Source organism: Longimicrobiaceae bacterium, from assembly GCA_036375715.1.
GTDB lineage: Bacteria > Gemmatimonadota > Gemmatimonadetes > Longimicrobiales > Longimicrobiaceae > DASVBS01.
The window spans coordinates 230,687-287,429 of record DASVBS010000060.1 but is presented as its reverse complement, the minus strand read 5'-3'; the positions used below and the strand labels follow the sequence as shown (position 1 = coordinate 287,429).

Sequence of the window (56,743 nt, the reverse complement as noted above, 5' to 3'; positions counted from 1 at the left end):
CACGATGCCGTAGTCAGCGACCTTGAAGATCGGGGCGTCCGGGTCCTTGTTGATCGCCACGATGTACTTGGCAGTGCGCATGCCGGCGAGGTGCTGGATGGCGCCGGAGATCCCGATGGCGAAGTACAGCTGCGGCGCGACGGTCTTTCCCGTCTGACCCACCTGGTCAGAGTGCGGTCGCCACCCGGCATCTACCACCGCGCGCGACGCTCCTACGGCCGCGTTCCCGAGCACTTCGGCCAGCTCCTCCAGCAACTTGAAGTTGGCGGGGTCGCGCAGGCCCCGGCCGCCCGAGACCACAATGGGTGCTTCGGCGACATCGAGCTTGGCCGCCGCGCCCGAGCGTACCTCGCAGACAATCGCCCCAAAATCCGCCTCCCTCAGAGACAGGTCCAGCGGCACGACCTCGGCGCTCCCCGACCCCTCCTCGACCGCGAAGGCATTGCCCCGCACCGTCACGACGGCAGGCGATCCCGTGATGCGCTCCCTGGCGAACACCTTCCCCGCGTAGCGCGGCCGGGTGGCGACCACCTCCTCCCCCTCCAACTCGAGCCCGGTGCAGTCGGAGGCGTAGCCCGCCCCGAGCCTCGCCGCCAACCGCGGCGCGAGATCCTTGCCCATGGCGGAACCCGGAAACACCACCGCCCGGTAGTCCCCCGATCGTACCAGTCCGGCGAGCACGGTGGTGTACGCCTCCGGCGAGTATGCTTTCAGGGCATCGCTCTCGCCCACGTGCACCCGGCTCGCGCCCACGCTCCCCAGCCCGGCCGCTTCGCCGCCCACGCCGGCGCCGCCCAGGACCACCGCCTCTACCTCATCGCCGGCCGCTGCCAGCGCCCGCGCCGCAGCCACCGCCTCCCGGGCCACCGGCCGGATCGTTCCCTCACGAGCTTCGGCGAATGCGAGAATCCTGGGCATAAGCGGGTTGCTTTCCGAAGTAGGAGTTCCGGATGGCTGGAATCCGGGCGTCAGATCACCTTCGCCTCTTCCCGGAGCAGCCGCACCAGCTCCGGCACGGCATCCGGGCCCTGGCCGACGATTCGCCCACTCTGGCGCTCCGGCGGATAGGAGAGCGACTCCACCCGGGAGCGTGCTTCGCCGGTGGCGGCCTCCTTCTCCTCGAGCGGCTTCTTCTTCGCGGCCATGATCCCCTTGAGCGAGGCATAGCGCGGCTCGTAGGGACCCTTGGTGATGGTGAGCACGCAGGGCGTCTGCAGCTCGACCACCTCTATCCCTCCCTCGACTTCCCGATCCGCCGTCACCCGACTGCCTTCGACGCGGAACTCGGTGACGGAGGTGGCCGTCGGGAGCTGCAGCCGTTCTCCCACCATTGCACCCACCGCCTGGAGATCGTCGTCGATCGCCTTCATCCCGAACAGCGCCACGTCGAAGGACTGCTCGCGCAGCTCAGCAGCGATCGCCTCGGCGACCGCATTACCCTCCGGCGCGCCCTCAGCCCGCAGCAGGACGGCCCGATCCGCCCCCATGGCGAGAACGGCCCGCAGCGTTTCCGCGGCTTCCGGACCGCCCACGGTGAGAGCCACCACTTCGCCCTCTCCCGCCGCCTCGCGTAGCCGGAGTGCCGCCTCCACGGCGAACTCGTCATACGGGTTGGTGATGAACTTCACCCCCGCGGGGTCGGCGCTTCGCCCGTCCCCGGCGATCCGGATGCGCGCCTCCGTATCGGGGACGCGTTTCACGCACACCACGATCTTCACAGGCTTCTCCTATCGTTCCCGGGGAGTTTGGCGGTCGGGTGCGGCCGCAACGATCAGCGCTCGGCGGCGGTGTCGACCAGAGGCACGCTTTCGGGAGACACCGGACTCTGGACCTTGATGGTGGTATCGACGATTCCCAGCGATTCGGCAACCTCCGGAGACATCGCCTCCGCCTGCTCGCGGATCTCCTCCCGGGTGAGCGGATTCACGTCCTCGGGCGGGTTGGAACCTGCTTCCTGCTCTTCCGAGCCTCCGCACCCGACGCCTAGCAGGCTGAGAAACGCGATCAGGATCGTACCCCGGGGCAGACGGTTCATGCGTTCGAGATGCTGTTCGCGAGAGGACGGCGTACCGCGCTGGCCGCCATCAGGTGGAGACGGGGGCCGCCAACCCTGAATGCTGCTCGTAGAAGGCGCGGATCCGCTCCATCACCACTCCCGGTCGCTCCCAGTGGGGCATCGCTCCGGTGGGCAACGGGATCACCTCCACGGAGGCGCGTGCGGCGAGCTCCGGTAGCTCCGTGTACGACTCCATCCGTCGCTCTCCCACAAGGCCGTGGATGATGAGCACGGGCTGGCGCAGGTGCAGGAAAGCGTCGCGGGCGTACTCGGGGAAGAACCGCCCGTTGAGAAAATCGTCGAGCGGGCGGGCGGCGCCCTCCACGCGGGCGGTCTCCGCGCCGTATTCGACGTACTCTTCCGGCACTCCAAACTCGTCGGTGAAGAGGTTCTCGCGGGCGAAGCGGTAGAGCGCGTCCGGCTTGGTCAGCCGGTCGTAGAAGGCACGCTGCACACCCGGAAGGGTGAAGAGGAGCTTCGCCCAGGCATTGCCGATCTCCTGCGGCTCTTCGCCGAGGCCGGCCGGTTCGATGGCCACCAGCGAATGCACGAGGTCGGGGCGCCGGCGCGCTACTTCGGCGGCGTACGTCGCCCCGAGCGAGAGCCCGATCACATCGGCACCGTCGGACGCCCGCACCACCCGGGCGAGGAAGTGCTCGAGCTGGTCCTCGAGGAGATCCGGCGAATAGGAGATCTCGGGCCGGTCGCTGTGGCCGAACCCGATCCACTCCAGGGCGTACAGCGGACGCTGGGTCTCACGCTGGAGTCGCTGCACCAGCGGACGCATCTCATGCGCGGATGCGACCGCGTTTACCGAGTGCAGGATAGCGATGGGTCGGCCGGTTCCGGGACGGGAATAGTAGGCGTAGTGGAGCCCACGCCAGGCGGAATAGTGGAGCCTCAGGTTGAGCGCATAGCCGAGCTCCGTGGCCGGACGCCTGCGACCAGGTGCCCCCCAAAGGTAGGCCCCGTACGCCGCGGCGGCCGCAGCCGTAAGGCCCAGTGCGGCCTTACCCGCGGTGCCGAGAACCGATTTCCCCTGCGCCTTCTTGCGTGGCATCGCTCTCCCGTCCGGATCGTTTGCTGCCCACCGTCTTCTGCAAGGGATATGCACACGGGGGTCCGGGGCGCATGCGCCGGACCCCCTTTCCTGCGCCATTCTCCCGGCGAACGGTCAGATCACGGCAACCAGCCGAAGAAGGCTCCCGGAGTCGTGAACATCGCCGACACGCTCTGCTGCGCGGCGTCGAGGAAGAGCGACGGGAAGAGGAAGAGGATGATCACCCCCGCGGCCGCCAGCGACACCGCGAAGCGGAGGGGACCCGGCACCTGCAGCCGACCGGCGTTCTCCTCGCTCACCGGCCGCATGTACATCACCACCACCACCCTCAGGTAGTAGAAGTACGAGATCAGCGACGCCACCACCAGGGCCACGGCGAGGCCCTGATATCCCGCCGCGACAGCCGCGCGCAGGATGTACACCTTGCCCACGAACCCACCCGTCAGCGGGAAACCGGCCAGCGAGAGCAGGAAGATGGCGAAGACCGCGCCGAGCAGCGGCTGTTCCCAACCGAAGCCGGCGTAATCCTTCAGCGCAATCCGCTCGCGTCCGCCGCGCGAGTTGGCGATCACGATGCCGAATGCACCAGCCGTCATCAGGGTGTACACCAGCAGGTAGAAGAGGAACGCGGCGGCGCCATACGCATTCGCGGCGAGCAGGGCCACCAGCAGGTAGCCCGCGTGGGCGATCGAGGAGTAGGCCAGCATCCGCTTGACGCTCCCCTGCGTCACCGCGACGAGGTTCGCGCCGAACATCGTCAGCATCGCCAGCCACCAGATCACCTCACTCCACACCTCGTAGCTGCCGCTGAAGGCAACGGCGAAGATGCGGATGAACGCGGCGAACGCGGCCGCCTTCACGCCGGTCGCCATGAAAGCGGTAATGGGCGTGGGCGCGCCGTCGTAGGCGTCAGGGGTCCACATGTGGAACGGCACGGCCGCCACCTTGAAGCCAAGCCCCACCACCAGCATGGCCGCGCCTGTCAGAAACATCGCGCTGGAGCCGAGCTCTCCGCCGAGCGCCCCGGCGATATCGGAGATGTTCGTGGTTCCCGCGCTACCCCAGACCAACGCGATGCCGTAGAGCAGAAAGGCGCTCGAGAACGCCCCCAGCAGGAAATACTTCAGCGAGCCCTCGGCGGAGCGGGGATCGGAGCGGTTGAAACCGACCAGCACGTACACGCTGATCGACATCAGCTCCAGAGCGAGAAAGAGCAGCATCAGGTCCCGCGTCCCCGCCATCAGCATCATGCCGACGGTGGACAGCAGGATCAGCGCAAAGAACTCCCCCCGATTGATCCCGGTGTGGTCAGGGTAGCCGATGGAGATCAGAATGGCGATGGCCGCCGCGACCAGCATGATGAAGTTGGCGAAGACCCGGAAGCCATCCACGGCCACCATCCCCGCGGTGCCAACCTCGGTGAAGCCCAGCAGCCAGGCGTTGGCCACGCCGGCGAGCACCAGCCCCGCGAGCGACAGCCACGGGATGTACGGCCGCGACGGTATGGGCTCCCTCCCCTTCTGGAACACGTCGACCACCAGCACCATCATCCCCCAGAGGGAGAGGACGATCTCCGGCAGCAGAGCCCAGAAATAATCCGACGGGTGCGCGAAATCGAGCTGCATCTTGGTTTAACGAGGCGGCGATACGGAGGTCGGGACCGCCGCGGCGACCACACCGGTCGCAGCCTCGGCGGGGGGCTCGGACGCGACCGGGGACGGCGCCGCCTCCAGCTGCTGGATAAGACGATTGACACTCGGCTCCATCCGCTCCAGGAAAGGCCGCGGATAGACGCCGATCCACAGGATCGCGGCAACGAGCGGCGCCAGGATCGCCAGCTCGCGCCCGTTCACGTCCGGAATGCTGCGGTTCGCCGGACGCTTCAGCGCGTTGAAGGCGATCTTCTGTACCATCGGGAGCATGTAGTAAGCGGCGAAGATCACGCCGGTCGCCGCCAACAGGGCGAGCCATGGCCTCGCCCGGAACGTTCCCAGAAGCACCAGGAACTCCGACACGAACCCGCTCGTCCCGGGCAGCCCGATGGCGGCCAGTGCCGCGAACACGAGCATGGTCGACCAGATCGGCACCGACCCCGCCAACCCGCCGAAATCATCGATCTCGTAGGTGTGCCGCCGCTCGTACAGCATGCCGAGCAGGAAGAAGAGCATCGGTGTGGAGACGCCGTGCGCGATCATCAGCAGCAGCGTTCCCTGGATGCCCTGGAGATTGACGGCGAAGATCCCCAGGACCGCGAAGCCGAGGTGCGCCACGGAGGTGTAGGCCACCAGCTTCTTCGAGTTCGGTTGCACCGCTGCCACCATCGCCGTGTAGATGATGCCGATCACCCCGAGCACCATGAACAGGGTGATGGTGGATTCGGCGGTCGCCGCCGCGGGGAAGAGCGGCAGCGAGAACCGCAGCAACCCGTAGGTCCCCATCTTCAGCAGCACCCCTGCAAGGATGACCGAACCCGCGGTCGGCGCCTGGACGTGCGCCGCCGGAAGCCAGGTGTGGAACGGGAAGATGGGAACCTTGATGGCGAAGGCCAGCGTGAAGGCGGCAAACAGCCACCACTGCTCGGCCGCGGTCAGCGGTAGCTGCAAGAAGTCGGTGTAAGCAAAGCTCGCCTGCCCCGTCAGCGACTCATGGCGGAAGAAGAGATAGACGATACCCACCAGCATCAGCAGGGAGCCGATCGTCGTGTAGAGGAAGAACTTCACCGCCGCGTAGATACGCTCCTTGCCGCCCCAGACCCCGATCAGGAAGTACATGGGGATGAGCATCATCTCCCAGAACACGTAGAACAGGAACATGTCCAGGGCGATGAAGACCCCCAGCACGCCTGTGGTCAGCGCGAGCAGCATGGAGTAGTAGGTCCGCTCCCGCGACTGGATGTAGGTCCAGGAGCCCAGGACCATCAGCGGAAGCAGGCCGGCTGTGAGTAGCACCATGAAGAGCGAGATCCCGTCCACCCCGAGGCGGTAGTAGATCCCCCACCCCTCGATCCAGGGAACGGCAATCTCGTTCTGGAATGGTGCCCCCAGCGGATCGTACGACCAGAAGAGCGGAATCGCGGCCAGGAACTCGACGATTCCGAAGGCGAGCGCGATCCGCTTGGCCGACTGGACCGGCGCCGCCAGCACGACGAGCGCGCCCAGCAGCGGCCAGAAGATCAGGAAGCTCAGCACCCAGTGCGACTGAAAGAAGCTCATCTCCGTCAGGACATCAGAAGGCCACGAAGGCGCCGAGCACCGCGAGCACGCCGACGAGGATCATGAAAGCGTAGGTATTGAGCTGACCCGTCTGGATGCGCCCCACCATGAGGCCCACCCCCTGCGCGAAACGGCCGCTCCCGTCCACGATGCCGTCGATGAGCCCGCGATCCACTATGGAGCTGAACCCGCGCGAGAGGGCATAGACCGGTCGCACCACGAGCGTGTCGTACAGCTCGTCCACGAACCACTTGTGATAGAGGAGCCGATCGAGCGCCCCGACGTAGTCGGGATGCTCCTCGGCGCTCCCCAGACGCGCCGGCTTCAGCAGCACCCCGGCCAGGACGAGTCCGACCACGCCGATGGCAATGGCCAGCAGGATTGGCCAGGCATAGTGGTGCGCCTCGGCGATGACCACGCCGTTCGCGGCATGAACCGCCTCCGCCCCCTCGATCACCGGATGCAGCCAGTCGTGCAACGCGCCCCCGCCGCCGATCGCCAGCGGGGTGAACCAATTCACGATCGGTACTTCGGCCTCGACGTTGAACAGGCCACCGATCAGGGAGAGCAGCGCGAGCACCACCAGCGGAACCGTCATCGTCCAGCCAACCTCGTGCAGGTGCCGCTGCTCGGTCTCGCCGGTGCGGTTGGGGCCGAAGAAGGTGTAGATCATCAGGCGGCCCATGTAGAAGGCCGTCAGCAGCGCGGCGAAGGAGAGTACCACGGCGATGATCCCCATCCAGGTCGCCCCCTCGATCCCGAAGAGGGTGGCACTGGCAAGGGGAGAAGCGCCCTGGGCGCCGAGCCACGCCGCGCCCACGATCTCGTCCTTGGAAAAGAAGCCGGCGAACGGAGGAATCCCTGCAATGGCCAGGGTGGCGATTCCCATCGTCACGAAGGTGACCGGCAGGTACTTCCTCAGGCCGCCCATATTGCGCATGTCCTGGGCGTCGGCGTGCGAATGTGTGGCGTGCAGCGCCTCGTGCATCGCGTGGATCACCGCGCCCGACCCGAGGAAGAGGCAGGCCTTGAAAAAGGCGTGCGTCATCAGGTGGAAGATGCCCGCCACGTAGGCACCCATGCCCACGCCCGCCACCATGAAACCGAGCTGGGACACCGTCGAGTAGGCGAGCACCTTCTTGATGTCCCACTGCTTGAGGCCGATCGTCGCGGCGAAAACGGCGGTGAGAGTTCCCACCACCGCGACCACCAGCGAGGCGGTCGGTGCCATCGCGTAGAGCGTGGCCGAGCGAACGATCATGTAGACGCCAGCCGTCACCATCGTCGCCGCGTGGATCAGCGCCGAGACCGGCGTCGGACCGGCCATGGCGTCCGGTAGCCAGACGTAGAGGGGGATCTGAGCGCTCTTGCCGGTCGCCCCCAGGAAGAGGAAGAGGGCAGCCGCGGTCACGACCGCGCCGGCATACGGGAGCTGCCCTGCCGCCGCGTCGAAGACCTCGGGGAAGTTCAGCGTTCCCAGGTTGGCGAAGAGCAGCATCATCGCCATCAGGAAGCCGAAATCGCCGATCCGGTTGACGATGAACGCCTTCTTCCCCGCGTCGGCGTTGGCCTTCTCGGAGAACCAGAAGCCGATCAGCAGGTAGGAGCAGAGCCCCACCCCTTCCCAGCCGACGAACATCAGCGGGTAGGAGGCGCCCAGCACCAGGACCAGCATGAAGAAGACGAACAGGTTCAGGTACGCCATGTACCGGGGATAGCCCGGATCATGGCTCATGTACCCGACCGAGAAGACGTGAATCAGGAAGCCGACACCGGTGACGATCAGCGTCATCAGGATCGACAGCGGATCGAGCAACAGCGCGGCGTCGACCTGCAGCTCACCGACCGGCAGCCAGGAAAAGAATGTCTGCACGATCGGCTCGTGCAGCTCCGCCCCCCGCATGCTGAGGAAATTGACCAGCGCTATGGCGAAAGCCAGCAGCAGCACCCCCGGCGCGACGAGGCTCGGCAACCGGTGGGTCCAGCCCGGCTCGGCGGCCGCGTGGGCGTCGGTCTCCGCGTGCGCGTCCGACGACGCGTGCGCCTCCTCCCCTTCCTCTCCGTGGTTGCTGTGCACCTCCTCCCCGTGCTCGTCGTGTACGCCGGCGGGCAGGTGGGCAAGGCGCTCACGGTGCTGCCGACGCGCCGCGACGACCGCGGCCGCGCCATTGATGACGAAGCCGATCAGTGGCAGGAGCACGATCCAGCCGAGCAGTGTCGGCTCGAACGCGTGCGTAGCGGCCTCCTGCGCCAGCGCCTCGGTGGGCATCGCCTGAAGAATTGCAAGCATCACGATGGCTACCACCGCAGCAGGCCGAAGTTCTTGACGTCCACCGACTCGTGATGGCGGAAGATCGAGATGATGATCGAAAGGCCGACCGCCGCCTCCGCGGCAGCCACCGCGATCACGAAGAAGACGAAGACCTGTCCGTCGATTCCCGCGTAGGGGGAGAGCGCAACGAAGGCCAGGTTCACCGCATTGAGCATCAGCTCGATGCACATGAACAGGATGATGGCATTGCGCCGCACCACCACTCCCGCCGCACCGATGGCGAAGAGGATGGCGCTCAGTCCAAGGGCGACGCTCAGAGGAGGCATCGTCGATCGTCTAGAATCGGCGCTTCGCGAGAGCAACCGCTCCCACGACCGCAACCAGCAGAAGGATGCCGGTGACCTGCAGCGGCACCATGAAATCCGTGAACATGGGGATACCGATCACCCCCACCACCCCGCGCTCCGCGACCTGCGCCGCCAGCGCGTCGGGACCGCCCGAGGCCCCGACCGGCTCGGCCGGCGTGGCGCTCATGCGGGCGAGCAGCGCGATCATCACCAGGCCGGTCCCCCCGGCGACCACCTTCCAGACCGTCCCCCGGAAGTCCGGCTCGAACTGGTTGCCCAGGTTGAGCAGCATGATGACGAACAGGAACAGCACCATGATCGCGCCCGCGTACACCAGGATCTGAATGATCCCGATGAAGTACGCCCCCAGCAGCGTGTAGATGGCCGCCAGCGCGAAGAACACCCCGATCAGCCAGAGCGCACTGGCCACCGGGTTGCGCCGCGACACCATCATCATCGCGCACAGGATGGCGACGGCGGCAAAGAAGTAGAAGAGCAGATTCGTTAGCATTGCTCCGAAGTAATTACGAATTACGAATTACGAATTACGAGTAACAAAAGGAAACGCCCGTGAAACCAGCACAAACCGAGAGTCCGCATGTAATTCGTAATTCGTAACTCGCAATTTTTTTCCGCCCTCTCCACATCATTCGCCCGCGGGGTCCGACGGGTCCCAGAGCAGCGTCGAGGGGTGCTTCTGGGCCATGAGGCGATCGAGATCGTAGACGAAGCGATCGCGGGTGTATTCCGCGTTCTCGTAATGCTGACCGACGTGGATCGCCTCGACGGGGCAGACCTCCTGGCACATGCCGCAGAAGATGCAGCGAAACTCGTCGATCTCGTAGACGATGGGGTAGCGGTTCCCCTGGTCGTCCTCGCCGGGGACGAGGCGGATGCAGTTCGCCGGGCAGATGGTCGGGCAGAGTCCGCACGCCACGCACTTGGGGCGTCCGTCCTCGTGCTTCTCCATCACGTGGGTTCCCCGCCACCGCGGGCTGAGCGCCCACTTCTCCTCCGGGTACTCCATCGTCTTGATGGTCGCTTCCCGCCCGTGGGAGACGGTGCTCACCAGGTGTCGGAAGGTGAGCGCCATTCCCTTCAGCGTCGCGCGGAGATACGACGTCTCCCGCTCCGCCGGCCGCTCCATGACCCGCACAGTGATTGCCATATCTATTAACCCTTCAGGGCGCTGCTTGAGGCTGGGCGCCGGCCGTCCGGAGGCGCTCCTCGCGATGGAATTCGGCCACCACCCGGGCGTGCTCCCGCTTGGCGCGGGAAGCGTAGGACCCGGCCAGGATCCGTCCGCGGTCCAGCACCAGCAGCACCGCGATCAGCATCGCCAGGTTCACGGCAGCGAGCACCAGCCCGTAGAGCAGGCCGTACTCGACCCCCGCGGCATCGAGCGCGAGGATGGTCCCCGCGGTCACCACCACCACCACCAGAGCCGCCGGCAGCATCAGCTTCCAACCGAGGTCCATCACCTGGTCGTAGCGGAAGCGCGGAACGGTCCAGCGCACGACCATGAAGACCACGATGAAGAAGGTGGTCTTCAGCCCGAACGCCAGCAGCGTCACCAGCGTCTTCCACACGGCGGGAGCCGCCCCACCCACGGTGCCGTCGCCAAGGCTGACCATGTTGTCCCCCCGCCAACCCGGGATGTCCCACCCGCCCAGGAAGAGGGTGGCCATGAGCATCGAGACGGTCAGCACGTGCGCGTACTCAGCGATGAAGAACATCGAGAACTTCATCGAGGAGTACTCGGTGTGATACCCGGTGATGAGCTCCGACTCGGCTTCGGGCAGGTCGAATGGGAGGCGATTCGTTTCCGCGAACGACGAGATCCAGAAGAACAGGAAGGAGACGGAGAGGGGCACCGCGTACCACAGCTTCATGCTCTGCTGGCCCCACACCACGCCGGGCAGCGTCACATTCCCGACCAGGAAGAAGATGCTCATCAGGCTCAAGCCCAGCGCAATCTCGTAGGAGATCATCTGGGCGCCTGCCCGCAGTCCACCAAGCAGCGCGTACTTGTTCGTGCTTGCCCATCCCGCCAGCACGATTCCGTACACGCCGAGGGATGAGAAGGCCAGCAGGAAGAGGATGCCGATGGGCACGTCCGCGATCACCATGTCCACCACCCCCCACGGCGTGGGCAGGGGCGCCGCCACCGGGATGACCGCGAAGGTCACCAGGGCGGGGATGATCGAGAGCATCGGGGCGAGGATGAAGAAGGCGCGATGCGCCTCCCGGGGCATCGTTTCCTCTTTCAGGATGTTCTTGAGCCCGTCAGCGAGCGGCTGGGCGATGCCACCCGGCCCCACCCGGTTGGGCCCCGGCCGATCCTGCATCCACGCGCTGATCTTTCGCTCCAGCAGCGTCAGCATCGCCACCGTCACCATCACGACGGTGAAGCCGATCAGCAGCTTCACCAGCGAGCTGACGACAAATGCGGTGTCGGAGAGCCTCCCCACCTGGTGGATCGACTCGGCGGCGAACGTCTCCATCAGACCTGGTTCGTGGGTCGTGAGTGCATCTCAGTCACCGGCCGGCCCGGCGATTGCTTCGGGGGAGGCCAGGGCGCGGCCCTGCGCGCCGAGTTCCGCGAACGTGAAAGCTCCGAACTCCGGACGCAGCTCGGCCAGGCTGGCGAACGCCTGGTCGGCGGTGGCCGGCGCTTCACCGCCGGTGATCCCCGCGAGCAGCACGCCGAGCACCTGCCACGCCGGCCGCGCCATCCCGGGCAGCTGCAGCGCAGGCCAGAAGCGCTGAACCCGCCGGTTGACGTTGGTGAAGCTGCCGTCCATCTCGGCGAAGGTGGTCGTCGGTAGCACGAAGTGCGCGTTGCGCGCCGCCGGGGACAGCACCGGTCCGACGTAGACGAAGAGTGAGGCGCGGGTGCCGAAATCCGCGGGCGCGTCGTCGAGCGGATCGCCGACAACGAGCAGCGTCCCGGTGTGGCTCGCCGGATCCTCGAGACCGCCCCTGCCCTGGTCGTCACCTACGCGGCTGAAGCCGAACAGCTCGGCGCCCACCACGTTCGCCGCGCGGTCCCGGCGCAGCGCAAGCTGGGGGAAGCCGGGGAGCACCACCTCTTCGCCGCGCGCGGACCGGTAGATCCCCGGCCCGCCACCCAGCGCGTCCAGCAGCTTGCGCGTGGCCCCCAGGTCTTCGTTCGAGATGAAGGGGGAGACGATGGCGCCCGCCGCGCCGGCGCCCTTGCCAAGCGCTTCCGCCAGGCGCACCAGCGCGTCCGACCAGGAGGTGGGAACGAGCCGATCACCCTCGCGCACCATCGGCGCCTCGATCCGGCCGCCCCGGTTGATCCACGAGTAGTTCAGCCGGCCATAGTCGCACATCCAGTGGCCGTTGACCTCCTCGTTGGGGCGCGGCTTCAGGCGCATCACCTCGTTATCCCGCACCTGCAGGGTAATGTTGCACCCCTGAGAACAGTTGGGGCAGATCGAGGGGGTACGGTCGAGATCCCAGGCCCGCGCCTTGTGCAGGAAGTCCTTCGAGACGAGGGCGCCCACCGGGCAGATGTCGATGGTGTTGTCCGCCCAGATGTTACCCTCCAGCCCCTCGTCGAAGAAGGTGTCGATGACGTTGCGGTCGCCGCGCTGCACGACGGCGAGACGCTCGTCCCGGGCGACCTCGCGCATGAAGCGAACGCAGCGTGTGCACATGATGCACCGGTCGCCGTAGTAGAGCACGTCGCCGCCGAAGTCGTCGATCCCGAGGATGCGCTTGGGCTCGTTGAGCCGGCCCATGTCGCGCCCCTCCTCGGAGACGTAGTCCTGCAGCTTGCACTCACCGGCCTGGTCGCAGATCGGGCAGTCGAGCGGGTGGTTGAGGAGATAGAACTCGAGGTTCCCCTCCCTCGCCTTCAGCGCCTTCTCACTCTGCGTGAGGATGACGTTCCCGTCCGCCACCGTGGTGACGCACGCCGGCATCAGCTTCGGCATCCCCTCGACCTCGACGAGGCACTGCCGGCACTGCGCCGGGGCGCTGAGCCCGGGGTGGTAACAGTAATGCGGGATGTCCACGCCCACGCGCGCGCAGGCGTCGATCATCCTCGTCCCCTTCGGCACCTCGATCGACAGGCCGTCGATGATGATGGTGACGATTTCGGGTGTTGTCTGCTGGTCAGCCACTAACAGCTCCGTAACGGGTCATCCGTTGGAAGGTTATCCGACATCCGCCCCTCACGCACTCTTCACCGCCGCGCTCGCCACCAGGTTTTCCCCTCGCCGGATCAGGCTTACGTACTCCTCGCGGAACTTCTGGATGGAGGAGACGATCGGCGCCGCACAGGCGTCGGAGAGCACACAGATCGTCTTCCCGGCCATGTTGTCGGAGATGTCCAGCAGAGTGTCCAGGTCGGCTTCGGTCCCCCACCCGTTCTCGATGCGGCGCAGGATCTTGGCAGCCCAGGCGGTACCCTCGCGGCACGGCGTACACTGGCCGCACGACTCGTGGGCGTAGAAGTCGACCATGCGCCGCACCTGCTTCACGATGTCGGTGGTCTCGTCCATCACGATCACCGACCCCGCGCCCAGCATGGTCCCGATCGCGGCGAAGGACTCGTAATCCATCCCCACATCGATCTCGTCCGCCTTCATGATCGGCACCGAGCTCCCACCGGGGATTACCGCCTTGAGCTCTCTCCCTCCGGGAACGCCGCCACACACGTCGTAGAGAAATTCCCTGAAGTTGAAGCCGAGCGGCACTTCGTAGTTCCCCGGGCGCTGAATGTGCCCGGATACGCAGAACAGCTTGGTGCCGGGCGACTTCTCAGTCCCCCACTGCCGATACCACTCGCCGCCATTCAGCACGATGTGCGGCACGGCGCAGAGCGTCTCGACATTGTTGATGGTGGAAGGCTTGCCGAAGGCCCCCGAGACCGCGGGGAACGGGGGCTTGAGGCGCGGCTCGCCTCGCCGTCCCTCCAACGAGTTCATCAGCCCGGTCTCCTCGCCGCAGATGTACGCCCCCGCGCCGAGGTGGAGGGTGATGTCCAGGGTGACGCCGCTCCCCATCACGTCCTCGCCGGCGTACCCGGCGGCGTAGGCCTCCTCGATGGCCCGGGCCAGGATCTGCGCGGTCTCGAAGAACTCACCGCGGATGTAGATGTACGCGTGGCTCGCGTTGATCGCGTAGGCGCCGATCAGGCACCCCTCGATCAGCTGGTGCGGCGTCCACCGCATCAGCTCCCGGTCCTTGAAGGTGCCCGGCTCGGACTCGTCCGCGTTGCAGAGCAGGTAGTGCTGCTTGCCGGAGTTCTGCGGCATGAACGACCACTTCACCCCGGTGGGGAAGCCCGCTCCGCCGCGCCCGCGTAGCCCGGAGGTCTTCACCTCGTTGACCACGTGCTGGCGACTCATGCCCAGCGCCTTCCGCAGCGCCCGGTACCCGCCCCGCTTCTCCCACCCCTTTAGCGTACGCGCCTCCGGATCTCCGAAATGCTCGGAGATCATGCGAACCTCGCTCGGGTGGGTGTACGGATACGCCATCTCGGCTCGCCTTCGAAAAAATCGGATTACGAATTACGAATTACGAATTACGAAACTCAGAAATCCGGCACCAACGGAGCGATTACGAATCACGAGGCCCGAACGCCGACCGCAGGGCGATACCGTTCCAACCCATAATTCGTAATTCGTCATTCGAAATTCGTAATTCCAGCTAAACTCACTTCAGCTTCTCGAGAATCGCCGGAACGTCCCCCGGCTTGACGTTCTCGTAGTAGCGATCGTTGATCTGCACGACCGTGGGGAAGCCGCAGGCGCCGAGACACTCGACCTCGATCACGGTGAAGCGGCCGTCGGCGGAGACCTCGCCGGCTTCGGTGCCGGTCGCCTCCAGGAAGGCCTCCATCACCTCCTCGCCCCCGCACAGGTTGCACGAGATGTTGGTGCAGACCTGGATCAAGTAGCGCCCCACGGGGCGCAGGTTGTACATCGTGTAAAAGGTCGCCACCCCCCGTACGTAGGCGGGCGGCAGTTCGAGCTTCCGGGCCACCTCGTCCATCGTCTCGGGCGAGATGTGGCCACGGATCTCGTGCGCCATGTGCAGCGTCGGCAGCAGGGCGGCCTGCCGATCCGGATACCGGGAGAGGATCTTCTCCAGCCGCTCCGCGTAGGGCCCTTCGAAGAGCGGCGCCTCGGGGTCGCGCTCGGCGAGCTGGTATGGGAGCGTGCCGGCCACGGCCGGATGGCCGCCGTCGAGCGGTCGCTTGCCCACGTAGTCGGTGCCGCGGATCTCCGCCTCGGTGAGGTCGAACTCGCCCGTCTCCCCCGCGAATCCCGGGTTCTTCGAACGGATCTGCCGCACCCTGGTCTGCTCGCTGCTCATCTATCCGGTGTTCCTCTCACGTCGTCCATTCCAGCGCATCGCCTAGCGGTCGATCTCCCCCAACACGATGTCGAGGCTCGCGTTCACGGCGATGACGTCGGACAGCAGCGACCCTTCGATCATGTGCGGCAGCGCCGCGATGTTCACGAAGGAAGGGCCGCGCACTCGCCAGCGCACCGGCTTCGAGCCACCGTCGGAGACCACGTACATCCCCAGCTCTCCCTTCGAGCTCTCCACCGAGAACCACGACTCTCCCACCGGCGCGCGCACGCCCTCCATCACCACTTTGAAGTGGTGGATCATCGACTCCATGTCGTTCATCGCCCGCGTCTTGGAGGGCAGGATCACGCGCGAGTCCTCCACGTTGATCGGTCCGCCCGGCAGGCGGTCGATGGCCTGCCGGAGGATCGACACGCTCTGCCGCATCTCCTCCATCCGGCAGAGATAGCGGTCGTAGATGTCGCCGTGCTTGCCGACCGGTACCTCGAAGTCGTAGGTCTCGTAGTCGTAGTACGGGTTGTCCTTGCGGACGTCGTAATCGATCCCGGAGGCGCGCAGGTTGGCGCCGGAGAGGCCGAAGTTGATCGCATCCTCCGCCGAGATCACACCCACATCCTGGGTTCGCCCGATCCAGATCGAGTTGTTGGTGAGCAGCGTATCGACCTCGTCCAGCGTCTCGGGGAAGGTCTCGACGAAGTGCTCCAGCTGCTCGATCCAGCCGTCCGGAAGATCGGCCATCATCCCGCCGATCCGGGTGGCGCTGGTAGTGATCCGGGCGCCGGTGTAGGCCTCGTGGAGGTTGTAGATCCGCTCCCGCTCCTGGAAGGTGTAGAGGAAGACGGTGAAGGCCCCCAGGTCGATGGCCGTCGTCCCCAGCCACAGCAGGTGGCTGAAGATCCGGTCCAGCTCCATCAGGATCACCCGGAGCACCTTGCACCGCTCGGTCACCTCGATGCCCATCAGCTTCTCCACCGCCATGGCGTAGGCGCAGTTGTAGATCAACGGCGCCAGGTAGTCCATGCGATCGGTGAGCGGGACGATCTGGTTCCAGGTGCGGTACTCGCCCAGCTTCTCGAAGGAGGAGTGCAGGTAGCCGATGTGCGGGGTGCACTTGATCACCGTCTCGCCGTCGAGCTCGAGCACCAGCCGAAGCACCCCGTGCGTGGCCGGATGCTGCGGACCGATGTTGATCAGCATGTGCTCGCCGCCGATTCCCTCCTCCTCGTGGATGGGAATCTCCCCCTCGACCGGAACGATGGGCGCGTTGACGAGCCCGCCTCCGGCCGCCAGGTCCGGGTTGCGGGTCACGTTGTAGATGACGGTGCGCGTCTTGGTCTTCATCTCAGTGCCCTCCCACCCCGGGCATGCCCACGTTCGGCTCTCCCGGCCCGCCGTCCTCGCCCATCACGTCCGGCAGCGGCTGGCCGAGACGCCGCGCGAGGTCGATCTCGTAGGGCGAGTAGTGGTCGGCGGTCTCCATCGAGAGTGCCCGCCGGGTTTGCTCTGCGCGCGTGAATCGGCCGCGAAGGGGGAAGTCCTTCCGCAGCGGATAGCCCTCGGCGTAGTTGTACGGCATCAGGATGCGGCGCAGGTCGGGGTGCCCGCGGAAGACGATGCCGAACATGTCGTACGTCTCGCGCTCGAGCCAGTCGGCCGCGCGCCAGAGGTAGTAGACGGAATCGATCTCCAACTGCGACAGCGGCAGCTCCACCTTGATCCGAAGCTGCCGCTTGCAGGGTATCGACCAGAGCTCGTAGACGAGCTGCAGCGGGCGACCTCCGCCGTAGTCGATCGCGGTGACGTCCTTCAGGAAGTCGAAGCGCTGCTCGGGGTCGTCGCGGAGCCACCCGAGAATCTCGAGGTTGCGTTCCGCGGGGATGTAGACGATGTGCTCATCCCCCGCCACGACCTCGTGTCGGAGCACGGCGTCTCCGAACTTCGCCCGCAAGGCATCGACGCTGGGATGGGGAGGCAGGTTCTCAGGGCCCTCCGGGCGCGGAATATCGGTCGCCTCCGCGCCGCCGGCCCCCGCGTCCAGCCCCTCCAGCCCCTTCCTGAACGAATCCTTGCTCATCTCATCTCTCAAGCGGGCCGTGGGGCGGCGCCTGCCGCCAGGCACGCGGCCGCTGGCTGAACGGTTCGGGAGCTGAGCGGCGCCGTCACGGTACCCGGTCGCCGGGCCGCGCCAGCGCGCCGCTGGAAACCAGGCCGCTCGGACGGTTCTGATTGGTCGAGTTGCCGAAGGGCCGCGTCACCAGGTCGACCGTCTCCGGCGGGAGGGCGGGCAGCCCCTCCAGGAGGTCCTCATCCACCACCCAGTTCCGCGTCGGGCTGGAGCGGCGGATCTTCTCCTGGAGCATCAGGATCCCGTACATCAAGCCTTCCGGGCGCGGGGGACAACCGGGCACGTAGACGTCCACCGGGATGATCGTGTCGATCCCCTGGACCATGCTGTAGACGTCGAAAACGCCGCCCGACGAGGCACAAGCCCCCATCGAGATCGCCCACTTCGGCTGCGGCATCTGCTCCCAGATACGCCGCAGCACCGGCGCCATCTTGTACGAAACTCGCCCCGCGCAGATCAACATGTCCGCTTGCCGGGGCGAGAAGCTCATCCGTTCCATGCCGAACCGCGCCAGGTCGTACCGCGACGCTGCGGTTGCCATCATCTCGATGGCGCAACACGCAGTGCCGAACGGCATCGGCCAGAGCGAGTTCTCTCGCGCCCAGTTGATGAGCGCGTCGAGGCGCGTGGTCAGAAATCCCGGCTGCCCGGAGAAGATGCCCCCGCGAGGCTCCACCGTCCGGACCGGAACACCGCCGCTCTCCTTGACCTCGGCGGCCATGGCGTCACGCTCTCTATTCTGCTCGTGCTCTCCCGGGTTCAGTCCCATTCGAGCGCTCCCTTCTTCCATTCGTAAATCAGGCCGACGGTGAGGATGAAGATGAACATCCCGGCCGTCACGAAGCCGGCCAGGCCCACCTCACGCATCACCACCGCCCAGGGCACCAGGAAGACCGTCTCGACGTCAAAGACGATGAACAGCAGCGCCACGACGTAGAAGGCGACGCTGAACCTCGCCCGCGTGTCGCCGATCGGGTCAATGCCCGACTCGTAGGGAGAGGACTTGACCGCCGTCCGCTTCGTCGGGCTGATCAGGTGCGACGCTACCACCATCCCCACGGCATTCACCACCGAGATGCCGAGCAGGATCAGGAGTGGCAGATACGACTGAAGCATGGCGCGAGCTGGCCTCTCCCCGAGTTTGTGAAATCATTCACTTGCGAGTCCGCCCAAGATATGACGGGCGGTGCGGCGGGTCAAGCCGCCGCCCGGGCTTTGGACCGAGCCCTCAGGGGGCTTCAAGCTCCGTTCCAGGGGGGATCTATGGAGGCCAAGAGCAACCGCCGGGAGGCGTGTCAGAGCGTCGGCGGACCCGCTGTGGGAGAAGCGGCGGAGCTGGGTTGGAAAGATCAGTGACCGCCGAAGGGAACGATCAGCCACAGAAGGGCAGCAATCAGGACCAGCGCACTGATCACGGTGGCGCCGTATTGCGCTCCGGTGCGGGCCGGGCCCGGATTCTCCGGCGGGTGCTCGTGCACCGGCTCGGTTCCGTCAACGGCGGGCGTCCGATCCTCCTGATCTTCCACGATCCCTCCTGCGGCGGATAGGCCTGCTGACGCCAGAAGTCTGCGCGCAACCACCGTGCCGGCGCGCTCCGCAACTACCTTGACCCGATAACGACTTTTGCATAGCTTGGCTCGGAGGTTTCACCTTATCTAAAATTTTCTTTCATGCGCCTCGCATCCGGTCTTCTCTCCCTGGTCCTCCTGCTCGCGTGTTCATCGACCGAGGCGAACGACTCCGGTGCGCTGCCGGCTGTAGCCACCACCGGGATGATCGCGGACATCGTGAAGAACGTGGGTGGAGAGCACGTGTCGGTGGTGGCGCTGATGGGTCCCGGCGTGGACCCGCACCTCTACAAGGCCCGGGAGGGAGATGTGCGCCGGCTCTGGCGCTCGCGGATCATCTTCTACAACGGGCTGCACCTGGAGGCGCGCATGGCCGAGGTGCTTGCCCACATGGACGAGCGCACGCCGACCGTGGCGGTCGCACAGGCGGTCGATTCCACTCAACTGCTGGCTCCGCCGGGTTTCTCCGGCGCGTACGACCCGCACATCTGGTTCGACGTGCGATTCTGGATGGACGCGACCGAAGCCGTTCGCGACGGGCTCACGGCGGTCGACCCGGCGCACGCGGAAGACTACGCGCGCAACGCCGACGCCTACGTCGAACGGCTCGAGGAGCTGCACGCCTACGTGCTCCGGCGGGCGGCCGAGGTGCCGCCGGAACGCCGGGTGCTGGTGACCGCCCACGACGCCTTCAACTACTTCGGCCGCGCCTACGGCTTCGAGGTGCGCGGCCTGCAGGGGATCAGCACCGCGAGCGAAGCTGGAACCGCGGACGTGCAGGCGCTGGCGGATCTCATCGTGCAACGCCGAATTCCCGCCATCTTCGTGGAATCCTCGATTCCGCAGCGGACGATCGAAGCGGTTCGAGCGGCGGTGCAGGCGCGGGGATTCGAGGTGCGGATCGGGGGGCAGCTCTACTCGGACGCGATGGGATCTCCGGGCACCCCGGAAGGGACGTACATCGGCATGGTTCGCCACAACATCGATACGATCGTGGATGCCCTGCTCAGGGATCCCGAGGAGACGACATGAGCTCGAACAAGCTGGCCATCGAAGTCAACGACCTGACCGTCGCCTACCGCGAGCAGCCAGCGCTGTGGGACGTGGACGTGGAGGTACCCGCCGGAGTCCTGATGGCGATCGTGGGCCCCAACGGGGCGGGTAAATCGACGCTGCTCAAATCGATTCTGGGGCTGATCCGTCCGGCCGCCGGACAGATTCTCATCCATGGTAAGCCGTACTCGGAGCAGCGTCGCCTGACGGCCTATGTACCGCAGCGCGGCACCGTGGACTGGGATTTCCCCACCACTGTCCTCGACGTGGTGATGATGGGTCGCTACGGCTCGCTGGGCTGGTTCCGCCGCCCGGGCCGGAAGGAGCGGACGCTCGCCATGGCCGCGCTGGAACAGGTCGGGATGCAGGAGTTCGCCGACCGGCAGATCAGCCAGCTCTCCGGGGGCCAGCAGCAGCGGGTCTTCCTCGCCCGGGCACTGGTTCAGGAGGCCGAAGTCTATTTCATGGACGAACCCTTCCAGGGTGTGGACGCCAAGACCGAGCGTGCCATCGTGGACGTGCTGAAGGAGCTGCGTGCGCAGGGGCGAACGGTCGTGGCCGTTCACCACGACCTGGAGACCGTCCCCGAGTACTTCGAATGGGTGCTCCTGCTCAACGTCCGCCGCATCGCCTGCGGACCCGTCGAGGAGGTCTTCACGGAGGACAACCTGCGTCGCACCTACGGCGGCCGCGTTCCGCTGCTACGCGGCGGCGACGAGGGACTCCCCCTGCTCCACGCCGGCCACGCCGACGGCGACTCGCGCCGCGCCGAAGCCCGCCATCTCGCCTGATCCACTGATGGACCTCGCCGGCCTGTTCGGAGACTACACCCTCCGGGTGGTGGCGCTCGGCTCCGCCATCCTCGGAGCCGCGAGCGGAGCGCTGGGCTCGCTGGCGGTGCTCCGCAAGCAGAGCCTGCTCGGCGACGCCATCTCCCACGCCGCTCTCCCGGGGATCGTCCTTGCCTTCCTCCTCACCGGAAGTAAGGCGACGCTGGTGCTCGTCCTGGGCGCCGCGGTCGCGGGGTGGCTCGGCACGCTCGCGGTGATCGCCATCGTCAGGAACACGCGGGTAAAGGAAGACAGCGGTCTCGGGATCGTCCTCTCTGTCTTCTTCGGCCTCGGCCTCGTCCTGCTCACGTACGTGCAGACGCTGCCGGACGCGAGCCAGGCCGGACTGGATCGGTTCCTGTTCGGTCAGGCAGCCACGATGCTGATGCAGGACGTCACCGTGATCGCCGCCCTCGGCAGCGTTGCCGTGGTGCTGATGCTGCTCGGGTGGAAAGAGATCAAGCTGCTCGCCTTCGACCGGACGTTCGGAGCGAGCATGGGGATCAACATGGGGCGGGTGGACGTGCTGCTCACCTCCATCATCGTGCTGGCAATCGTCATCGGCCTGCAGACGGTGGGGGTGGTGCTGATGAGTGCGATGGTGGTGGCGCCGGGGGCGGCGGCCCGGCAGTGGACGGACCGTATGGAACGGATGGTCGCGATCGCGGCGTTCTTCGGCGCAGTGGCAGGACTCTCAGGCGCGGTTCTGAGCAGCACCGTGCAGCGTCTTCCGACCGGCCCGACCATCGTTCTGTGCCTGAGCGCGATCGTGCTGGTATCGCTGCTCTTCGCCCCGAATCGGGGAATCGTCTGGAACCTCGTGCGCACCCACAAGCAGCGTCGGCAGCTGCGCGCCGATGCGGTGCTCGCCGACCTCTACTCCCTCGCCGGGCAGCACCTCGACACCTCCCACGGCCACTCCATCGGCGCCCTGGAAGCGATGCGCATGGGTCAAGGGAGCGCGCGCCGAAGCCTGTCCGCCCTGCGCGAGCGCGGCTGGGCGCGCGAGACCAGGCCCGGCGAGTGGACCCTCACCCCGTCCGGTATGGAGGAGGCGCGGAGGCGTTTCGATGCCGGGGCGTCGCCCGACGAGCACGAAGCGCAGGAGAAGCGATGATCCAGCCCGAGCTCGAAATCCTCGCGATCGCTATCGTCGTCGCGGTGGCCTGCGCGCTACCAGGGGTCTTCCTGGTGCTCCGCAGCATGGCCTTGATGAGCGACGCGATCAGCCACTCGATCCTGCTCGGGATCGTGCTCGGCTTCCTCTTCGTCGGTGACATCGGCTCCCCACTGCTCATCCTCGCTGCGGCTGCGACGGGGGTGGTGACGGTCGTCCTGGTCGAGTTGCTCAACCAGACACGTCTGGTGAAGGAGGACGCCGCGATCGGCCTCGTCTTCCCCGTGCTCTTCAGCATCGGCGTGATCCTCATCGCCCGGTTTGCCGGCAACGTTCACCTCGATACGGACGCGGTGCTGCTGGGTGAGCTGGTCTTTGCACCCTTCGAGCGCTTCGAGCTCGCGGGTGCCGACCTGGGACCGCGGGTGCTGTGGGTGATGCTGGTAATCCTGGCGCTGAATGCGGCTTTTCTGGGCATCTTCTTCAAGGAGCTGAAGCTCACCACCTTCGACGCAGGGTTGGCGGCCGCGCTGGGCTTCTCGCCCGCCCTCGTCCACTACCTCTTCATGTCGCTGGTCTCGATTACGGCAGTGGGGGCCTTCGACGCGGTGGGGTCGATCCTGGTGGTCGCGATGATGATCGGCCCGCCGGCGACGGCGTACCTCCTCACCGATCGGCTTTCCACGATGATCGCTCTCAGTGCGGTCGTCGGGGTAGTGGGCGCCGCCGCAGGCTATCTCCTCTCCTCCACGCTCGACGCCTCGATCGCGGGGTCCATGGCCGTCGCAATCGGGCTCTGCTTCGCGGGCGCTTTCGCCTTTGCGCCCGAACGTGGGATGGTGGCGGTACGTCGCCGGCGGGAGCGGCAGCGGTGGGAGTTCGCCGAGACCATGCTGGCAATTCACCTATTCAACCATGAGTCGCTGCCCGAACACCAGGAGGAGAGCCGCGTACAGCATCTCCACGAACACCTTCGCTGGGAAGAGAGCTTCGCCCAGCGAGTCGTGGACCGCGCGCTGGACCACGGGGTGGTGGTGCGGGCGAACCACGATCGCCTCGAGCTCACCTCCGCGGGTAGGCACACCGCACGGCGGGCGATCAGCTCGCTCTGATCACTGGTCGTCAGCGGTGTCTCGCTGGATCGGAACGCCGAGGAGGCGCGGAGGCTCCCGCCGTTCGATGGCCGGCGGCTGCGGCCTCCGAGCGGGTAGCTCCGGCTCGGCCCGGGGAGCCGAATCGGGAATGGGAGTCGGCGGTCGAGCCGGTTCGACTTGCCGCGCCGCGGGTGGCTGAGTTTGGCGGCCTGCGTCCGCGGCGCCCCGTGTCGGGACCGCTGCGCCGGTTGCTGCGCTGACAGCACCGGTCGGCCGAGCGACGCTGTCCTGCGTGGCAGCCAGACCCGCGGTGTCTACCGCCGGCGGCGGAAGAGCTCCCCGAATGCGCACGAAGGGGGTGATGGGTGTGCGGCTGCGAACGAAGGCGGGACGCGCCCCCGGCCGCCAGCTCTCGGGGTCCACCAGCGTCGTCGACTCGACCCAGAGGGTGTCTCCCAGCACCCCACCCACCAGATAACGGCCGTCTCCTTCCTGGAGAAAGGCCACCAGCGCCACCACGCTGTCACGCCGCACCTCACCGTACAACGGGGCGCTCCCTCCTCCTTCGATGAGGTAATACCCGCCCAGGGAATCGCGCTGTTGCGTCTCCAGCGCGAGCACGCCGAGGGCGGGGAGATCGGCCTCCAGACCCAGCGAGTCTCCCTCCGCCAGCTCCCAGCCCGCGAAGCGCCACGGGCCTTCCATCAGCGGCAGACCCAGCCGATCCTCGATCGAGGATTCGGTGAGCGGCGGAAGCTCCTGGATGCGCACGTTGTCCGCCGGATCGCAGGCCAGGGAGAGACTCCCCAGCAGGAGCGGTAGCTTTCGGAATCTCACGGTCGATCGGGTGCGGGTACGAGGGCAAAAACTCGCACGAAATGCGCCTTCGGACCAGAGCCACGCAAACCCGTCTTCGGTTGACAGCGGCTGTGATCAGTCCTACAATTTGCTAGGTAAGTACCGCTCCTGGCCGTATTTGCCACATGCGGCCGGGCGGCCGCCCGCGCGGCGGGCGATCGACGATCGCTCGCGTCCGAATAGGGGCAGGGATTCACATGGCTTCCATTTCCGTCGACGATCAGGCTTCCGAACGCATCCTTCGCGAAGCGCTCGAAGCCAACGGTCAGCGACTCACCGAGCAGCGAGCCGCGATCTATCGCTTTCTTCGCGGCAACACGGAGCATCCCACGGCCGACGAGGTGTTCACCGCGGTGCGCGCGGAGATCGCCGACATCTCGTTGGCAACCGTGTACAAGGCGCTGGAGACGCTGGTGAGCTGCGGCCTGGCCACCAAGCTGGCCTATGCTGACGGATCGGCCCGCTATGATCCGCGCACGGACGATCACTTCCACGCCCGCTGCCTCCGCTGCGGCATGGTACGGGACGTCCAGGGAAGTGCGGTGCATGGCACCCTCCCCTCCATCGAGCCCACCGACGGCTTCCGCGTGGAGGGCTACCGGCTGGAAGTGGTCGGCTACTGCGCGGCCTGCGCCAGTTGAGCGCCGAGGCTCCGACGACACTCCCCTCCCCTTCTCCCTTCCGGGGACGCTTTCTTCTCGATCCGAACGAGCGAGCGAAGTACGCCGAGGCGTCGGGCATTCTTTCAGTCGTGCCCAGCGCCGTCGCCGTGCCCAACGACCGTGTTGACGTCCAGAATCTCGTTCGCTGGGCGGATCGCACCGGTACGCCGCTCGTGCCACGCTCGGCGGCCACGGGCATGCCGGGCGGCAACGTCGGCGGCGGGGTAGCGGTCGATCTCCTGACTTCGTTTTCCCACATCGAGCCGCCGGACCCCACTACCCGAACGCTCGAGGTGGAGGTCGGCGCGACCCTCGCGGCGGTGAATGCTCGCTGCGAGCCACACGGTCTCCACTTTCCGGTCGACCCCTCCAGCGGCGCGCGCTGCACCTTCGGTGGCATGCTCGCCAACAATTCGGCTGGACCACATTCGGTGCGCTACGGCGCCACGCGCCGCTGGGTGCGCGAGCTCGAAGTTGTCCTGGCCGATGGAAGCCTGGTACACGCGGCTCGCGGAACCCGACCCTCCGATCCTCGGCTGGCAGAAATCGCCATACGAGTGGACGCCCTCCTTCGGCCCGAGGCGGAGCGGATCGAGGCGGAGTGGCCCCGTGTGCGCAAGAACGCCTCGGGATACGCGCTGCGCGAGTACCTCCGGAGCGGCGATCTCGTCGACCTGCTGATCGGAAGCGAGGGCACCCTCTGCCTCATCCTCTCCGCCGTGCTGGAGCTGGCCCCCATTCCGACTCGCAGAGCGCTGGTCATTCTCGAATTCACCGATCTGGAACTCGCCGGAGCCGCGGTGGAGTCGATCCTGGCGGAGGAGCCTGCCACCTGCGAGATGCTCGACCGCACGTTCCTGGAACTGGTCCGAAACGCAGGGCGGGACGACGCCTATCCGCTCCGCGAGGGTCTGGAGGCGATCCTGCTGGTGGAGCTGGAGGGGAACGACGACGAGGAGATTCGCGAGAGAGGGCGACGGCTGGGCGAGCTGGCCGATCGGCTCGGCGCGCGTCACACGATTGCGCTCTCGGAGAGCGAGCAGGCCGGTGCCCACGCGCTGCGCCGCGCTGCCAGCCCCATCATCGCGGAGCAGGCGGGCGGGCGGGTCTCGATGCAGTTCATCGAGGATTGCGTGGTTCCGGTCGACCGGCTCGCCATCTACGTGCACGGCCTGCGCGCGATCCTCGCGCGCCATCACCTCCCCGCCGTGATCTTCGGCCACGCCGGCGACGGCAACCTGCACGTCAACCCGCTGGTCGATGTCCGGGCCGACAATTGGCGAGAGGAGATCGAAGTGGTCCTGTACGAGGTGGCCGACCTCGTCGCGACACTCGGCGGCACCCTGTCAGGCGAGCATGGCGACGGGCGCTTGCGCGCCCCTCTGCTGGAGACGATCTGGGGACGCCGCATGGTGGAGCGTTTCCGCGGCATCAAGGATATCTTCGACCCCAAGGGCATCTTCAACCCGGGCGTGATCCTACCCCTGCCGGGCCAGCGCCCCTTCGACGCGCTGCGCCCTTTCACCTGAGCTCACCTGCCCCTTCCACACCTCACAAGCTCTGTCCGGGTGCACTTGCGTTAGCAGCCGATTTCTTATACTTTGTTCAGCGGTCGTACATTTCCGCTTAATTTTCTTAAGTCTGCTACTTTCCATGGCACAGATCGATAAGGTCGACCTCCAGATTCTGGAGTTGCTCCAGGAGAACGGCCGGATCTCGCAACACGATCTGGCGAAGGCGGTCGGCCTGTCGGCACCGGCGATCGGAGAGCGGCTGAGGAAGTTGGAGGAGAGGGAGATCATCCGTCAGTTCACGGCGGTGCTCGACCCTCGTCGCCTGGGCCTGGACATCCTCGCGTTCATCTTCGTGGGCATCAACGGATCCAGATACTTCACGGACTTCCGCAATCGTGTGGGAGAGCTGGACGAAGTCCTGGAGTGCCACTCCGTGACGGGCCAGGGTTCACACCTGCTCAAGATCCGCGTGGCCAATACCGAGGCGCTGGAAAAGCTCCTGGCCGACATCCAGTCGTGGCCCGGAGTTCAGTGGACGACCACGAGCATCGTGCTGTCCACTTTGAAGGAGACGGCGAGCCTGCCGCTGCCGGCCTCCGCGGATGGTGGTGGACACGACGAGGCGGAGCACCGCCTCGGCCCCGCCGACCTGCTGCACGTACCGTTTCGACACAACCCCTAGCCTGAGATCCGGACAATGGCGAAAACCACCACTCGCTTCGATACGCTGGCTGCGGCAACTCGCTGGGATGCGACTCGATTGAATGGAAAGGGGGAAGGCGAGGCGAAGCCGATCCTGGACATTCAGCAGATTTTCGGCGAGAACACCTTCGGGCTCGCGGAGATGCGCGCCCGTCTTCCCAAGACCATCTACAAGGCCCTCATCGCGACCATTGAGCGGGGCTCCGAGTTGGACCCGAGCGTGGCCGACGCGGTGGCGCTCGCCATGAAGGAGTGGGCGCTGGAGAAGGGTGCCACCCACTTCACTCACTGGTTCCAGCCGCTGACCGGCTACACCGCGGAGAAGCACGACTCCTTCATCACCCCGAACGTGGGTGGCGGCGCGATCGCCGAGTTCTCCGGCAAGGACCTGATCCAGGGCGAGCCGGACGCCTCGAGCTTCCCGTCCGGAGGTCTGCGGGCCACCTTCGAGGCGCGCGGCTACACCGCATGGGATCCCACGTCGCCGGCGTTCATCGTTGAGCGCCCGTCCGGGAGCTTCCTTTCGATCCCGACGGCGTTCGCCTCGTGGACCGGAGACGCCCTCGACCTCAAGACCCCGTTGCTGCGCTCGATGCACGCTCTGGACGTGCAGGCGCGGCGCGCGCTGAAGCTCTGCTCGCTCCCCGCGAGCAGAGTGCTGGCTACGCTGGGCCCGGAGCAGGAGTTCTTCCTGATCGACGAGGAGTTCTACTACCGCCGCCCCGACCTCTTCACCACGGGGCGAACGCTCTTCGGCGCGAAGCCACCGCGGGGTCAGGAGCTCGAGGATCACTATTTCGGTTCGATCCCCGAGCGGGTGCTCGCATTCATGATGGACGTGGAGCGCGAGCTGTATCGCCTCGGCGTGCCGGTCAAAACGCGGCACAACGAGGTTGCTCCGGGCCAGTACGAGATGGCTCCCATCTACGAGAACGCCAACATCGCGGCCGATCACCAGCAGCTGATGATGCTGGAGCTGCGCAATGCCGCCCGGAAATACGGGATGGTCGCGCTGCTGCACGAGAAGCCGTTCGCCGGCGTGAACGGTAGCGGCAAGCACGTCAACTGGTCGCTCGGCACCGAGTCGATGAACCTGCTGGAGCCGGGTGACACGCCGCACGAGAACATGCAGTTCCTCCTGTTCTGCACGGCGGTCATCTGCGCCGTGGACAAGCACCAGGGGCTGCTCCGGGCGAGCGTGGCGCACGCCGGCAATGACCATCGACTGGGCGCGAACGAGGCGCCACCGGCGATCATCTCCATCTTCCTGGGAGACCAGCTCACCTCGATCTTCGAGCAGCTCGAGCAGAACGGTAGCGCCTCAGCCGGGCCGGACGCGGGGCTGCTGGGCCTCGGCACGCCGGTGCTGCCGCAGCTTCCGCGGCATTCCGGCGACCGCAACCGGACCTCGCCGTTCGCCTTCACAGGCAACAAGTTCGAGTTCCGTGCGGTGGGTTCCTCGCAGTCGATCTCCTTCCCCGCGACCGTGCTCAACACGATCATGGCGGAGGCGCTCGACGAGCTCTGCACCGAGCTGGAGCGGGACCTGGAGGCGGGAGTGGAGTTCGAGGACGCGCTGCGCAAGCTGATCTCCCGGGAGATCAAGGAGCACAAGCGCATCATCTTCAACGGGGACAACTACAGCCAGGAGTGGCAGGAAGAGGCCGCTCGCCGCGGATTGCTCAACCTGCGCAACACCCTCGACGCGCTCGAGTACCTCGAGGACGAGCGCAACGTCGAGGTCTTCGAGAAGTATGGTGTCCTCTCCCGTCGCGAGCTGGAGTCGCGGCACGAGATCGCCCTCGATCAGTACTTCAAGACGATCAACATCGAGGGTGAGACCACGGCGCACATCGCCCAGACGATGATCCTGCCGGCGGCGATCCGCTACCTGAACGAGCTGCTGGCGGTGTCGGAGCGCGGCAAGGAGCAGGGTATCGACGTCCTCGGCACCCGCGCGACGATCGAGAAGGTGAACGGGCTGGTGAACGAGCTCACCGAGGCGCTGCAGACGCTCATCAGCCGCAACGCCGAGCTCGGCGGTGACGATGTCGCTTCCAAGGCGTACCACATGCGGGACAAGATCATCCCCGCGATGCAGGCGGTTCGAGAGGTCGCGGACCGGCTGGAGAAGGTCGTGCCGGACGACTTCTGGCCCCTGCCGACCTACCGCGACATGCTGTTCGTGAAGTAGGCTGCCGGCGGTTCGGCGGCCACGCCGAAGCGCGCAGGGGCGGCACCTCGAGGTGCCGCCCCTGCGCGCTTCCGTTCGGGACCCGTCCGAACGGATCCAGGATTGCAGGCGGGATGGCCGCCCGTCAGATTGTGCGCCGCCCGGGGCTACCGCCCCGCATGCAGGCACCTAGCAGACAACGATGCACGAACAAACGAAGGATCTGGAAGACAAATCCCCGCTGGCCCGCACCATCAGCAGCGAAACCCTTACGCCAGAACAGGCGCTGCACCTGCTCCGCGCGCGGGGCGTGCGGTATCTCCGCCTGGTGTTCACCGACATCTTCGGGACGGTGCGCGGCGTCGAGGTCACTCGCGCTCAGTTCGGGAAGGCGCTCGAGGGGCGCATTCTGTTCGACGGGTCCGCCATGGACGCAGACTTTCGGGTGGAGGAATCGGACATGTTGCTCCGCCCGGACCTTCATTCGCTCCGTGTCCTTCCCTGGGAGCGCGAGGTAGCCAACGTCATCTGTGCCGTCTACCGGCCGGACGGAGGTCGGTTCGAGGGGGACCCACGGGCGTCGCTGGAGCGGGCGGTGGCGAGTCTCGCTGCACTCGGCTACGAGGCACGGGTGGGGGCGGACCTGGAGTTCTTTCTCTTCCGCAAGGACGCCCACGGCAATCCGCTCCTCGCTCCCCATGACCGGGGCGGTTACTACGAGCTCGGACCCGGGGATCAAGGCGCTGTCGTGCGACGCGAGGTGATGGACGCCGTCGAGGCGCTGGGACTCGAGGTTCGAAGCGCCCTGCATGAGGTTGCGGCGGGGCAGCACCGGATCGAGCTAGTCCCGCTTCCCGCCCTGCGCATGGCGGACGCTCTGGCTGGATTGCGCGCAACGGTGCGAATGGTGGCAGAACGGCACGGTCTGCACGCTTCCTTCATGCCGAAGCCGCTCCCCGGCCTGAACGGCTCCGGGCTGCACCTCCACCACTCCCTGTGGAAGGACGGGATCAACTGTTTCTTCGACGAGGAAGCGCGCGACGAGCTGTCCGCCACGCTGCGCGCATACGTGGGCGGGTTGCTGCACCATGCACGTGCCTACTGCGCGGTCACTAACCCGTTGGTGAACTCCTATAAGCGCCTCGTCCCCGGCCACGAGGCGCCCGTCAACGTGGCCTGGTCGCTCCACAACCGCTCGCCGATGATCCGGATCCCCATGGAGCGGGGCGAAGATACCCGCTGTGAGGTGCGCATCGCGGACGCCTCGGCGAATCCCTACCTCGCGCTCGCGGTGCAGATCGCTACGGGCGCTCAGGGGCTACGGGAGGAGATGGATCCCGGCGAGCCGATCAACAAGAGCCTGTGGACGCTCACTCCGCGCGAGAAGCAGCGGCTCCGCATCAAGGAGCTCCCGCGCCACCTGGGAGAAGCGCTCGACGAGTTGGAACACGACCGGGTGACCCGTGCCGCGCTGGGGGAGTACATCTACTCCCGCTTCACACACGCCAAGCGGGAAGAGTGGCTCGATTACCTGGCGCACGTGCACCCCTGGGAGGTCGAGCGGTACCTGTAGGGAGGGTTCTTTCCGCGGCACGGCAGGAGATCAGCCCGTAGGGGCGATTTCGTGCAGGTGGCGTGGACCGGCGCGACGAATCTCGAGACGGCTGGGGTTCGATGGGTTACTCTCTGTCCTGCTGCCACTCCTGGACGATGGCGATCAGCCGCTCGGGAGTATTGAGAGCCGGCTCCTCGGTCACGCGCTCCAGCAGGTCGCGCAGGATCTCGCCGTAGAGCGGACCAGCGGGAATGCCGGCGGCACGAAGCTCGTTTCCCCCGATGGCCAGGTCCTGGACGGAGAGAGCGGGCCTGGCGCGGACCACCGCGCGAATGTGCCGCGCCGCCTGCAGCAACTCCTCGGAGCCTTCTCCTTCGCGGGCAATCGTGATAGCGCGGCGCAGACGCAGCACGTCGCGATAGTGATCCAGGCCGACCCGCCGCAGCCAACGCCGCACGTCCACGTCCGGCGCATCCGGCCCAGGGATGACAGCGTGCTGGGCCACCAGGTGCGCAACCCGGTCGGAATCGGCGTTGGATGCCTTGAGGCGCCGCATCAGCCGCCAGGCAATCGTGCCTCCGACTGCGGCGTAGGCGGGCACCCCCTCCTGCTCGACCTCGCTAGGGTCGTCGGTAGCCGGCCAGCCTACCAGATGCAGCAGGCCAGCGAGCCGTAGTACCATCCGGTGGTACGGAATCGCGTCCACCGTGGACAGCTGCACCTCCCAGAGGTCCCTCCCCGACGCGTCCTTACAGCCCACGCACGCCTGCAACTCGGGATACAGGGCGGCAAGCACCCCCGATCGCTCGTAGAGCCGCAGTGTGCGCGAGGGGGGCTCCTGCCCCCCGAGGACCTTATAGAGCTCCTCGCGGATCCGCTCAGCGGACAGGTTTCCGAGTCGATCCGCGGACGCCACCAGATCCCGCCAGGTTGCCTCGTCGATCTCGAGGTCGAAGCGGCCCGCGAAGCGTAGCGCCCTCAGCACCCGCAACCGATCCTCGGCAAAGCGCTCGGCCGGATCCCCCACCGTGCGGAGGACGCCTCTGCGCAGATCTTCCGCGCCGCCGTGCGGATCCCGCAGCTCCCCCGAAAGCGGGTTCCACGCGACCGCATTGATGGTGAAGTCCCGTCGCTCCAGGTCTTCGTCGAGCGAGTCGGCGAAGGCGACCCGGGCGCGGCGGCCGAACGTCTCCACGTCCCGCCGGAAGGTCGTCACCTCGTAGAGGTGCCCGTCCTTGCCCAGCACCCCTACAGTACCGTGCTCGATGCCGATCGGTACGGTTCGCTTGAACAGGCGCCGAACGTCCGCCGGCCGCGCGGCGGTGGTCAGGTCCCAGTCCTCGGGAGCCTCCCCGCGTAACGCGTCCCGCACCGCTCCACCCACCGCCCAGGTCTCAAATCCGGCCCCCTCCAGTCGGCGCGCGATGCGTCGCACCTCCGGAGGGGGTCGAAGATCCACGATATCCATCAGTTCCGCCCCACCCTCACAAGCGTCAAGCAGAACCGTATCAAAGCATTAGCGGTTGGCATCCAGCGGAATATTAGCTAGATTTCAGGATCACCCACATCGTTCAAGAGGCCTATGATCCTGTCGAAGTTCCTGGAGCGATCGCGTGCGTCCGAAAGCTTCCGGCGTGCAGTCCGGGAGTTCGTCCGAGACAACCGACCCAACGACGGTGTCACCTTCGACCCGTACTCTCCCCCTGTCAAGGTCGAGCGGACGCTCACGAAATTGCTCGAGCAACACCCGGAACTGGAGATCGAGCGGGTGGAGATCGACGGGAGCTCAGGATGCGAGTTTTACCGCGGGGAGATGCGAGTCCACACCCGAAACGGGCTGCAGGAGATTCGCTTCTACTGGGATTGCAAGTGGAAAGCCATGCAGATGGGGTGGACGGACTATTTCGGGTTTCCCGACCAGACGCGAGCGGCCCGTGAGTTCGGCCACGACTGCTTCCGCCAGTGGGAGCTGGACGGATCGACGGCCTGAACTGAATCAGCGGTCCCCCTCGATGAGGGGCCGGACGTCGGGTGCGCCCGTGCCGAGCGCCAGCATCAGCTCGATGCGCGCTTGCTGACCTGTCAGGTGATCGGCGAAGATCGCGCCCATTTCTTTCAGCTCGTGCCCGCCTCCGGCGTAAGCGTAGGTATCCAGCACGCGTCCGCGGAGGGATCGCGAGGTCACCACCACCGGCTTGCCGGCTTCCAACCAGCGGCGAATGCCGGGGATGACGGCGGGAGGCACGTTCCCCCGGCCCAGAGCCTCGAGCACGACGCCGTGCGCGCCGCTCTCCAGGCTCGCCTCGATCAGCCTCGAATCCGCCCCTGCCACGATCTTCACCACGTCCACCGGGACGGCGGGCGCCGGGGGCGCGAGGGTCGGCTTTCTGCGGGACTCACGGTAGAAGAGCACCTCCCCCTTGTCCACGATCCCCAGCGGCCCCCAGTTCGGCGACTGGAAGGTCCCGAATTCCTCGGTGTGCGTTTTCACCGCCTCCGCCCCCTGGATGATCCGGTCGTCCATCACCACCATCGCACCCCGCCCGTGTGCCTCCGCCGAGGCCGCCACGCGAATGGCTGCCATCAGGTTGGCGGGTCCGTCCCAGGACAGCTCCGAAATGTTCCTCATCGCCCCCGTGACCGTCACGGGAATCTCCGGTGGCAACGAGCGATCGAGCAGGTAGACGGTCTCCTCGATGGTGTCGGTGCCGTGAGTGACGACGATCCCCTGGGCTCCGGCGGCGATCGCTTCCAGAATGGCCGCACGCAGCGCCCACATGCGCTCGATGGTCATGTGGGGACCAGGGTAGCGCCCGAATTCGCGCACCTCGATCTCGGCGACCTCCTCCCAACCCGGGACGCGGGCGAGGATTTCCTCGCCGGTAAGGTAGGGGCGCGCACCGCCCGCATCGGGGTCGCTGCGCATGGAGATCGTGCCGCCGGTGGCGAAGAGAACGAGGTGGGGTCGCGAAGGAGGGTTTCGCGTGGCGCGCGAGAGGGGGTTGTCCGGCGCGGAGGGGTCGCCGGGTGGCTCGGTCAGGCCAGCGTCCACTTTCCCGACAGGTGCTCGGCGTGGTGCCGCTCGACCTCGAGAATGGATTCGGCGAGGGCGCGGGTCGTGGGATCCAGCTCTCTCCCTCTGGTCAGGAGCTTCTCGTAGCGGTCGACCTCCTCCGCCTCCCACTGCCTGGCCCGCGCCTCCCATCCATCGAGCTCGTGGTCGGCGTTGCGCCCCATAGAGACGGGCAGATCGGCAGGGGTGATCCCCAGCTCGATGAGCCGAGCGGTGAGTCGAGAGAGGTGGTGCTGCTCGTCGGCGTGAAGGTCGTGGAGTCGCTGAGCGGTTGCAGGATCACCGCGCTCTTCCGCGAGCACGGCGAGGCCCCGATAACGCATCGCCTGCTCCTTCTCTGCCGCCCGCAGTGCCTCCAGGTTTGCGACCGACGTTTCCGTCATGGTAGGAGTTCTCCCAGCCTGCGCTCACAGCGCGCCACCAGATCGTCGATTTGATCCGGCGCAAACGTCGCCTGCGCCTCGAACGCGTGGGTGAACAGGGCATCGGCCGCGAGAAGCGGCAGCGCATCCTCCCGGCCACCGCTGCCGCGCACCACCTGGTCGTAGAGGTGAAGGGCTCCGTCGACCAGCGCCTCGGGAGTGCCGCTCGCCTCCTGCGGCAGGGCTTTCACCATGCACTCCAGCAGGCTCGGAGGCACCTTCCCGACGCGCGAGCGGAGCCAGTTCTCGGCGGTGCTCAAGCCGGTGCGCCGGCGAGAAGACCGCGCACGATCTCGTCCACGCGATCGAGCGCTTCAGGCAGCCGATCCGGGTCGGATATCCCCGCCTGCGCCAGGTGCGGCCTTCCTCCGCCCTTGCCGCCCACGGCCGCCGCCACCTCGCGGACCAGGGTGTCCGCGCGAACGCCCCGCTGGATGAGGTCGTCGGTGGCCACCGCGTAGAGCGCGGCCCGCCCTCCCGGCCGCGCCGCTACCACGGCGACTCCGCTGCCCAGCCGGCTGCGCAGCTGGTCTCCCAGCTGCCTTCCTTCCTCCGCGCCCTCGAGCTCCACCTCGGCGGTGACGACGCGCACGCCGTCCACCTCCCGCGCGGCGGCAATCATTTCCGCCACCCGGTCGGCCCCGCCAGCCGCTCGCGCCCGCTCGAGCTGGCGCTGCAGCTCACGGTTCTCCTCCACTAGCGAAGTGGCCCGCTGGACGAGGTTCGACTCGCGGGTGCGCAGGATTGTCGCTAGCTCGCGAAGGGTCTGGCGATCTTCGAGAGCCCGCGCATAGGCCTCGGGTCCGGTCACCGCCTCGACGCGCCGCACTCCCGCCGCCACGCCTGTCTCGGAGACGATGCGGAACGCCCCGATCTGGCCAGTCGTCCGCACATGCGTGCCGCCGCAGAGCTCCATCGAGACACCCGGCACCTCTACCACCCGCACCACGTCGCCGTACTTCTCGCTGAAGAGCGCCATGGCTCCCCGCTTGATCGCCTCGGCGTAGGGGAGCTGGTGGGTGCAGACCTCGTAGTTCGCCCAGATCGCCTCGTTGACCAGCCGTTCGACTTCATTGATCTGCTCGGGGGTCATCGGCCCGGTGTGCAGGAAGTCGAAGCGCAGGCGGTCGGGAGCGACCAGCGAGCCCTGCTGCAGGACATGGTCGCCCAGAACCCGGCGGAGTGCGGCGTGCAGCAGGTGCGTGGCGGTGTGGTTCCGCTCGGTGTCCCGGCGGACGGGTTCCTCCACCTCGGCGCGCACCCGCCCCGGACGGAACTCGCCTTCGATGGGACCGAGCACAGCGATCTGCCCGCCCACCTTGCGCACTTCGTCCACGCGCATCCGCCAACCCTCGCCGATGATATGGCCGGTGTCAGAGATCTGGCCTCCGCTCTCGGCGTAGAAGGGGTTCTCCCGAAGGCGCAGTGCCGTCCGCGCATCCCCTACTCCGGGCGCCTCGCGATAGGCAATCACGTCGGTCTCGACCGAGGTGGCGCGATAGGCAACGAATTCCTGCTCGGCCCCGGGCTCGAGCTCTACCCAGCCGTCGGCGAGATCGTCTCCCATACCGATGCCCGCCGCCGCCCGGTCCTGCCGAGAGCGCTCCCGCTGACGCTCGAGCTCATTTTCGAATCCGGCGATATCAACAGTGTACCCGCGCTCCACGGCCATCAGCTCGGTGAGATCGAGCGGGAAGCCGTACGTATCGTACAGGCGGAAGACATCCTGACCGGAGAGGGTGCCTGATCCGCCTGGCGGCGCGATCTCATCGAAGCGCTTCATCCCCTCGTCGATGGTCGAGAGGAAGCGCTCCTCCTCCGCTCGGGTCGTACGCAGCAGGTGATCCCGCCGGGCCAGCAGCTCGGGGTACACGTCGGACATCCGCTCGATCACCGACTCGACCACGTGGACCAGCGTCGGCTCGCGCCGACCGAGGAGCCATGCGTGGCGCACCGCCCGACGGAGAATGCGCCGGAGCACGTAGCCGTGCCCCTCGTTGGAGGGGTACACTCCGTCGGCCAGGAGGAAGGCGGTCGCGCGTGCGTGGTCGGCGAGCACCCGGTAGCTCACCCCCTGCGGACTCTCGGCTTCGTAGGGGATGCCGATCCGGTCGGCCGCGGCGAGGATCAGCGGCTTGAACAGGTCGGTGTCGTAGTTCGACCGCACCCCCTGCATGACCGAGGCAATCCGCTCGAGCCCTGCACCCGTGTCGATGGACGGCGCCGGGAGCGGATGAAGCTCACCGTCGGCGTCGCGGTCGAACTGCATGAAGACGAGGTTCCAGATTTCCAGGAACTCGCCCCGGTCACCACGCTCGACGAACTCCTCCAGACCGATCGGGCTCCCCACCTCCCCCTCCGGCCGGAGATCGTAGTGAATCTCCGAGCAGGGACCGCAGGGCCCCGTTTCAGCCATCTGCCAGAAGTTGTCCTTGTCGCCCAGCCGGAAGATCCTCGTTGGAGATATCCCCGCGATCTCCTCCCAGAGCTGCGCCGCCTCATCGTCGGAGTAGTGGACGGTAACCCACAGCTTCTCGGGCGGCATCCCCAGCTCGACGGTGAGGAACTCCCAGGCGAAGCGAATCGCGTCGCGCTTGAAGTAGTCGCCGAAGGAGAAGTTCCCCAGCATCTCGAAGAAGGTGTGATGCCGAGCGGTGAACCCCACCTGCTCCAGGTCGTTGTGCTTGCCGCCCGCGCGCACGCACTTCTGCGAGGTGGTTGCACGGGTGTAGGGGAGCTTCTCGAGGCCGAGAAAGACGCGCTTGAACTGCACCATCCCCGCGTTGGTGAAGAGCAGCGTGGGATCATCGGCCGGCACGAGGGGCGACGAGGGGACGACTTCGTGACCCTGCCGGGCGAAATAATCGAGAAAGCGGGAACGGATCTCGTCGGCGCGCATGTATTTGCGGGAGCATGGGAATGTCGAGTCCGATAACATAACTCGCGCGCCACTTGCGGCTCAAGGTGTGACTCCCCCGGAAGCTCGGAACTCAGGGTGCGGCTCCCGCAAAGACAAAGGCGCCCCGCCCAGTGACGACAAACGGTGACGCCTGAACACAACGGCGCCCCCAATCGAAGACAACGGCTCCCTATCCAAAGGACAAAGCCGCTCGAACACGAGATCCCTGCTCGAGACGAGATTCCCACCGAAGGCGAAGTCCACGCTTGGAGACGAGTCCCTGCCTCAAGAACCAAACGGCGCCCCGTCGGAGCGGGGCGCCGTTTGGTATCGATACCGAAGCTTCTTGAATCGCGGAGCGCGATCAGTCGTCGAGCGGACCCGCCGAGGGTCCGTCATCCGTGGCGGCGGGCCCACCGCGGATGCCGAGGACCTCCTTCACCCGCGCCTCGATCTCCTGCGCGAGCGGCGGGTTCTCCTGCAGGAAGGCCTTGGCGTTCTCGCGCCCCTGCCCCAGCCGGACGTCTCCGTACGAGAACCAGGCGCCGGACTTCTGGATGATGTCCGCTTCGACGCCGACGTCCACGAGGATCCCGTAGTGGTCGATCCCGACGTTGAACATGATGTCGAAGTCCGCCTGCTTGAAGGGGGGCGCGACCTTGTTCTTGACGATCTTCACCCGGGTCTTGTTGCCGACCAGCTCGTCCCGATCCTTGATGGCGCCGATGCGGCGGATGTCCATGCGCAGCGAGGCGTAGAACTTCAGCGCACGCCCGCCGGTGGTCGTCTCGGGGTTGCCGAACATCACCCCGATCTTCTCACGGATCTGGTTGGTGAAGATGACGGCGCACTGCGACCGATTGATGGCCCCGGTGAGCTTGCGCAGAGCCTGGCTCATCAGGCGCGCCTGGAGGCCGACGTGGCTGTCGCCCATCTCCCCCTCGATCTCCGCCCGCGGCACCAGTGCCGCCACCGAGTCGATCACCAGCACGTCGATCGCGTTGCTGCGCACCAGCGTCTCCGCGATCTCCAGCGCCTGTTCACCCGTATCCGGTTGCGAGACGAGCAGGTTGTCGGCATCGACGCCGAGCTTGCGGCCGTACTGGATGTCCAGCGCGTGCTCCGCGTCGATGAAGGCGGCGATTCCCCCCGCGCGCTGCGCGTTGGCGATCACGTGCAGGCAGAGCGTCGTCTTCCCCGAGGACTCCGGGCCATAGATCTCCGTGATCCGGCCCCGAGGGATCCCCCCGATTCCGATCGCCGCGTCCAGATTGATCGCGCCGGTAGGGATTGCGGCGACCTGCACCTTCGGGCCGTCCACCCCCAACCGCATGATCGACCCCTTGCCGTGCGCCTTCTCGATCTGCGCAACCGCTACGTTCAGCGCTTTCTTCTTGTCTTCACTGACTTCAACCATGACCATGGGTCCTCTTCGGCTGCGGGTAGCGGCACGCCCATTGGCGCTCCCGGAGGTTCGCCAGCCGGCGAATTCCCGAACAAATTACGAAGATCCGGAGACCGACGCAAGCACGGAAGTCATCACCGCCTCGATTGCCTCTGCCGCCCGCTCGACCCCCGCATCGTCCACGTCTCGATGCAGCACTGCGCGCAGGCGCCGAGGGCCGAACTGCGTCATCCACACTCCTTCCGCGTGAAGGGCATCCAGCACGCTGAGCGCATCGGCCTCCTCCAGGTCCAGCATGACGATGTTCGTCTCCGGCTCCTCCACCACCAGGCCAGGGACGTGGCGCACCCGCTGCGCCAACCGACGGGCCCGCCGGTGATCCTCGGCCAGCGCCGCGAAATGATGATCCAGCCCGTACAGCGCCGCGGCCGCCAGCACGCCTGCTTGCCGCATCCCCCCGCCTAGCCGCCGCCGGATCCGCCTCGCGCTCTCCATCCGCTCCGCCGACCCCGCCAGCACCGCCCCCACCGGCGCTCCGAGCCCCTTGGTGAACGCCACCATCACCGTATCCGCCTGCTCTGCCCAGTCGCGCATCCTCCGCCCGGTCGCGACCGCTGCATTCGGGAGCCGCGCGCCGTCCAGGTGCACCGCCACACCGTGCTCTCGCGCCACCTCCACCAGCTCCCGCATGCGCTCCACCGGGAGCACGCGACCACCCGCCGCGTTGTGCGTGTTCTCCAGGCAGAGCAGCGACGTCTGGACCACATGCGGCGAGCGCGGCCGGATCGCTGCCTTCACCTGGCTCGCCTCCAGCAACCCATCTCGCGTCTGCACTCCGCGCAGCTGAACCCCTGCCCACGCCGCGCTGCTGCCTCCTCGTAGTTCAGCAGGTGCCCACCTGCATCGATCACCGCTTCCGTCCCCGGCCGAGCCAGCACCAGCACGGCGGTCTGGTTCGCCATCACGCCGCTGGGAAAGAAGAGCGCCGCCTCCTGCCCCAGCTCCTCCGCCATCCGACGCTCCAGCCGCTCCACGGTGGGATCGTCGCCCAGGACCATATCCCCGACTTCAGCCTCCGCCATGGCGCGACGCATGCCCGGCGTGGGGCGGGTTACCGTATCGGAGCGCAGGTCGACGATCTCTGGACGGTCACTCATCAGCAGGCGCGAGCACGATCGGAAGTGCGATCCCCAACCTACGCGGGGAAGCCAGGTGGGGGTAGGCGAACGGCTGCCGAAGGGGTCACGCCTCCCCCGATCCGTGACGCAGGCGACGAATCCACTCGTCGATAGAGGGCGGAATCAACAGCCGATCGGAGATCGCCGCGATCTCCTCCGCCTCCTGCCATGCCCTCTCCAGCTCGGCGAGCTCTCCCTCGAGCGCGCGGCGCTCCGCCTCCTCGTGGGCCGCCATCTCCAGCGCTAGGCGGATGTCGTACGGGAACTTTCCCACGGCCCCCTTCTCCCCGGCCGCCAGCCTGGCCGCGTTGCGGAAGGTCTCCTCGACACCACCCGAGTGCTCCAGGAAATCCACCGCGCCGGTCACGTGCTTTCTCGTTCCGCCGTACCGGTTGAGCGTGGGGAGGATGCCGGCAGCAGCGCGCACCGCAGCCTCCCCGTGATAGATCAGCTCCCGCTTGCCGGCACGCAGCTGGAGACGCCATTCCCCGTCCCGGTGCCGGAGCAGGCGGAGCCTGTCCGCGTCGCGCCGGCGCACCCGAACCGTTCCGCCCGACTCGTCCGGCAGGGTGGTAATCACCTTCTTCGGATCCCCGCGAACGATCCGGTCGATGATGCTGCCGTACACTCCTCCGAAGGCAGCCACGCCGATCCCCGCCGCCGCCCCGCCCGCGATCACCGCCCCCAGCACCCCCAGTCCAAGCCCAGCACCGATCAGCGCCTGCCGCCGTCGCCGGCCGAACTGGTCACCGTAGCGCCATGCCGCCATCTCCGGCCGCTGGGGCGACCCGATGCGCACCAGCTCCAGTCCTTCCAGGAGCCGCGCCAGGCCGATGTTCTCAGTGGAGACTCGCAGTCGGGTGTCGCGGAAACGCCGCTCGCACTGCTCGATGACCTCCCAGCGCTCCTCCAGCGGCGAGAGGTTCCAGCGGCCACACGATCGGCACACGACCCACAGGCGGCCACGAGCCGAGTCGAAGGCAATCCGCCGACCTACCGGGAAGTCCTCGAGCGCCTCGTTCGCGCCGAGGTTCGATTTGCAGAAGAGGCAGGTAGAGTACATGAAAAAAGGGAGAGTGGTGACGGAAGATCTCACCACTCTCTCGGTACGGAAGAAGTCTTCCGCGGGTTCCCGATCGATCTCGATCGCTACCGCTTTGCCGCCTCGAAGCGCCGCGCGACTTCGTCCCACCGCACCACGTTCCACCACGCCTCGATGTAGTCCGGGCGGCGGTTCTGGTACTTCAGGTAGTAGGCGTGCTCCCAGACGTCCAGACCGAGGATCGGCGTGCGCCCCTCCATCAACGGGCTGTCCTGGTTCGGGGTGTCGACCACCTGCAGCGATCCACCGTCCACCACCAGCCACGCCCAGCCACTCCCGAAGCGGCCTTTCGCGGCATTGTTGAACCGCTCACGGAAGCTGGCGAAATCGCCGAACGCGGAGCGGATCGCGTCAGCGAGAGCCCCGCTTGGTTCCCCACCCGCGTTCGGACCCATGATCTGCCAGAAGAGCGAGTGGTTGGAATGCCCGCCCCCGTTGTTCCGGACCGCGGTCTGGATGTCGCTCGGCACGCGGTTGAAGTTGCGCAGCAGCTCGTCTACGCTCTCGGGCGCCTGGAATTCGGGGTGCTTCTCCAGCGCGGCGTTCAGATTGTTGACGTAGGCCTGGTGATGCTTGGTATGGTGAATCTCCATCGTGCGCGCATCGATGTGCGGCTCGAGCGCATCGTAGGCGTACGGCAGATCCGGCAGCGAGTACTGGGCCATGCATGACCTCCGTTCTGTGGTGAGTTGAGCACTTCGAGACCGAGCCCTCTTCAACCCTGCGTCGGCGGGGCACGAAAACCCGCGCGGCATGCGCCGTTTCCCTGCCCCGCAAGGGACAAGCCGCCCCGGGGACGGTCCACCTCCAATGTACCAGCCGCCAGTTGTTTCGCCACCCGCCCTTTTGTACAGGTGCACGACCCGACCTCCTTCACCCTGAACGAGAACCGCCCCGAGCGGCCGACAGCCGCCCGGAGCGATAAACATCTTCCTGTACCTGTCTGCACGGCGCTCGAGCTTGGGAGCGCCTACCCTTGCCGCATCCGCTCGAACTGGCGCCGCGCTTCGGCGATTCGTCGACCGAGGAGCACCACGTACCCCAGGATCAACGCCCAGGCCACGCCGAAGGCGATGAAGACGTGCAGATAGGCACGCCTCTGGTCGGGCGTCGGCAGCGGATCGGATCCTCCAGCTCGGACCGCGGCCTCGGACCCTGCAGCGCCCCGGGGTTGTTCGGTACCATCCTGAACCGCACCGCTATCCAGACTATCCATTTGCAGCGCCACGCTCAGCGCCTCCTCGGCGCCTGGACTGCTTCGCGCAAGTTGGGCATCCGTGCCCGCCTGACGCGGTTCTGCCTCCGCGCTCGCCCGAGCCGGCTCGACATCGCTTGCTTCGACCTCCGCACCAACCAATGGCGGCTGGGCCTCCGTGCTCGCCAGCGACCTTTGCAGCTCAGCCTGCGCCGCCCACAGCGGTAGGGGAATAATCGCCGCCGCCAGCGCGATCACCACTACCCGCAGTGCACATCGCAGGGAACTACCCCGATCGCCGCGATCCAGGCCGGCCATGATCGCTACCCTATCGACAACCGGTCGACGTCGGCTGGTCAGTCGACTGGTTCGGTGCCCGCTCATCGCCGCGCCTCCCAGACCTCGAGCTCGCCCGCCAGGCGCTCCGCGCGCCGTCCCGTGGCGATCAGGTAGCCGATGATTGCGACCCAGGTCACCGCGAACAGACCAAAGACCGGCCACTGGGCGTGCATCGTCCGCGGTGGCGCGGCGCGGGGCGGTAGCCCGGTCGGCTCCTGAGGGCCATCGGATTCCGCCTGCACCGCTGGCCCTTGCTCCGCGGCGGGTGCCGCGGAGGGTAGCTGCGGAGCCGCATTCCCCATCGTGGGCGTGGTCGCCAGTGCCAATGCCGTGAGCAGCGCGATGATCGCCCCCTTCATCGCCGCACCGCCCCTTCCATCGAGCCGCCATCGTAACCCGCCCGGGCGCGCAGCAAATCCAGATGCCGCTTGAGGCGCTCGAAGCCGTAGCGGTAGAGCAGCAGGCCGGCGAAGAGAACGGTGAAGGCCAGCGTCGAAAAGAGCAGAGTCTGCACGATCTCCGGCGCGGCCGTCGGCCCCTCCGGGTTCATTACCACCGGCTTTGGGTGCTGAGTCCGGAACCAGTAGACGCTCATGTGGATCAGCGGGACGTCGGCCGCCGCGACCAGCGCCAGGATGGAGGCGAAGCGCTTGCCCTGCTCGGGGTTCTCCGCCGCCCCCCGCAGCATGAAGTAGCCGATGTTGATGAACCAGAGAATCAGCGTGAAGGAGAGCCGCGCATCCCAGACCCACCACGCCCCCCACGCCACCCGGGCCCAGAGCGGGCCCGCGGTCAGGGTCGCGGTGAGGAAGAGCAGCGCCAGCTCAGCCGACGAGACGGCGATCGCGTCCAGCCGGTCATCCCGCAGCCAGAGATACCCCAGCGAGCAGAGGGCGAGGATGCCGATCGCCAACTCGCCGAGCCAGGCGGTCGGAACGTGGATGTAGTAGATCCGCTGGATGATCCCCATCTCCCGCTCGGTGGGAGCGTAGAAGAAGACCATCCAGAGCGCGACCAGCACCAGCAGCCCGCCCAGCACCGTCAGCCGCACCGCCCATCGGCGAATCGGCTTCAGCGGGCCGAGATCCGATTGCACAACAGGGTCCATCCCCAGATCGGGTTCGAGTATCTCCACGGCGGCCGGCAGCCGCGACGCCTACTCACTCCTCCACCACCGAGGGGTACGCCAGCGTGCAGACCACCAGAAAAACGATGTCGAACGCAAGTAGCATCTTGAGGCTGCCCAAGACCTCGGCTGTGGGCCGCCCGACTAGCAGACGCTGCGTCGCGCTCGCGGCGTAGATAACCACGGGGATGACCAGGGGCAAGAGAAGCACCGGGAGGAGGGTCTCCCCCAAGCGCGTGCTGATGGTCATCGCGCCGAACAACGTACCCACCGCCACCACCCCCACGCTCGCGAGGACGACCACCAGCGCCAGGGTCGGCAGCGGATCCCAGAGGGGGAGCTGGAAGAAGAGGCCGTACACCGGGAAGATGATCAGCTCGGTGATCAGCAGCAGCACCAGGTTGGCCACCACTTTCCCGATGAAGAGCGCCCCGCGGTTCACCGGCGTGAGGAGCAGGCCGGTGAGCGCATCCTCCTCCCGGTCGACGACATACGCCCGACCCAACCCGAGCAGGGCCGCGAGCACGACCGTAACCCACAGCATCGCGCCGGCCACGTCGCGCACCGGCTCGGTCGGATCGAGGGCGAAGGCGAAAACCACCGCCACGAGGGCGGCGAACACGAGCATGCTGGCAATCCGCCCCCGCGACCGCAGCTCGAGCAGGAGATCCTTCCCCGCGATGATGCCCGCCTGCCGAACGAAGTCGAGCACGATCAGGCCAATCCGCCGACGCGCTCGGTGTAGACCCGCTCGAACGCCACCGGATCGATCGAGCTGCGGGGCTCGTCGGAGACCCACCGCCCGGCGACCTGCACCACCACGCGATCTGCGAGCTCCAGTCCCTGCGACAGGTTATGGGTGACCAACACTACCGCTCGCCGCCCGTCGCGCAGGTGATCGAGGACGCCGCGCAGCATCGCGGCCGCGTGAGGATCCAGGCCGGTGTACGGCTCGTCCAGGAGAACGATCTCCGGGTCGTGCAGCAGCGTCCGCGCGAGTGCCAGTCGTTGCTGCATTCCCCGCGAATAGGTGCCGACCCGGTCGTCTCGCCGCTCCCACAGGCCGACCTGCCTCAAGCCCGCCTCGATCCGCTCGGAGACTGCGTCCACCCCGTAGAGCCGTCCGTAAAGCCTGAGATTTTCGACCGCGCTGAAGTGTCCGTACAGGAAGGTCCGGTGGGAGAGCACGCCAATGCGACGACGCCACGCGGTCTCGTCGTAGTCCAGTGGAGCACCCGACAGCAGCACCTCGCCGCGGGTCGGTCGGAGCGATCCCGCAAGGAGCCGCAGAAGGGTGGTCTTCCCCGCCCCGTTGGGCCCGAAAATGGTGAGGAATTCGCCGGGGGAAAGGGAGAAGTCGATCTTCTGCACGGCGGGATGGCCACCGAACCATTTCTCCACGCGCCGCGCCTCGAGCACGGCGGCCGCGGCGGACCCCGTTCCCACGCGGTCAGACCAGCGGCCGGCCGCACCCGGCGCAGAAACGGCTCGCGGGCGGGTTCACGAAGCCACAGGAATGCCTTACGGGAGAGCTCGAGGCAGAAGGGCTTCCTGTCCCCTCGGCCCCGGCCCCGGCCGCGCCTCCCGCGGCCTCGGCGGCCGCGAGCGCAGCGAGGGCCTCGCGTTCGAGCTTCGCCTTCAGACGCTGATAGTCCTCGTCGTCCAGTTTGCCGCTTACGCGATCGTACTCGACTTCACGCAGCGAGGCGAGCGCCACGCGCCGCCGAGCTTCGGCGTCGACGAGTCGCGCCGGTGAAGCGTCCTCGAGCAGGGCGAGCCGGCGTAAGATCAGCGGAACCACCACCCAACCTGCTGCGAGAACCCCCAGAGCAACGGCAAATAGAAACAGCGTCAGGGCTCCACCTCCCCGGACCGTTCCCAATCGCGCAGGGCCGCCGCCAGCCGGTCCCGCTCCTCCTCGGTGAGATCGCTCTCCTCCTGGCGTTCACCCACCGCGGCGAGCGTCTCCTGCCCACGCCGCAGGCGAACGAAGACCAGCACCGCGCCGGCGAGCAGGAGCAGCGGGGTGGCGATCCACGCGAGCAGCCCCACGCCGCTGCGCTTCGGGAGGAGGCGCACCTCCTCGCCGTAGCGCGCGACCACGTCCTCGACGATCTGCTCCGTGGTCATGCCCTGCGCGGCGGCGAGCCGGATCGTGTCACGCAGGGCCGGCACGCTCGGGCACATGTCCACCGTGTGGAACGGGGTGACCGGCGAGCGGAGCCGCTCCATAGCCGCCACCGCCGTGCGCTCCTGCTCGGGGGTCAGCTTGGGCACCTGCAACTGCGCCTGGGCGGAACCGAGCGTCGTCGCAACCAGCAGCACCAGCGCAAAGACCACGCGCTTCATGCCGCCCCCACGAGGTCCGGCTCCGGTTCGCGAGCGGGCGCGGGAGCGCGCGCGGGCCGCGGGCGCACCGCTCCCGGTGCCGTCGGCCACATGGCGATCAGCGTCCCGATGGCCATGATCAGCCCGCCGAGCCAGATCCACGGAACGAGAGGGTTCACCAGGATCCGGAAGGTGGTCAGCGGCCGCTGATTCGTCCCCTGGAGCACAGCATTGGCGTCGTCCACGCCCGCCAGGATCACGTAAAGATCCTCGTTCCACGCCCGCTTGATCCCGACCTCCGTCGAGGTCTCCGGGCGCTGGCGGTAGGCGCGCTGCTCGGCCGTCATCACGCCCGCGGGGCGGCCATCCTTCGACACGTACAGCGAGGCGATCAGCTTGGTCATGTTCGTGGCCGTGTACCACGACATGTCCTGGTAGGTGAGCGTGTAGGTGTGACCGAAAGGCGAGCGGACCTGCGCCGTATCGCCAGGCTGGAGGACGAACTGCTCCTCCACGTCGTACGCCTGACCGGCGAAGCCCATGAAAGTCACGACGAGCCCCGCGTGCACGATGTATCCGCCGTACCGCCGCCGGTTGCGCTGGAGCAGCGAGAAAAAGGCCTTCACGGTGCCCTCCTTCTCGATCGCTCTACGTGCACGGGTTCCCTTCTGGAACTCGATCACGATCGTCGCCATGACGAAGGCGCCGAGCGCGAAGGTGAGCAATGCCTGCGCGTGGCGCACCCCCTGGAGCCACAGCGCGGCCCCCACCAGCACGCCCGCCACCAACGGGAGCGTGAAGTTGCGCTTCAGGTTGCGCGGGCTCGCCCGCCGCCAGGCGATGATCGGCCCGATGCCGAGCAGCGCCAGCAGCATCAGCCCGATCGGGATGTTCACCCGGTTGTAGAAGGGCGGACCCACCGAGATCTTCTGACCGAAGATCCCCTCGGAGATCAGCGGGAAGGTGGTCCCCCACAGCACCGCGAACATCGCCCCCACGAAGAGCAGGTTGTTCGCGAGGAAAGCCGCCTCGCGCGAGAGGAAGCTCTCCACTTCGGCTTCCGGGCGCAGGCTGTCTCGCCGCCACCACGTCAGGCCGGCACTGACCAGCGTCAGGAGCGAGAGGAAGCCCAGGAAGATGAAAGCGATGGTGGTGTTCTGGGCGAATGAGTGCACCGACTCGATGAGCCCGGACCGCGTCAGGAAGGTGGCGAAGACGCTGAGCAGGAACGTCCCCAGGATCAGGTAGACGTTCCACATCTTGAGCATCCCCCGCTTCTCCTGGATCATCACCGAGTGCAGATAAGCGGTGCCGGTGAGCCAGGGAAGCAGCGACGCGTTCTCGACCGGATCCCAGAACCAATACCCGCCCCAGCCGAGCTCCACGTACGCCCACATCATCCCGAAGATGATGCCGCACGTCAGGAAGAACCACGCGAGCAGCGTCCAGCGGCGTGTGGTGGTGATCCAGCGAGTATCCAACCGCCCGGTCAGCAGCGCCGCGATCGCGAACGAGAAGGGGATCGTGAAAGCGGTGAAGCCCAGGTAGAGCGTGGGCGGGTGGATCGTCATCCAGTAGTTCTGGAGCTGCGGGTTCAATCCCTGACCGTCGGCGGGAGTGAACGGGAGCAGCTTGAACGGATTGGAGGCGAAGACGATGACGACCAGGAAGAAGGCCAGGACGGTGAGGAGCGTCCCTACCACAAACGGCATGAATTCGCGATTCCTGCGGCGATTCTGAACCACCGCGAGGGTCGCGAAGAAGGCCAGGAGCAGCGCCCAGAAAACGAGAGAGCCGGTCTGACCCGCCCAGAGGCCCGCAACCTTGTAGAAGGTTGAAAGCTCCCGGTTGGAATATCCGGCGACGTACTGGTACTGGTATTCGTTGCGAAGGAAAGCGGCGATGATTGCTCCCGCAGCGATCGCCAGGAGGGCGAAAACCGCATAGACCGAGCGCTCGGCGGAGAGAACGAGGTCACCGCGGCGGACTCGCCCACCCAGGAAAGCCGCGCCCGCTCCCCATATCGCGAGAGCGAGCGCGATCCAGAGAGCTACGCCGCCAATCTGTGTCACGTCTGGTATGCCTCCGGGCCGGCTTCGTAGCGAGAGCCGCACTTCGTGAGGAGGGTCACTGCTTCGAACTCACCACCCGGGCTGTACTTTCCCTCGACGACCACGTCCCCACCCTCCTGGAAGGTATCGGGCAGCGGGCCCTGGTAGTGCACTGGAAAACGAGTATCCGGATTCTCGATGTCGGCCAGGATGAAGCGGAGGTCGAGGTTGCGCTGGTCGAAGTGGACGGTCCCCGGGACGACTCGCCCTCCAACCTTCACGCCCACCTCTCCGTAGCTGGGATCCGCGGCGGCCTTCGCCACCAGCTCGGTGGGCGTGTGGTAATAGACCATCGAGTCCTGCATGCCAGTCACCATGAGGTAGCCGACCAGGCCCGCGACGACCACACCCCCGACCAGGAACTTCCGTTGCTTCTTCACCTTGGCCTCCGCCAGACGAGTGCGTGCGAATGCCCGCAATATAGCCCCGCATCAGGGACGGTGAAAGGGCACGCACCCTCGCGCCAGATCGGACAGAAATCGAATCCGGAGGTCGGCTTTTACCCCTCGGGGGAGGTCAGGTTGCACTCGTGACGACGCACTGTGGACACACTCTGGCCGGCGGCCACCGGAAGTTCGGCCGCCCGGTCACCTCACCTGGAGCATCACGGCGGTTCCGGCGGCGATCCCCGCCCCATCCCAGACGAGGTCTTTGATCGAAGCGGTGGCACCCGGAACCCGTGAGTCGCGCACCTCCTTCCACAGGCCCAGGGCCCCCGCGGCACCCGCGCCGGCATACGCGGCCGCGCGCGCATCCAACCCGAGCATGCGCGCGCCGCTGGCGCTGATGGTGGTGGCAGCGAAGGAGGTGAAGAAATGCTTGACCTTGTCCTCGGCGAACCAGTGGTCCGGGGGCTCCTGCGGGGAGAGGCTGAGGCAGAGGCAGAAGAGAAAGCCCATGGGAGCGCTCACCGCGTGGCGGGGACGAGACCCTGTCCGAAAGCGTAGCGCCAACCGTGCCGACGCAGCAGCTCCAGGGTGCGAACGACGGGCAGCCCCATCACCGCGAAATAGTCGCCCTGGATGGATTCGACGAGCGCCGAGCCAAAGCCCTGGATGCCATACGCGCCCGCCTTGTCCATCGGCTCCCCCGTGTCCGCGTAGTCTTCGCATTCACGGTCGTCGAGAGGGCGGAAGCGCACGCGAACCGGCTCCACGGCGGAATGAATCCGTGTGCCCTGCGCCACCGCCACCGCGGTGTAGACCTCGTGCTCCCGGTCCGCCAGGCGGCGCAACATGCGCACCGCCTCGGCGCGATCGGCTGGCTTGCCGAGGACGAGGTTGTCGATGATGACGATCGTATCGGACCCGATCACCAGAGCGTGAGGGTATTCCCGGGCGACCGCGATGGCTTTCTCCCGGGCGAGCCGCTCCGCGTGCACGGCCGGCATCTCGTCGCCGCGGTAGCTCTCATCGATCTCGGCCGGAACGATCTCGAAGCTCAGTCCCAACCTCGAGAGCAGCTCGGCGCGCCGAGGGGAGCGCGAAGCGAGGATCAGCGAGGGCGCTTGGTTCATCATCCAGGGGTGGTCGGCAGCGGGCGCATAACGCGTAACGATCTCTCTCGCGAGCCGCATCCGGCGTGCTCGCCACTCTTGCCGCGCGAGTCCGGTCTCAGCGCTCGAGCACCAGCGTCACGGGGCCGTCGTTGACCAGCTCCACTTTCATCATGGCTCCGAAAACGCCTGTTTCGACATGGCGCCCGGGCTCTCGCAGCAGCTCGATGAACCGCTCGTACAACGGGATTGCGATATCCGGCGGAGCGGCTTGAATGAAGCTCGGGCGGCGGCCCTTGCTGCTGTCTCCATACAGGGTGAACTGGGAAACGACGAGCAGACCGCCGCCGACCTCATCGACGGACAGGTTCATCTTCCCCTCCGCGTCGGAGAAGACCCGCAGCCCGGCGACCTTGTCGGCCATCCAGCGCAGCGCTTCCTCCGAATCCCCTTCAGTGAACGCCACCAGCAGCAGCAGCCCCCGCCCGATCTCCCCGGTCACCGTGTCGTCAACCGTCACGCGCGCCCGGGACACCCGTTGAAGTACGACACGCATCTCCGCCGTTCTCCGAACTTATTGTCTTCCAGCTTCTCTCCGATGAAAGCGAAACCGCCCCGCGATGGGCCGTGGGGCGGCATCCTGCGGTCACGCCATGGCCGGCGGGCGAGCTGCTCCGCGGCGACGAGCCTACTCGACCGTCACGCTCTTGGCCAGGTTCCGCGGCTGATCCACGTCACACCCCCGCAGTACGGCGATGTAATACGCCAACAGCTGCAAGGGAATGGCCGCCAGGATGGGAGTGAGCGCGTCGTGGGTCCGCGGAATCTGGATCACGTGGTCCAGGTGCCGAAGCAGCTCGGTATCCCCCTCGGTGATCACGCCCACCACGCGACCTCCCCGGGCCTTCACCTCCTCGATGTTCGACTTGACCTTGTCGTACACGGCGTCCTTCGGGGCGATCACCACGACCGGCATGTTCTCGTCGATCAGGGCGATCGGGCCGTGTTTCATCTCGGCCGCCGGGTATCCCTCCGCGTGGATGTAAGAAATCTCCTTCAACTTGAGCGCTCCCTCCAGCGCCCCCGGGAAGTTGTAGCCGCGACCGAGGTACAGGAAGTTGGGGTGATCCTTGTATTCCTCGGCGAGCTCCTGGATGGCTGGAGCCAGCGCCAGGATCTCCGCTACCTGTTCCGGGAGCCGGCTCAGCGCCCGCACGATCTCGCGGCCACGGGAAGCGGGGAGCGTTCCCCGCAGGCGGCCCAGATGGACCGTGAGCATCGCCAGCACGACCACCTGGGAGGTAAAGGCCTTGGTCGAAGCCACACCGATCTCCGGACCCGCGTGCAAGTAGATGCCGGCGTCGGTTTCGCGGGCGATGGTGGAGCCGACCACGTTGACGATTCCCAGCGCGGTGGCTCCCTGCTGCTTGGCCTCCCGCATCGCCCAGAGGGTGTCCGCCGTCTCCCCCGACTGACTGATGGCGATGGCGAGCGTGTTCGGCTCGATGACCGGTCGGCGGTAGCGGAACTCCGAGGCGTACTCGACCTCCGTCGGCACGCGGGCGATGTCCTCCAGCATGTACTCGCCGATCAGGCCACTATGCCACGAGGTGCCGCAGCCGAGGATGATCACGCGCTCGATCTGTTTCAGCTCCTCGTCCATCCCGGTGAGGCCGCCCAGCTTCACCGTCCCCTCTTCCTCCAGCAGCCGGCCCCGCATGGTCTCGCGCAGAGTCTGGGGCTGCTCCATGATCTCCTTGAGCATGAAGTGCGGGTATCCCCCGCGCTCCACCTCCCCGAGATCCCATTCTAGGCGGTTGATCGGCCGATTCACCGGACCCTGACCGCGGCGGTGGATCGTGTATCCGTGCGCCGTGATGGTGGCCATGTCACCGTCGTCGAGATAGACGACGTCGCGGGTGTGCGCGATCACCGCGGCGGCGTCGGAAGCGACGAAGGTCTCGTCGTTCGGGCCGACGCCGATCAGCAGCGGGCTGCCCAACCGCGCCGCGACGATCTTCTGAGGGTCACGCGTGGACAGCACCGCGATGCCGTAGGTGCCCTCCACCTGGCTCAGCGCCGCTTCGACCGCCCGCTCCAGGGACTCCCCCGAACGTCCGTCAGTGCGGTTGTAGCTCTCCTCGATCAGATGCACGAGGACCTCGGTATCCGTATCCGAGGTGAACTGATGTCCGAGCTCCTGGAGCTTGCGGCGCAGCGTGGCGGCGTTTTCGATGATGCCGTTGTGCACCAGCGCGATGTCGGCGTTCTCGCCGACATGCGGGTGAGCGTTCTTCGTGGTAGGCGCACCGTGTGTTGCCCACCGGGTGTGGCCGATCCCGTACACCCCCGAGACCGGTTTCTCCTCGAGCAGACGCGCCAGCTCGGCGATCTTGCCCGCCTCCTTCCGCACCTGGATAGCGCCGTTCGACACCACCGCAATGCCGGCCGAGTCGTATCCGCGATACTCGAGACGACGAAGGCCCTCGAGCAGCAGCGGAGCGACCTGGCGACCGCCGATATAGCCAATGATCCCGCACATTGATTCTGGTGTTCTCGGGTGATTCAGGAAGCGGGCAGGGCGGCGCGCAGTGATTCCACCAGCGCCTCAGCCTCTTCTCGGGTAGGTGCCTCGGCAATGATGCGGACGATCGGCTCGGTGCCGGAGGGCCGCAGGTGCGCCCAGCGGCGCTGCGCGGGCCAGGAGAGCCGCAGACCATCCTGGCGGTCGGCCTCGGGAGCGGCCAGTCCCACGGTCAGGGCGGTGTACGCGTCCTCCAGCGAACCGTCGGGACGCGGCAGCTTCTCCTTGACGATCTCGTAGTGTCCGATCTCGGCGGCGATCTCGCTCAGTGGGCGATCTTCTTCGGCGAGAATCTGCATGATCAGGGCCGCAGCCACTGGCGCATCCCGGGTGAGGTGAACGTCGGGAAGTATGACGCCGCCATTCCCTTCTCCGCCCACCGTGGCGCGCTCCGCCTCCATGCGTCGCGCGACGTTGATCTCCCCGACCGGCGCCCGGATCAAGCGAGCCCCCGCGGCCTCCGCCACGTCGTCCAGCAGGCGACTGGTAGAGAGGTTCGTCACCACCGTCCCGGGTCGGTGCCGCAGGACCAGCCGCGTAGCCAGTGCCAGCGTGTAGTCCTCTCCGATGGCGCGACCCTTCTCGTCGACCAGGGACAGGCGGTCTACGTCCGGATCGGTCGCCAGCCCCACCACCGCTCCGCTGCTGCGCACCAGCGCTTCCAGCTCTCCCAGGTTGGCCGCGATCGGCTCCGGCTCGCGCGGGAAGCGGCCGTCCGGCTCGAGGTTGATCGCCTCGACTTCGCAGCCAAGCTCGTCGAGCAGACGGGTCAGGATGGCGCCACCCGCGCCCCGCACGCAGTCGAGGGCAACCTTGAAGCGGCGGGACCTGATCCTCACCACGTCCAGGAAGGGGATCGCCAGGATCTTGCGCAGATGCCGCTCCACCGCGCTGTCATCCTGCCGGTATTCCCCGAGCGCATCCCAACCTGCCCGTGGAATTTCCCCGTCCAGCAGCGAGCGCATCTGCGCGCCCTGTTCCGCATCGAGGAACATGCCCGACGGGCCGATGAACTTCAGCGCGTTCCATTCGATCGGGTTGTGACTCGCCGTGACCGCGAGGCCACCGGCCGCCCCCAACTCCTCCACCATCAGCTGAATGCTTGGCGTCGGGGCAATGCCGACGTCCACCACATCGCAGCCGACGGATTGCAGGGCGGCCGTGGCCGCGCGGGCGAACATCGGTCCCGACACGCGCGAATCGCGTCCGAGCACAATCGTGCGCCCGGGGCCGTTTGCGGCGGCATACGCGCCGAAAGCCGCGGCAAAATGGGAGATGACCTCCGGCGTCAGCCCCTCGCCGACGCGGCCGCGCACTCCGGAGACGCTCACCATCAGCTTCGATGTATCCATCACCCGTCCTTGACGTTCACAATGATCTGCTGGCGCGACGGGGGGCGCCGCGCTGCGCGGTCCGAATGTAGATCCGGGTCGGGGCGAGTCAAGCGAAGTGCGGAAACCACGTGTGAGTACGGCCCGGTCTTCGCGGTCCCGCCCGATGAGACCTTGTGCACGCGGACTCGGAGAAGCACTTCCACGACCCAAGCACTACCCGATCGGCAACCATGCCCGCAGCCCTCACCGACGTCCTCTTCGACCGCGCGGCGAGAGATCCGCACCGCCCAGCGATCCTGATGCCGGAGCTCACCCTCTCCTATCGCCAGCTCGCGGCAGAAGCCGCCGGCATCGCCCGGCTTCTCGTCGCCCTGCAGCTCGAAGGCACGCGCATATCCCTGCTGCTGCCCAACGTGCCGCGATTCGCCAGCGTCCTGTACGGAGTGCTGGGCGCCGGGGGAACCGCGGTCATGACCAACCCGGTGAACTCGCCGCGCGAGGTCGCGGAGCAATTCGCCGACGCGGGTGTGAGCGCGGCCTTTACCACCGAGACCCTGCGACACCTCCTTCCGCCGGATGCCCAAGTCCTGATCATCGACTCGCTGCCGGACGCCGTGCGCTCCGTGACAGACCACGAGGAGCGTGTCCTGCCGCTACCGGCCGCCGACATGCTGCCGGTGCAGCCCCTGGATGGTGACGCGCCCGCCGCGATCCTCTTCACCGCGGCGGAAGAAGGGCGCGCCCGCGGCGCGGTGCTCAGCCACCGGAACCTCCTCGCCAACCTCCGCTCGACGGTGGAGATGATGCGCCTCTCCGAGGAGGACCGATTGCTCGCTGCCATCCCGCAGGTGCACGCCTTCGGCCTGACGGTGAGTCTGAACGCCGCGCTTGCCGCGGGCGCCGCGATCGTCCCGGTCGAACGCTTTCACCCGGTGAGGACGCTGGAGCTGATGCAGCAGACGGGCGTCACGGTATTGGCCGGCGTACCGGCCATGTATCTGGGGATTCTGTCCGTGCTGGAACGGAGCCCGACCCCGTCACACACCCTCCGCATCACCCTGTCCGGAGGTGCGCCTATCCACCCTGGAGTGCAGACCCGCTGGGAGGAGAAGCTCGGCATCCCGCTCCGCCAGGGTTACGGTCTCACCGAAGCGAGTCCGGTTTGCCTCTTCAATTCCCCGGACCCGCCCAACCGGCCGGGAACCCTCGGCCGGCCGGTTCCCGGGGTGGAGGTTGCCGTCCTGGACCCGCATGGCGAGCCCCTGCCACCCGGCGAAGTCGGAGAGATCTGCGTGCGTGGCGAGAACGTGTTCGCGGGCTATCTCGACGGTTCCTCGCGGAAGCATCCACCGTCGCGGGGAGGCTGGCTGCGCACCGGCGACCTCGGTCGGCAGGAGGCCGACGGCTTCATCCGCTTCGTCGGTCTGCTCAAGGCCATGTTCACCCGTTCCGGCTTCAACGTCTACCCGCGCGAGCTGGAACGGGTGATCGAGGGGGACGAGCGGGTCGCACGAGCCACCGTCTACGCGCAGCCCGACCCGGTGCGGGAGAACGAAATCGTCCTGCAGGTGGACGTGGCACCGGGTGCGAGCCTCACGGAGGACGATGTGCGTGAGATCTGCCGCAGCCAGCTGGCGGCGTACAAGCAGCCGGCGAGAATCCTCATCCAATGAAGCCGCGCCTGGAAGCCGCGCCGCTGCCTTTGGGGAGCAGGGTGGCGCCGGATACCGGCCTCCGGGGGTGGCGACGGGCCGATGACCTCGGGTATCTTCCCGCCCGCACGATCCCTCAACTTCGATGATGATGTCCGACCGCGACGACAGGCTCAGATTCGATACCCGCGCAATCCATGCGGGACAGCGTCCCGACCCGACGACGGGCGCCATCATGACGCCGGTCTACCAGACCTCGACCTATGTGCAGCCCGAGGTGGGTCGGCACCTCGGCTACGAATACGCCCGCACGCAGAACCCCACGCGGGAAGCGCTGGAGGCCAACGTCGCCTCGCTGGAGTCGGGCAAATACGGGATTGCGTTCGGGTCGGGGCTGGCGGCCATCGACACCATGGCGAAGCTCCTCTCCGCTGGAGACCACGTGGTCTCCGGAGAGGGTGTCTACGGAGGGACGTACCGGCTCTTCCGACAGGTGCTGGAGCGGATGGGTCTGCAGTTCACCTTCGTCGACTCCGACGACCTGGACCAGATCCGCGACGCCATACGCCCGAATACCAGGCTGGTGCACATCGAGACCCCCACCAACCCGATGATGCGCCTCACCGACATCGGCGCGGCCGCGCAGATCGCGCACGAGGCGGGTGCCTGGCTCAGCGTGGACAATACCTTCGCTTCGCCCTACAACCAGCGACCCTTGGAGCTAGGCGCCGACATCGTCGTTCACTCCACCACCAAATACCTCAACGGCCATTCCGACGTGGTGGGCGGTCTCGTGGTCGTGAACGACGACGACCTGCACGAGCGTTTGCGCTTCCTGCAGAACGCAGCCGGTGCGGTGCCGGGGCCGTGGGATTGCTGGCTGGTCCTCCGCGGCACCAAGACCCTGCATCTGCGCATGCGCGCCCACAACGAAAACGGGCAGCGCGTCGCCGAGTGGCTGGAGGGTCGCGGTGAGGTCGAGGCCGTGCACTACCCCGGTCTTCCATCGCACCCCCAGCACGAGCTCGCCCGCCGTCAGATGGACGGATTCACTGGGATGATCTCGATCGAGATGGGTTCGTTGGAGCGCGCAAAGGCCCTGGTGGAGAACGTGCGGATCTTTGCCCTGGCGGAGTCGTTGGGCGGAGTGGAGAGCCTGATCGGGCTGCCGTCGCTGATGACCCATGCCTCCGTGCCCGTCGATCGGCGGCAGAGGATGGGAGTCACTGACGGTCTGGTGCGCCTCTCCTGCGGCGTGGAGGCAGTGGAAGACCTGATCGAAGACCTGGAGCAGGCGTTCAGCAAGGTGGCACAAGCGTGAGGATCCTGATCGTCGGAAATGGCGGGCGCGAGCACGCCCTGCTGTGGAAGCTGCGGCGCGACGCCCCCGAGGCGGAGTTCTTCATCACCCGGGGCAATGGCGGCACGACGGGCATCGCCGAGTCGATCCCCATCGATCCCACGGAGCTCGAGGTGCTGCCCGAATGGGCGGCGGAGCATCGGATCGACCTCGCCGTGGTCGGGCCGGAGGCTCCGCTCGCCGCGGGAATGGTGGATCGCTTCGGCGAGCGCGACATCCCCGCCTTCGGACCCACCGCCGCCGCAGCCGAGATCGAGAGCTCCAAGGCCTTCACCAAGCGCCTGTTGCAGCACCACGGGATCCCGACCGCCGCGTTCGCGACCTTCGACGACGCGGCGGCGGCCGAGCAGTATGTTCGCTCTCGCGGTGGACCGCTGGTCGTGAAGGCTTCGGGCCTCGCCGCAGGCAAAGGAGCCATCGTGTGCGAGACGACGGAGCAAGCCGTCTCGGCGGTGCGGTCGCTGCTCGCGGAAGCAGTCCTGGGAGAAGCCGGACGCACGGTAGTGATCGAGGAGTTCATGCGGGGAGAGGAGCTTTCCGTCTTCGCCCTCTCCGACGGCGAGCGCGTGCTACCGATGCTCCCCGCCCAGG

The 56,743-nt window shown here is 66.9% G+C and carries 55 protein-coding genes and 1 pseudogene (2 of these 56 cut by a window edge); 13 read left to right on the top strand and 43 right to left on the bottom strand.

Going from position 1 to position 56,743, the window contains the following annotated elements; all coding sequences use genetic code 11:
- The 19 genes from VF167_12545 to VF167_12455 form a co-directional block, all read right to left on the bottom strand.
- Positions 1-918, bottom strand: the 5' portion of a protein-coding gene (locus VF167_12545) for an electron transfer flavoprotein subunit alpha/FixB family protein (protein HEX6926241.1). The gene continues 63 nt to the left of window position 1, outside the view; only the first 918 of its 981 coding nucleotides appear in the window; the start codon lies at positions 916-918; its stop codon lies off the left edge, out of view.
- A gap of 50 nt (positions 919-968) precedes the next feature.
- Positions 969-1,718, bottom strand: coding sequence for an electron transfer flavoprotein subunit beta/FixA family protein (locus VF167_12540; GenBank protein HEX6926240.1), 750 nt, complete (start codon positions 1,716-1,718; stop codon positions 969-971).
- Between the two features lie 53 nt (positions 1,719-1,771).
- Positions 1,772-2,035, bottom strand: coding sequence for a hypothetical protein (locus VF167_12535; GenBank protein HEX6926239.1), 264 nt, complete (start codon positions 2,033-2,035; stop codon positions 1,772-1,774).
- Positions 2,036-2,084: 49 nt separating this feature from the next.
- Positions 2,085-3,116: an alpha/beta hydrolase gene (locus tag VF167_12530; protein ID HEX6926238.1), complete on the bottom strand. Its 1,032-nt coding sequence runs from the start codon at positions 3,114-3,116 to the stop codon at positions 2,085-2,087.
- 119 nt (positions 3,117-3,235) lie between these two features.
- On the bottom strand, positions 3,236-4,741 hold the full coding sequence (locus VF167_12525; protein ID HEX6926237.1) for an NADH-quinone oxidoreductase subunit N: 1,506 nt from the start codon (positions 4,739-4,741) through the stop codon (positions 3,236-3,238).
- Between the two features lie 6 nt (positions 4,742-4,747).
- Entirely contained in the window at positions 4,748-6,328 is a 1,581-nt protein-coding gene (locus VF167_12520) for an NADH-quinone oxidoreductase subunit M (GenBank protein ID HEX6926236.1), read from the bottom strand.
- A 13-nt stretch (positions 6,329-6,341) separates the two neighbouring features.
- Positions 6,342-8,618: an NADH-quinone oxidoreductase subunit L gene (gene nuoL / locus VF167_12515; protein HEX6926235.1), complete on the bottom strand. Its 2,277-nt coding sequence runs from the start codon at positions 8,616-8,618 to the stop codon at positions 6,342-6,344.
- Positions 8,619-8,626: 8 nt separating this feature from the next.
- Positions 8,627-8,926, bottom strand: a complete 300-nt coding sequence (gene nuoK, locus VF167_12510; GenBank protein HEX6926234.1) for an NADH-quinone oxidoreductase subunit NuoK — start codon at positions 8,924-8,926, stop codon at positions 8,627-8,629.
- Between the two features lie 10 nt (positions 8,927-8,936).
- The gene (locus VF167_12505) at positions 8,937-9,458 is read right to left on the bottom strand and encodes an NADH-quinone oxidoreductase subunit J (GenBank protein ID HEX6926233.1); all 522 of its coding nucleotides are present in this window, start codon (positions 9,456-9,458) and stop codon (positions 8,937-8,939) included.
- A gap of 135 nt (positions 9,459-9,593) precedes the next feature.
- Positions 9,594-10,115 carry an NADH-quinone oxidoreductase subunit I gene (locus VF167_12500; protein HEX6926232.1) on the bottom strand — a complete coding sequence of 174 codons (522 nt, stop codon included), beginning with the start codon at positions 10,113-10,115 and terminating at the stop codon, positions 9,594-9,596.
- A 13-nt stretch (positions 10,116-10,128) separates the two neighbouring features.
- Positions 10,129-11,451 (bottom strand): NADH-quinone oxidoreductase subunit NuoH, encoded by a 1,323-nt coding sequence (gene nuoH / locus VF167_12495; protein ID HEX6926231.1) that lies wholly within the window; start codon positions 11,449-11,451, stop codon positions 10,129-10,131.
- 30 nt (positions 11,452-11,481) lie between these two features.
- Positions 11,482-13,098 carry a molybdopterin-dependent oxidoreductase gene (locus tag VF167_12490; GenBank protein HEX6926230.1) on the bottom strand — a complete coding sequence of 539 codons (1,617 nt, stop codon included), beginning with the start codon at positions 13,096-13,098 and terminating at the stop codon, positions 11,482-11,484.
- A gap of 51 nt (positions 13,099-13,149) precedes the next feature.
- Positions 13,150-14,421: an NADH-quinone oxidoreductase subunit NuoF gene (gene nuoF / locus VF167_12485; protein HEX6926229.1), complete on the bottom strand. Its 1,272-nt coding sequence runs from the start codon at positions 14,419-14,421 to the stop codon at positions 13,150-13,152.
- 214 nt (positions 14,422-14,635) lie between these two features.
- On the bottom strand, positions 14,636-15,298 hold the full coding sequence (locus VF167_12480) for an NAD(P)H-dependent oxidoreductase subunit E (GenBank protein ID HEX6926228.1): 663 nt from the start codon (positions 15,296-15,298) through the stop codon (positions 14,636-14,638).
- 42 nt (positions 15,299-15,340) lie between these two features.
- On the bottom strand, positions 15,341-16,639 hold the full coding sequence (nuoD, locus tag VF167_12475) for an NADH dehydrogenase (quinone) subunit D (protein ID HEX6926227.1): 1,299 nt from the start codon (positions 16,637-16,639) through the stop codon (positions 15,341-15,343).
- Position 16,640: 1 nt separating this feature from the next.
- Complete coding sequence (locus VF167_12470) at positions 16,641-17,372, bottom strand: NADH-quinone oxidoreductase subunit C (GenBank protein HEX6926226.1); 732 nt, start codon at positions 17,370-17,372, stop codon at positions 16,641-16,643.
- Between the two features lie 85 nt (positions 17,373-17,457).
- Positions 17,458-18,192, bottom strand: coding sequence for an NADH-quinone oxidoreductase subunit NuoB (gene nuoB / locus VF167_12465; GenBank protein ID HEX6926225.1), 735 nt, complete (start codon positions 18,190-18,192; stop codon positions 17,458-17,460).
- Complete coding sequence (gene ndhC, locus VF167_12460) at positions 18,183-18,539, bottom strand: NADH-quinone oxidoreductase subunit A (GenBank protein HEX6926224.1); 357 nt, start codon at positions 18,537-18,539, stop codon at positions 18,183-18,185. Before ndhC ends, nuoB begins: the two co-directional genes overlap by 10 nt.
- A gap of 233 nt (positions 18,540-18,772) precedes the next feature.
- The gene (locus VF167_12455) at positions 18,773-18,949 is read right to left on the bottom strand and encodes a hypothetical protein (GenBank protein ID HEX6926223.1); all 177 of its coding nucleotides are present in this window, start codon (positions 18,947-18,949) and stop codon (positions 18,773-18,775) included.
- Positions 18,950-19,093: 144 nt separating this feature from the next.
- On the opposite strand from VF167_12455, the gene VF167_12450 reads away from it, so the two are divergent.
- From VF167_12450 to VF167_12435, 4 genes are read left to right on the top strand one after another with little or no spacing between them, the layout of a single operon-like run.
- Positions 19,094-20,023 carry a zinc ABC transporter substrate-binding protein gene (locus tag VF167_12450; GenBank protein HEX6926222.1) on the top strand — a complete coding sequence of 310 codons (930 nt, stop codon included), beginning with the start codon at positions 19,094-19,096 and terminating at the stop codon, positions 20,021-20,023.
- Positions 20,020-20,835: a metal ABC transporter ATP-binding protein gene (locus VF167_12445; protein HEX6926221.1), complete on the top strand. Its 816-nt coding sequence runs from the start codon at positions 20,020-20,022 to the stop codon at positions 20,833-20,835. Before VF167_12450 ends, VF167_12445 begins: the two co-directional genes overlap by 4 nt.
- A 7-nt stretch (positions 20,836-20,842) precedes the next feature.
- Positions 20,843-21,991, top strand: coding sequence for a metal ABC transporter permease (locus tag VF167_12440; GenBank protein HEX6926220.1), 1,149 nt, complete (start codon positions 20,843-20,845; stop codon positions 21,989-21,991).
- Positions 21,988-23,103 (top strand): metal ABC transporter permease, encoded by a 1,116-nt coding sequence (locus VF167_12435; protein HEX6926219.1) that lies wholly within the window; start codon positions 21,988-21,990, stop codon positions 23,101-23,103. The genes VF167_12440 and VF167_12435 overlap by 4 nt, the downstream gene beginning before the upstream one ends.
- Here the strand turns inward: VF167_12435 and VF167_12430 are convergent, their stop codons facing one another.
- Positions 23,104-23,922, bottom strand: coding sequence for a hypothetical protein (locus VF167_12430; protein ID HEX6926218.1), 819 nt, complete (start codon positions 23,920-23,922; stop codon positions 23,104-23,106).
- Positions 23,923-24,140: 218 nt separating this feature from the next.
- On the opposite strand from VF167_12430, the gene VF167_12425 reads away from it, so the two are divergent.
- The 5 genes from VF167_12425 to glnA all read left to right on the top strand — a co-directional run bounded on the left by VF167_12425 (position 24,141) and on the right by glnA (position 30,567).
- Positions 24,141-24,584, top strand: coding sequence for a transcriptional repressor (locus VF167_12425; protein ID HEX6926217.1), 444 nt, complete (start codon positions 24,141-24,143; stop codon positions 24,582-24,584).
- The gene (locus VF167_12420) at positions 24,581-26,134 is read left to right on the top strand and encodes an FAD-binding oxidoreductase (protein HEX6926216.1); all 1,554 of its coding nucleotides are present in this window, start codon (positions 24,581-24,583) and stop codon (positions 26,132-26,134) included. Before VF167_12425 ends, VF167_12420 begins: the two co-directional genes overlap by 4 nt.
- Before the next feature lie 124 nt (positions 26,135-26,258).
- Complete coding sequence (locus tag VF167_12415; GenBank protein ID HEX6926215.1) at positions 26,259-26,801, top strand: Lrp/AsnC family transcriptional regulator; 543 nt, start codon at positions 26,259-26,261, stop codon at positions 26,799-26,801.
- Positions 26,802-26,816: 15 nt separating this feature from the next.
- A complete protein-coding gene (locus VF167_12410; protein ID HEX6926214.1) occupies positions 26,817-29,015 on the top strand; it encodes a glutamine synthetase III in 2,199 nt (732 codons plus the stop codon).
- Positions 29,016-29,196: 181 nt separating this feature from the next.
- Entirely contained in the window at positions 29,197-30,567 is a 1,371-nt protein-coding gene (glnA, locus tag VF167_12405; GenBank protein ID HEX6926213.1) for a type I glutamate--ammonia ligase, read from the top strand.
- A gap of 106 nt (positions 30,568-30,673) precedes the next feature.
- On the opposite strand, the gene VF167_12400 is transcribed toward glnA, so the two are convergent.
- Positions 30,674-32,008, bottom strand: coding sequence for a CCA tRNA nucleotidyltransferase (locus VF167_12400; protein ID HEX6926212.1), 1,335 nt, complete (start codon positions 32,006-32,008; stop codon positions 30,674-30,676).
- Between the two features lie 123 nt (positions 32,009-32,131).
- Between VF167_12400 and VF167_12395 the strand changes: the two genes are divergently transcribed.
- Positions 32,132-32,539 (top strand): hypothetical protein, encoded by a 408-nt coding sequence (locus VF167_12395; protein ID HEX6926211.1) that lies wholly within the window; start codon positions 32,132-32,134, stop codon positions 32,537-32,539.
- A 6-nt stretch (positions 32,540-32,545) separates the two neighbouring features.
- Here VF167_12395 and VF167_12390 read toward each other — a convergent pair whose 3' ends face one another.
- The 22 genes and pseudogenes from VF167_12390 to glmM all read right to left on the bottom strand — a co-directional run bounded on the left by VF167_12390 (position 32,546) and on the right by glmM (position 53,158).
- Positions 32,546-33,601, bottom strand: a complete 1,056-nt coding sequence (locus tag VF167_12390; protein ID HEX6926210.1) for an asparaginase — start codon at positions 33,599-33,601, stop codon at positions 32,546-32,548.
- Positions 33,586-34,005: a ferritin-like domain-containing protein gene (locus tag VF167_12385; GenBank protein HEX6926209.1), complete on the bottom strand. Its 420-nt coding sequence runs from the start codon at positions 34,003-34,005 to the stop codon at positions 33,586-33,588. The genes VF167_12390 and VF167_12385 overlap by 16 nt, the downstream gene beginning before the upstream one ends.
- Complete coding sequence (locus VF167_12380; GenBank protein ID HEX6926208.1) at positions 34,002-34,304, bottom strand: hypothetical protein; 303 nt, start codon at positions 34,302-34,304, stop codon at positions 34,002-34,004. Before VF167_12380 ends, VF167_12385 begins: the two co-directional genes overlap by 4 nt.
- Positions 34,301-36,943 carry an alanine--tRNA ligase gene (gene alaS / locus VF167_12375; GenBank protein ID HEX6926207.1) on the bottom strand — a complete coding sequence of 881 codons (2,643 nt, stop codon included), beginning with the start codon at positions 36,941-36,943 and terminating at the stop codon, positions 34,301-34,303. The genes VF167_12380 and alaS overlap by 4 nt, the downstream gene beginning before the upstream one ends.
- Before the next feature lie 364 nt (positions 36,944-37,307).
- Entirely contained in the window at positions 37,308-38,360 is a 1,053-nt protein-coding gene (recA, locus tag VF167_12370) for a recombinase RecA (GenBank protein ID HEX6926206.1), read from the bottom strand.
- An 84-nt stretch (positions 38,361-38,444) separates the two neighbouring features.
- Positions 38,445-39,430: pseudogene (locus VF167_12365) on the bottom strand (GntG family PLP-dependent aldolase).
- Between the two features lie 160 nt (positions 39,431-39,590).
- Positions 39,591-40,589, bottom strand: coding sequence for a hypothetical protein (locus VF167_12360; GenBank protein ID HEX6926205.1), 999 nt, complete (start codon positions 40,587-40,589; stop codon positions 39,591-39,593).
- Positions 40,590-40,675: 86 nt separating this feature from the next.
- The gene (locus VF167_12355; protein HEX6926204.1) at positions 40,676-41,293 is read right to left on the bottom strand and encodes a superoxide dismutase; all 618 of its coding nucleotides are present in this window, start codon (positions 41,291-41,293) and stop codon (positions 40,676-40,678) included.
- A gap of 305 nt (positions 41,294-41,598) precedes the next feature.
- Positions 41,599-42,207 (bottom strand): CcmD family protein, encoded by a 609-nt coding sequence (locus VF167_12350; protein ID HEX6926203.1) that lies wholly within the window; start codon positions 42,205-42,207, stop codon positions 41,599-41,601.
- A complete protein-coding gene (locus tag VF167_12345) occupies positions 42,204-42,521 on the bottom strand; it encodes a CcmD family protein (GenBank protein HEX6926202.1) in 318 nt (105 codons plus the stop codon). The genes VF167_12350 and VF167_12345 overlap by 4 nt, the downstream gene beginning before the upstream one ends.
- Positions 42,518-43,270 carry a cytochrome c biogenesis protein CcsA gene (gene ccsA / locus VF167_12340; protein ID HEX6926201.1) on the bottom strand — a complete coding sequence of 251 codons (753 nt, stop codon included), beginning with the start codon at positions 43,268-43,270 and terminating at the stop codon, positions 42,518-42,520. The genes VF167_12345 and ccsA overlap by 4 nt, the downstream gene beginning before the upstream one ends.
- A gap of 52 nt (positions 43,271-43,322) precedes the next feature.
- A complete protein-coding gene (locus VF167_12335) occupies positions 43,323-44,000 on the bottom strand; it encodes a heme exporter protein CcmB (GenBank protein HEX6926200.1) in 678 nt (225 codons plus the stop codon).
- 2 nt (positions 44,001-44,002) lie between these two features.
- Positions 44,003-44,734 (bottom strand): heme ABC exporter ATP-binding protein CcmA, encoded by a 732-nt coding sequence (gene ccmA, locus VF167_12330; protein HEX6926199.1) that lies wholly within the window; start codon positions 44,732-44,734, stop codon positions 44,003-44,005.
- 4 nt (positions 44,735-44,738) lie between these two features.
- Positions 44,739-45,089, bottom strand: coding sequence for a zinc ribbon domain-containing protein (locus VF167_12325; GenBank protein HEX6926198.1), 351 nt, complete (start codon positions 45,087-45,089; stop codon positions 44,739-44,741).
- Between the two features lie 50 nt (positions 45,090-45,139).
- Positions 45,140-45,637: a cytochrome c-type biogenesis protein CcmH gene (locus VF167_12320; protein HEX6926197.1), complete on the bottom strand. Its 498-nt coding sequence runs from the start codon at positions 45,635-45,637 to the stop codon at positions 45,140-45,142.
- The gene (locus VF167_12315; GenBank protein ID HEX6926196.1) at positions 45,634-47,688 is read right to left on the bottom strand and encodes a heme lyase CcmF/NrfE family subunit; all 2,055 of its coding nucleotides are present in this window, start codon (positions 47,686-47,688) and stop codon (positions 45,634-45,636) included. Before VF167_12315 ends, VF167_12320 begins: the two co-directional genes overlap by 4 nt.
- Positions 47,685-48,107, bottom strand: coding sequence for a cytochrome c maturation protein CcmE (locus VF167_12310; protein ID HEX6926195.1), 423 nt, complete (start codon positions 48,105-48,107; stop codon positions 47,685-47,687). The genes VF167_12315 and VF167_12310 overlap by 4 nt, the downstream gene beginning before the upstream one ends.
- 207 nt (positions 48,108-48,314) lie before the next feature.
- The gene (locus VF167_12305; GenBank protein HEX6926194.1) at positions 48,315-48,626 is read right to left on the bottom strand and encodes a hypothetical protein; all 312 of its coding nucleotides are present in this window, start codon (positions 48,624-48,626) and stop codon (positions 48,315-48,317) included.
- An 8-nt stretch (positions 48,627-48,634) separates the two neighbouring features.
- The gene (locus tag VF167_12300; GenBank protein HEX6926193.1) at positions 48,635-49,303 is read right to left on the bottom strand and encodes a Maf family protein; all 669 of its coding nucleotides are present in this window, start codon (positions 49,301-49,303) and stop codon (positions 48,635-48,637) included.
- A gap of 37 nt (positions 49,304-49,340) precedes the next feature.
- The gene (dtd, locus tag VF167_12295; protein HEX6926192.1) at positions 49,341-49,778 is read right to left on the bottom strand and encodes a D-aminoacyl-tRNA deacylase; all 438 of its coding nucleotides are present in this window, start codon (positions 49,776-49,778) and stop codon (positions 49,341-49,343) included.
- A gap of 132 nt (positions 49,779-49,910) precedes the next feature.
- Complete coding sequence (gene glmS, locus VF167_12290; GenBank protein HEX6926191.1) at positions 49,911-51,764, bottom strand: glutamine--fructose-6-phosphate transaminase (isomerizing); 1,854 nt, start codon at positions 51,762-51,764, stop codon at positions 49,911-49,913.
- 23 nt (positions 51,765-51,787) lie between these two features.
- Entirely contained in the window at positions 51,788-53,158 is a 1,371-nt protein-coding gene (gene glmM, locus VF167_12285) for a phosphoglucosamine mutase (GenBank protein ID HEX6926190.1), read from the bottom strand.
- 212 nt (positions 53,159-53,370) lie between these two features.
- Here glmM and VF167_12280 point away from each other — a divergent pair, with 212 nt between their 5' ends.
- The 3 genes from VF167_12280 to purD form a co-directional block, all read left to right on the top strand.
- Positions 53,371-54,813: an AMP-binding protein gene (locus VF167_12280; GenBank protein ID HEX6926189.1), complete on the top strand. Its 1,443-nt coding sequence runs from the start codon at positions 53,371-53,373 to the stop codon at positions 54,811-54,813.
- Between the two features lie 124 nt (positions 54,814-54,937).
- A complete protein-coding gene (locus VF167_12275; protein HEX6926188.1) occupies positions 54,938-56,113 on the top strand; it encodes a cystathionine gamma-synthase in 1,176 nt (391 codons plus the stop codon).
- Positions 56,110-56,743 carry the 5' end (the start) of a phosphoribosylamine--glycine ligase gene (gene purD, locus VF167_12270; GenBank protein HEX6926187.1) on the top strand. 665 nt of this gene lie beyond the right edge of the window, so 634 of the gene's 1,299 nt are visible here — the first part of the coding sequence; its start codon is at positions 56,110-56,112; its stop codon lies beyond the right edge, outside the window. Before VF167_12275 ends, purD begins: the two co-directional genes overlap by 4 nt.

What these genes read in the sequence shown, in the direction of transcription:
- VF167_12535 (HEX6926239.1), bottom strand. Translation starts at nt 2,035, where the DNA reads ATGAACCGTCTGCCCCGGGGTACGATCCTGATCGCGTTTCTCAGCCTG.
- VF167_12530 (HEX6926238.1), bottom strand. Translation starts at nt 3,116, where the DNA reads ATGCCACGCAAGAAGGCGCAGGGGAAATCGGTTCTCGGCACCGCGGGT.
- VF167_12525 (HEX6926237.1), bottom strand. Translation starts at nt 4,741, where the DNA reads ATGCAGCTCGATTTCGCGCACCCGTCGGATTATTTCTGGGCTCTGCTG.
- VF167_12520 (HEX6926236.1), bottom strand. Translation starts at nt 6,328, where the DNA reads ATGAGCTTCTTTCAGTCGCACTGGGTGCTGAGCTTCCTGATCTTCTGG.
- nuoL (HEX6926235.1), bottom strand. Translation starts at nt 8,618, where the DNA reads ATGCTTGCAATTCTTCAGGCGATGCCCACCGAGGCGCTGGCGCAGGAG.
- nuoK (HEX6926234.1), bottom strand. Translation starts at nt 8,926, where the DNA reads ATGCCTCCTCTGAGCGTCGCCCTTGGACTGAGCGCCATCCTCTTCGCC.
- VF167_12505 (HEX6926233.1), bottom strand. Translation starts at nt 9,458, where the DNA reads ATGCTAACGAATCTGCTCTTCTACTTCTTTGCCGCCGTCGCCATCCTG.
- VF167_12500 (HEX6926232.1), bottom strand. Translation starts at nt 10,115, where the DNA reads ATGGCAATCACTGTGCGGGTCATGGAGCGGCCGGCGGAGCGGGAGACG.
- nuoH (HEX6926231.1), bottom strand. Translation starts at nt 11,451, where the DNA reads ATGGAGACGTTCGCCGCCGAGTCGATCCACCAGGTGGGGAGGCTCTCC.
- nuoF (HEX6926229.1), bottom strand. Translation starts at nt 14,421, where the DNA reads ATGATCTCCGAGCATTTCGGAGATCCGGAGGCGCGTACGCTAAAGGGG.
- VF167_12480 (HEX6926228.1), bottom strand. Translation starts at nt 15,298, where the DNA reads ATGAGCAGCGAGCAGACCAGGGTGCGGCAGATCCGTTCGAAGAACCCG.
- nuoD (HEX6926227.1), bottom strand. Translation starts at nt 16,639, where the DNA reads ATGAAGACCAAGACGCGCACCGTCATCTACAACGTGACCCGCAACCCG.
- VF167_12470 (HEX6926226.1), bottom strand. Translation starts at nt 17,372, where the DNA reads ATGAGCAAGGATTCGTTCAGGAAGGGGCTGGAGGGGCTGGACGCGGGG.
- nuoB (HEX6926225.1), bottom strand. Translation starts at nt 18,192, where the DNA reads ATGGGACTGAACCCGGGAGAGCACGAGCAGAATAGAGAGCGTGACGCC.
- ndhC (HEX6926224.1), bottom strand. Translation starts at nt 18,539, where the DNA reads ATGCTTCAGTCGTATCTGCCACTCCTGATCCTGCTCGGCATCTCGGTG.
- VF167_12450 (HEX6926222.1), top strand. Translation starts at nt 19,094, where the DNA reads ATGCGCCTCGCATCCGGTCTTCTCTCCCTGGTCCTCCTGCTCGCGTGT.
- VF167_12445 (HEX6926221.1), top strand. Translation starts at nt 20,020, where the DNA reads ATGAGCTCGAACAAGCTGGCCATCGAAGTCAACGACCTGACCGTCGCC.
- VF167_12440 (HEX6926220.1), top strand. Translation starts at nt 20,843, where the DNA reads ATGGACCTCGCCGGCCTGTTCGGAGACTACACCCTCCGGGTGGTGGCG.
- VF167_12435 (HEX6926219.1), top strand. Translation starts at nt 21,988, where the DNA reads ATGATCCAGCCCGAGCTCGAAATCCTCGCGATCGCTATCGTCGTCGCG.
- VF167_12425 (HEX6926217.1), top strand. Translation starts at nt 24,141, where the DNA reads ATGGCTTCCATTTCCGTCGACGATCAGGCTTCCGAACGCATCCTTCGC.
- VF167_12415 (HEX6926215.1), top strand. Translation starts at nt 26,259, where the DNA reads ATGGCACAGATCGATAAGGTCGACCTCCAGATTCTGGAGTTGCTCCAG.
- VF167_12410 (HEX6926214.1), top strand. Translation starts at nt 26,817, where the DNA reads ATGGCGAAAACCACCACTCGCTTCGATACGCTGGCTGCGGCAACTCGC.
- glnA (HEX6926213.1), top strand. Translation starts at nt 29,197, where the DNA reads ATGCACGAACAAACGAAGGATCTGGAAGACAAATCCCCGCTGGCCCGC.
- VF167_12395 (HEX6926211.1), top strand. Translation starts at nt 32,132, where the DNA reads ATGATCCTGTCGAAGTTCCTGGAGCGATCGCGTGCGTCCGAAAGCTTC.
- VF167_12385 (HEX6926209.1), bottom strand. Translation starts at nt 34,005, where the DNA reads ATGACGGAAACGTCGGTCGCAAACCTGGAGGCACTGCGGGCGGCAGAG.
- alaS (HEX6926207.1), bottom strand. Translation starts at nt 36,943, where the DNA reads ATGCGCGCCGACGAGATCCGTTCCCGCTTTCTCGATTATTTCGCCCGG.
- recA (HEX6926206.1), bottom strand. Translation starts at nt 38,360, where the DNA reads ATGGTTGAAGTCAGTGAAGACAAGAAGAAAGCGCTGAACGTAGCGGTT.
- VF167_12360 (HEX6926205.1), bottom strand. Translation starts at nt 40,589, where the DNA reads ATGTACTCTACCTGCCTCTTCTGCAAATCGAACCTCGGCGCGAACGAG.
- VF167_12355 (HEX6926204.1), bottom strand. Translation starts at nt 41,293, where the DNA reads ATGGCCCAGTACTCGCTGCCGGATCTGCCGTACGCCTACGATGCGCTC.
- VF167_12350 (HEX6926203.1), bottom strand. Translation starts at nt 42,207, where the DNA reads ATGAGCGGGCACCGAACCAGTCGACTGACCAGCCGACGTCGACCGGTT.
- VF167_12345 (HEX6926202.1), bottom strand. Translation starts at nt 42,521, where the DNA reads ATGAAGGGGGCGATCATCGCGCTGCTCACGGCATTGGCACTGGCGACC.
- ccsA (HEX6926201.1), bottom strand. Translation starts at nt 43,270, where the DNA reads ATGGACCCTGTTGTGCAATCGGATCTCGGCCCGCTGAAGCCGATTCGC.
- VF167_12320 (HEX6926197.1), bottom strand. Translation starts at nt 45,637, where the DNA reads ATGAAGCGCGTGGTCTTTGCGCTGGTGCTGCTGGTTGCGACGACGCTC.
- VF167_12305 (HEX6926194.1), bottom strand. Translation starts at nt 48,626, where the DNA reads ATGGGCTTTCTCTTCTGCCTCTGCCTCAGCCTCTCCCCGCAGGAGCCC.
- VF167_12300 (HEX6926193.1), bottom strand. Translation starts at nt 49,303, where the DNA reads ATGCGGCTCGCGAGAGAGATCGTTACGCGTTATGCGCCCGCTGCCGAC.
- dtd (HEX6926192.1), bottom strand. Translation starts at nt 49,778, where the DNA reads ATGCGTGTCGTACTTCAACGGGTGTCCCGGGCGCGCGTGACGGTTGAC.
- glmS (HEX6926191.1), bottom strand. Translation starts at nt 51,764, where the DNA reads ATGTGCGGGATCATTGGCTATATCGGCGGTCGCCAGGTCGCTCCGCTG.
- glmM (HEX6926190.1), bottom strand. Translation starts at nt 53,158, where the DNA reads ATGGATACATCGAAGCTGATGGTGAGCGTCTCCGGAGTGCGCGGCCGC.
- VF167_12280 (HEX6926189.1), top strand. Translation starts at nt 53,371, where the DNA reads ATGCCCGCAGCCCTCACCGACGTCCTCTTCGACCGCGCGGCGAGAGAT.
- VF167_12275 (HEX6926188.1), top strand. Translation starts at nt 54,938, where the DNA reads ATGATGATGTCCGACCGCGACGACAGGCTCAGATTCGATACCCGCGCA.